This is a genomic window from Streptomyces sp. NPDC014676 (assembly GCF_043084105.1).
GTDB lineage: Bacteria > Actinomycetota > Actinomycetes > Streptomycetales > Streptomycetaceae > Streptomyces.
Genome location: NZ_JBIBZI010000010.1, coordinates 1 through 57,671, shown reverse-complemented (window position 1 = coordinate 57,671; position 57,671 = coordinate 1). Strand labels below are relative to the sequence as shown.

Below are 57,671 nucleotides of genomic sequence, written 5' to 3'. Positions count from 1 at the left end.
AGGTCGGCGAGCGTCTCGCCGGCGGCGATGCGCAGCTGTGCCTGCACCAGGTCGACGTCGGTGACCTCCTCGGTGACCGTGTGCTCGACCTGGATGCGCGGGTTCATCTCGATGAAGACGTGGTTGCCGTCCCGGTCGAGGAGGAACTCCACCGTGCCGGCGTTGCGGTAGCCGATCCGCCGGGCGAAGTTCACCGCGTCGGCGCAGATGCGGTCGCGCAGTTCCGGGTCGAGGTTGGGCGCGGGCGCGAGTTCGATCACCTTCTGGTGGCGGCGCTGCACCGAGCAGTCCCGCTCGAACAGGTGGATGACGTCGCCCTGTCCGTCGGCGAGGATCTGCACCTCGATGTGGCGGGGTTCGAGGACGGCCTTCTCCAGGAACACCGTGGGGTCGCCGAACGCGGACGCCGCCTCCCGGGAGGCCGCCTCGACGGCCTCTCTGAGCCGGTCGGGGTCCTCGACGCGGCGCATGCCGCGTCCGCCGCCGCCGGCGACCGCCTTGACGAACACGGGGAAGCCGATGCCGTCGGCGGCACGGACGAGTTCGTCGACGTCGGTGGAGGGCGCCGAGGAGCCGAGCACCGGTACGCCGGCCTCGCGGGCGGCGGCCACGGCGCGCGCCTTGTTGCCGGTCAGTTCCAGGATGTCGGCGCCGGGTCCGACGAAGGTGATGCCGGCCTCTTCGCAGGCCCTGGCCAGTTCGGGGTTCTCGGACAGGAATCCGTAGCCCGGGTAGACGGCGTCGGCGTCCGCGCGGCGTGCGGCGCGGACGATCTCCTCGACGGAGAGGTAGGCCCGCACCGGATGTCCCGGCTCGCCGATCTCGTACGCCTCGTCGGCCTTCAGGCGGTGCAGCGAGTTGCGGTCCTCGTGCGGGAAGACGGCGACGGTTCGGGCGCCCAGTTCGTAGCCCGCGCGGAACGCACGGATCGCGATCTCGCCGCGGTTGGCGACCAGCACCTTGCGGAACATTCTCGATCCCTTCAGCCTGCCGGTGACAAGGACCATCGTGTCGGTGGCGGGTCCGGTACGCCATGTGAGCCGAGCCACTCACCTCCGGCCCGTCGGCGGTGTGAGGGGCCGTGGAGGGAACGTCTCCCCTTCACGGCCCTCCACCACTCTCCGTGACCCCTCACCGCGCCGGCGTCCGGCGCCCGCCGGTCCTACCGGAACAGCGCGGCGTGGCGTCGTGCCCAGTCGGCGAAGGTGCGCGGCGAACGGCCGGTGACGTCCTCGACGCCGAGGCCGGACCGGAGTTCCCCGGGGGTGGGGGCGCCCAGGATGTCGAGCGTGGTGTCGACCACCTCCTCGGGCATGAACTGCCGCATCTGCGCCCGGGCCTCGTCCCGGGTCTGCCCCACGAAGCGCACCGGTTCGCCGACCGCCTCGCCGATCGCCTCGGCCCGCTGCCGGGGCGTGGTGAGGGCGGGGCCGGTCAACTCGTAGGCGCGGCCGTGGTGTTCCGCCCCGCGCAAGGTCACCGCGGCCACATCGGCGATGTCGGCCGGGTCGATCGTGGGCAGGCCTACATCGCCGAACGGCGCGGCGACGGTCCGCCGGGTGCGCACCGCTTCGGCCCAGGCGAGGGCGTTGGAGTGGAAGCCGCCGGGGCGCAGGACCGTCCAGTCCAGGCCCGACTGCCGTACGGCGTCCTCGATGGCCCGCGCCACCCGGCCGTGCGACGCCGACTCCGGCCGGGTGACGACTCCCTGCGAGGACAGCAGGACGACGCGCCCGATTCCGGCGGTCTTGGCGGCATCGAGGATGCCGTGCGGGTCCAGCAGATGCGCACTGGCTCCGCCGTTCTGCAGGAACAGCGCGTCGGCGCCGGCGAAGACCTCGCGCAGACTGTCGGCGTCGGTGAGGTCCGCGCGCAGATGCCGTACACCCTCCGGTACGTCGGCGGCCGAGACCGCCCTGGAGGTGGCGGTCACCCGCTCACCGTCCGCCGCGAGGGTGCGGACGAGTTCCCGGCCTACGTTTCCGGTTGCCCCGGTCACCACGAACATGAACAACTCCCCTGTTGTCTCGGTGTGGTGAGGACGCTAACAGCGTCGATATAGTAGGTACCCAGAAGATAGTGACTATCCCGGAGGAGTGCGTATGGCGGGGAACGCGACACGGACGGCGGCCGCCGGGACCGACCCGGAACTCGCCTGCCCCGTCAGCCCGGTCGTGGACATCGTGTTCAGCCGGTGGACCACCCCGGTCCTGTGGACGCTGCACACGTACGGCCGGCAGCGCTTCGTCGAGCTGCAACGGCGGATCGGCGGCGTCACCCCGAAGGTGCTGACGCAGCGACTGCGGCAGTTGGAGCGCGACGGCCTGGTCGTGCGTACGTACCACCCGGAGGTTCCGCCCCGGGTCGAGTACGAGATCAGCGCGTTGGGCCTCAGCCTCGCGCCGCTCTTCGCGCACCTCTCCGAGTGGGCCGCGGCCCACCTGGGCGAGGTCGAGCGGGCCCGGCGGGCCTACGACGAGGGCCCCGCCCGGTAGCCCCGGACGGTCAGGCCTGGCCGGTCTCGAAGCGGGAGATGCGGCCGTCGTCGTCGACGGTGAAGGACCACCGGGTGCGCATCTCGCCCCAGGTGTCGTTGCTGTAGCGGGCGAGGAGGCGGCGGCCGCCGCCGGACTCGTTGTCGACCTCCAGGTGCCCGTGGGAGGAGAAGATCTCCCGGTCGATCCACTCGGCGAGATCGCGCTCGGAGCCGTCGTCCGCCATGGTCGCGCCGGGCGCCAGCAAGGACAGGAAACCGTCCCGGTCGTGGTTGTTGACGGCCGTGACGAAGGCGCGGACGGCGGGGTCGCTGAGACGGGTGCTCTGAATCGTCATGTCTGCCAGCGTCGTACCGGCCGCCGGAGCCCGCCACCCGCGTCACCCGAACGGCGACCGGTGGCGCGCCGGACCGGCGGTGGGGGTGCGACGGTGGTCGGGCCAAGCCACTGCCCCGGGAGACGACGTGACCTGTTACGACCGACGCGATCTGGGCCTGTTGCTGCTCCGGCTGGGAACGGGCGGGGTGCTCGCGGCGCACGGCGCGCAGAAGCTGTTCGGCTGGTTCGGCGGGGGCGGCCTCGAGGGCACCGGCCAGTTCATGGAGTCCATCGGCTATGTGCCCGGCCGGGCGAGCGCCACGGCGGCGGGCCTCGCCGAGGCCGGCGGGGGCGTGCTGCTCGCGCTCGGTCTGGCCACCCCGGCGGCGGGCGCCGCGGCGGCCGGCGCGATGGCCGGCGCGTCCGCCGTGCACGCGCCCAACGGCTTCTTCAACCAGGAGGGCGGCTTCGAGTACGCCGCGTCCCTGGGCCTGACGGCCGCCGGACTCGCCGTCACGGGTCCCGGCCGGCTCTCCCTGGACCACGCCCTCGGCCACGCGGTCAACCGGAACTGGATGATCCCGGCGGCCTTCGCGGTGACCGCGGCGGTCACGACGACGGCGGTGGGGGCGCGCGTCCGGCGGCTGCGGAAGGCCAAGGAGGGCGAGCAGGAGACGCTGTTCGAGGAGTAGCCCGCGAGGCCGGCGGCCTCAGCAGCCCGTCGGCTCCGTACAGGGCCCACCCTCGGGCAGATGCGTCTCGGCCCATTTGCCGAGTTCCCTGAGCGCGGGCCCCAGCGCCGCGCCCGACTCCGTCAGGCGGTAGGCGACCCGCAGCGGCGGCCCCTCGTCGACCTCGCGGACCAGGAGTCCCGCGGCGCCCAGTTCCGCCAGCCGGTCGGAGAGCATGCGCTCACTGATGCCGGGGACGGCCCGGCGCAGATCGGCGAAGTACGCCGGCTGCTCCACCAGCACGGCCACGATCGGGCCGGTCCAGCGCTTTCCGAGCAGTTGGAAGACGCGGGTGATGCCGCCGTCCACCTTCTTGCACGCCTCTGCCCCATGCTCCTGCTCGACCGCCATGCGTCCAGGGTACTACGCCCCCACAAGGGGGTGAAAAAAAGTAAGTACCTGTGTTATCTATAGTTGAGTACGAAACTTCAGCGGCGGCGTCGTGACACCCCCGCCCCCTCACCCATGGGAGAAACCCCTGATGGCCACCCTTCTGCACATCGACTCCTCCGTCCTCCCGGCGTCCGCCTCCGCGTCCCGCGCCGTGGCGGAGACCTTCCGCAAGACCTGGGAGGAGCAGCACCCCGAGGGCACCGTGATCTACCGCGACCTCGCCGCGAACCCCGTTCCGCACCTCACCGCCGACGCCCACACGGCGGGCTTCGCGGACCCCGCCGCGCACACTCCCGGGCAGGCCGCCGCCTTCGCCGGGCGTCTGGAGCTGATCGAGGAGTTCGAGCGGGCGGACGCGCTGCTGATCGGCGCCCCGATGTACAACTTCACGATCCCCTCCACGCTCAAGGCGTGGCTGGACAACGTGGTCCTGATGGGCCGCACCGCGGGCGAGAACCCCTCCGCCAAGGGCACCCCGGTCACCGTGATCGCCAGTCGCGGCGGCTCCTACGCGCCGGGCACCCCGCGCGAGGGCTACGAGTACGTCCAGAACTATCTGCGGGCGGTGCTGACCGACTTCCTCGGCCTCGACCTCGACTTCATCGTCCCGGAGCTGACCATGGCCGCGCAGAACCCGGCGATGGCCGAGCTGATCCCGCTCTTCGAGAGCTCCCGCGAGCGCGCCCACCACGACGCCGCCGTCAGGGCCAAGTCCCTCGCCGAGCGGCTGGCGGCGTAATCCGGCGCCGTGCCGCCCTCCGGGGAGGGCGGCACGTCCGCGGCCCGGCGGTCCGCGCGGCCGGCCGGCGCCGGACCGAGCTCGGCGGAGACGGTGCGGATGTGTGTGGACGGCGCCGTTCGGCGATCACCACGTCACCCGGCCATCAGCGCCGGCACATCCCGTTCACGCGGGCCGAGCCGCCGCGGCCGGGCGTCCGGACGGCTGCGGGTGAGCGGTCGGGCGACGGCCTCGGGGCCGATGGCGGTGCCGCCGTCCGCCGCCCGGTGCGGCGCGTCGGGGAACTCCCCGGCCCGGCTCGGCTGTCCGCCCGGCGCAGGACCCGGCATGACGTCCGTGGTCGCGCCGCTCGCCCAGGTCCGGCACGGTTCCGGCGGCGAGGACGCGGGACCGCGGGTCAACGGAGGATCACCTACCGGTCTCGGCGGGGCCGCTCCGTGCCCTCTTCGAGACTCACCCGCAACGCTCCGTACCGCACGTTCCGGCCCGCCGCGCCGTCACAGTCACTGAAGTCGATGTCAACCGACCGAGGGGACACGGACGATGAAGTGGCACGGGACACGGCGGCCGGCCGGAGCGCTGCTCGCGCTCGCGGCGGCGGGCTGCCTGCTGGTGGGCGGCTGCGGCGCGGGGAGCGACGGCGACTCCAGGACGAGCGACGCCTCCTACGACCGCGGAGGCGACGGCCCGGCGCCGCTGCCCGCCCCCGACCGGGGCCCGGGAGGACGGTACGACGGTGAACGGGGCGAGGGCGAGCAGGACTCCCGCGAGGCCGCCCCCGCTCCCGACCACCTGTCGACCTTCGCGCTGGACGTCGACACCGCCTCGTACGGCTACGCCCGCCGCACCCTCGCCGAGGGCCGGCTGCCCGATCCGTCGGCCGTCCGTCCCGAGGAGTTCGTCAACAGCTTCCGGCAGGACTACGAGCGTCCCGACGGTGACGGCTTCACGGTCACCGTGGACGGCGCCCGCACCGAGGAGGAGGACTGGTCGCTGGTCCGGGTGGGCCTGGCCACCAGGGCCGCCGATCCGGACGGTGAACGCCCGCCCGCCGCCCTGACGTTCGTCATCGACGTCTCGGGGTCGATGGCGGAACCGGGCCGCCTCGACCTCGCGCGGGACTCCCTCGCGACCATGACGGACCGGCTGCGCGACGACGACTCGGTGGCCGTCGTCACCTTCAGCGACGAGGCCGAGACCGTCCTGCCGATGACCCGGCTCGGCGGCAACCGGGGCGAGGTGCACGACGCCGTCGACAGCCTGGAGCCGACCGACTCCACCAACCTCGGGGCAGGTGTGGAGACCGGGTACGGGACCGCCGTCGAGGGGCTGCGCGAGGGCGCGACCAACCGGGTCGTGCTCGTCTCGGACGCCCTCGCCAACACCGGCGACACGGACGCCGACGCGATCCTCGAACGTATCGCGGAGTCCCGCCGCGAGCACGGCATCACCCTGTTCGGCGTCGGTGTCGGCAGCGACTACGGCGACGCGCTCATGGAGAGGCTCGCCGACGAGGGCGACGGCCACACGGTGTACGTGTCCGGCGAGGAGGACGCCCGCGAGGTGTTCTGCGAGCAACTTCCCCGCAACATCGAGCTGACGGCCCGTGACGCCAAGGCGCAGGTCGCCTTCGACCCGGAGACGGTCGCCGAGTTCCGGCTCGTCGGCTACGACAACCGGCGGGTCGCCGACGAGGACTTCCGTGACGACCGTGTGGACGGCGGCGAGGTCGGCCCCGGCCACACCGTGACCGCCCTGTACGCCGTGCGCACCCGGCCCGGGGCGGAGGGCCACCTCGCGACGGCCACCGTGCGCTGGCTCGACCCCGACAGCCGCACCCCGCACGAGGAGACGGGCGACCTGGAGGCCGACGGTCTCGCCGACTCCGTGTGGAGCGCGCGGCGCGGTCTGACGGTCACCGCGATCGCGGCCTGCTTCGCCGACGCCCTGCGCTCGTACGACCACCGCTACAGCGCGCTGCCGGGCGCCCCCGGCCTCGGTGAACTCTCCGAGCGGGCGGGCGACTTGGCGAACCGGACGGAGGACGAGGACATCCGCGGGCTGGCGGAGGCGATCCGCACGGCGAACCGACTGGGCTGACCCCGCCCATTGACTGATTCTTACGCACGGGTAAGTTGACTCCAGAGTAAGTAAGTACGGCAGCACCAGCCGCGACCGGGAGCCGTCATGGGCGTACACAGGGATCTGAAACGGGCGACACGACGCACGGGTCCGACGAACCGGACCGGGGTCGAGACCGTCAGGGACGGACACGGCGTCGTCCGTGAGGCCCGTACGGCGGCCCTGGCCCCGCGGCGGACCACCGGCAGCACGGCCGACATCCCGTTCGCCAACGCGGCCGAGGCCCCCGACGCGGTGGTGCTGCGGCGCGAGGAGCACGGCACCTGGCGCCCGGTGACGGCGGCGGCCTTCGCCCGGGAGGTCACCGCCGTGGCCAAGGGGCTGATCGCCGCCGGGCTTGAACCGGGCGACCGGGTCGCCGTGATGTCCCGTACGCGCTACGAGTGGACGGTCCTGGACTTCGCGATCTGGTCCGCCGGCGGCCGGGTCGTGCCGGTCTACCCCACCTCCTCGGCGGAGCAGGTGGAGTGGATCGTCCGTGACTCCGGCGCCCGGTACGTCGTCACGGAGACCGCGCGGAACACGGCCGCCGTCGCCGCCGGCACCGCCGCCCACCCGAAGCCCCCGCGCGTGTGGGAACTGGACACGGGCGCCCTCGCCGACCTCACGGCGCTCGGCCGGGACGTCTCCGACGAGGAGGTCACCGGGCGCCGTACGACCCTGACCCCCGACACCGTCGCGACCGTCTGCTACACCTCCGGCACCACCGGACGTCCCAAGGGCTGCGTCCTCACCCACGCCAACCTGTACGCCGAGGCCGCCAACACGGTCGAGCTGCTGCACCCGGTCTTCAAGGAGGTCACCGGCCAGGCCGCCTCGACCCTGCTCTTCCTCCCGCTCGCCCACATCCTCGGCCGCACCATCCAGATCGCCTGTCTGCTCGCCCGCATCGAGACCGGCCACTTCCCGAGCATCAAGCCCGACGAACTCCGGCCCGCGCTCAGGGCGTTCCGCCCGACGTTCCTGGTCGGCGTGCCCTACCTCTTCGAGAAGATCCACGACACCGGCCGGGCCACCGCCGAGAGGATCGGCCGGGGTGCCTCCTTCGAACGCGCCCACCGCGTCGCCGTCCGCTTCGGCGAGGCCCACCTCGACAGGTTCCTGGGCCGCGGCAAGGGGCCCGGCCCGGGGCTGTACGCCGCCTGGGCCCTGTACGACCTGCTGGTCTACCGCCGGGTCCGCAAGGAACTCGGCGGCCGGGTGCGCTACGCCATCAGCGGCGGCTCCCCGCTGGAGCGGGACCTCAACCTCTTCTTCTACGCGGCCGGCATCATGATCTACGAGGGCTACGGCCTGACCGAGACCACCGCCGCCGCCACCGTCGTCCCGCCGCTGGGCCCCCGCCCCGGCACGGTCGGCCTCCCGGTCCCCGGCACCGCGGTCCGCATCGCCGACGACGGCGAGGTGCGGATCAAGGGCGGCATCGTCTTCGGGTCGTACTGGAACGACCCGGCCGCCACCGACGAGGCGCTCGACGACGGCTGGTTCGCCACCGGCGACCTCGGTTCCCTCGACGGGGACGGCTATCTGACCATCACCGGCCGCAAGAAGGACATCCTCGTCACCTCCGGGGGCAAGAACGTCTCCCCGGCCGTCCTGGAGGACCGGCTGCGCAGCCGTCCGCCCGTCGGACAGTGCCTCGTCGTCGGCGACAACCGCCCCTTCGTGGCCGCGCTGATCACCCTCGACCCCGAGACGGTCGCCCACTGGCTGGCGGTGCGCAAACTGCCCGCCGGCACCCCGATGTCCGAGGTCGTCCGCGACCCGCGGATGCGCGCCGACGTGCAAAGGGCCGTCGACTACGCCAACGAGGCCGTCTCCCGCGCGGAGTCCATCCGCGCCTTCGCCCTGATCGAGGGCGAGTTCACCGAGGAGAACGGACTTCTGACGCCGTCCCTCAAGGTCAGGCGGCAGGCGGCGCAGGAGGCCTACGCGGACGAGATCGCGGCCCTGTACTCCTGACCTCCGTGTCCCGCAGGGCACGGAGGTAGCGCCCGCGGACGTGGAGCTGCGCCAGCAGGAGAACGGGGAAGAGCGGGCGCCAGGGGCCCGCCGGCGCCGCCCGGGTCAGGGAGCGCAGGGTCAGCAGGACCCGGCCGTCGGCCTCCCGGTGCACGATGAAGGCCTCCTCCCCGCTGACCGGGTGGCCCCGGCGGGTGCCGTAGGCGAAACCGCACCGGTCCCCGGTCTCCACCACGGCGACGACCTCGACCGGTTCCCGGACGACGCACCGGCCGAGGCCCGCCGTGACGGTGTACCGTCCGCGCATCCGCACGCCGAGGCCGCCCCCGTCGGCCGGGGCGACCGCGAAGCCACTGCGCCGTTTGACCTCCCACCGCAGCACCGCCTCCCTGGCGGCGGTCCAGACGTCCTCTCCCCGTCCGATCGTCACGGTCCTCTCGAACCGGCGGAACCCGGGCGGGGAGGCGGACCAGAGCGGGACCCGCGGGGCGGTGGCACCGCGGGGGCCGTAGGTGAGACCGCCGTCGTCACCCATGTGTGTCCGTCCTCCGTTCCAGGAAGTCGGACAGACCCGTCAGCAGCCGGTCGACGTCCTCGCCGCTGGTGTAGGGGGCCAGACCGACGCGGAGGCCGCCGGTGTCGCCGAGGCCGAGGTGGCGGGACGCCTCCAGTGCGTAGAAGCTGCCGGAGGGCGCGTGGACGCCGCGCCCGGCGAGGAAGCGGTAGGCGTCCTCGGTGCGGTGGCCGTCGAGGGTGAGCAGCAGGGTCGGGGTGCGCCGGGCCGCCCGGGAGTGGACGGTGACCTGGGGCAGGGCCGCCAGCCCCTTCTCCAGCCGGTCGCGCAGGACGCCCTCGTGTTCCTCGATCCTCTCGAACGCCGAGGCGAGCCGTTCCCGGCGGCTGCCGCCCGGCCCGGCGCCCAGTCCGGCCAGGAAGTCGACCGCCGCACGGGTGCCCGCGAGGAACTCGTAGGGCAGCGTGCCCAGTTCGAAGCGCTCGGGCACCACGTCCGTGGAGGGCAGCAGTTTGTCCGGGCGCAGTGTCTCCAGGAGTTCGGGGCGGGCGGCCAGGACACCGTGGTGGGGGCCGAGGAACTTGTACGGGGAGCAGACGAAGAAGTCCGCGCCGAGCGCCTCGACGTCGACCGGGGCGTGTGCGGCGTAGTGCACGCCGTCGACGTACAGCAGGGCGCCCGCCTCGTGCGTGATCCGCGCGATCTCGGCGATCGGGGGCATCGTGCCGATCAGGTTGGAGGCCGCGGTGACGGCCACCAGCCGGGTGCGATCGGAGAGTTGGGCACGGATGTGATCGGCGGTCAGTTCGCCGGTGGCCGGGTCGAAGTCCGCCCATCGGACGGTGCAGCCGGCCCGTTCGGCCGCCTGCGTCCAGGGGCGGATGTTGGCGTCGTGGTCCAGCCGGGTGACGACCACCTCGTCACCCGGTGACCAGGTCGCGGCGAGGGTGCGGGAGAAGTCGTAGGTGAGCTGGGTGGCGCTGCGGCCGAAGACGACGCCCGCCGGGTCGGCGCCCAGCAGGTCGGCCATGGCGCGCCGGGCCTCGACGACGACGGTCTCGGCGTTGCGCTCGCCGGGCAGGCCGTCGCCGCGGATCGAGAGCGGCCGGGACAGCGCGGCGGCGATCGCCTCGATGACGGGCAGCGGCGTCTGGGTGCCGCCGGGGCCGTCGAAGTGCGCGGTGCCGGCGGCCAGCGCGGGAATCCGGGCGCGCAGTGCGGTGAGGTCGTACGTCACGGGGGGGCCTCCTGTCGGTGCGGAAGGTGGGCGTGCCGGTCAGGCGGACGAGGCGTCGGCCGGCGGTGCGGGCGGCGGGTCGGAGAGCTGTTCGCGCAGATAGTTCCAGACGACCGCGATCAGCGCGGCCACCGGTACGGCGAGCAGGCTGCCGACGATGCCGGAGAGGCTGCCGCCCAGTGTCACCGCCAGCAGGACGACCGCCGCGTGCAGTCCGAGACCGCGGCTCTGGATCATGGGCTGGAACACGTTGCCCTCGAGCTGCTGCACCACGACGATGACGGCCAGCACGAGCAGCGCGTCCGTCAGGCCGTTGGACACCAGCGCGATCAGCACCGCGACGAAGCCGGCGAACAGGGCGCCCACGATGGGCACGAACGCGGACACGAAGGTCAGCACCGACAGCGGCAGCACCAGGGGGACGTCCAGGATCCACAGGCCCAGGCCGATCAGTACGGCGTCGATCAGGCCGACGAGCGCCTGGGACCGTACGAACGAGCCCAGGGTGAGCCAGCACCGCTCGGCGACGGCGGGCACGTCCGTGGCGAGCCGGCCGGGGAGCTGCCGGCCGAGCCACGGCAGGAAGCGCGGGCCGTCCTTGAGGAAGAAGAACATCAGGAAGAGCGCGAGGACGGCCGTGACCACACCGCTGAAGACGGTGCTCACGCCGGTGACGGCGGTGGTGGCGATGGCCCCGGCGCTGTCCTGGATGCGGGCGGTCGCGCTGTCGAAGGCACCGGCGATCTGGGCGTCGTCGATGTTCAGCGGCGGCCCCGCGGCCCATTCGCGCAGCTTCTGGACACCCTCGACGACACCGTCGGTCAGCTCGCCGGCCTCCGATGCCACGGGTACCGCGATCAGGGCCGCGGTGCCCGCGGCCACCAGCAGGAACAGCACGGTCACCAGGGAGGCGGCGAACGCGGGGGCCAGGCCGCGCCGGCGCAGGAAACGGGTCGGGGGCCAGGTGAGCGTGGTGAGGAGCAGACCGACCATCAGCGGCCAGACCACCGACCACATCCGGCCCAGCACCCACACCACCACCGCCGCCGCCACCAGGACCAGCAGCAGCTCACCGGAGACGCGCGCCGACGTGCGCAGCGCGGCGCGGGTTCTCCCCGCGTTCAACGTGGCAGACATGGAGGCACCTTATGGGGCCCGCCGGTCACGGTGATCGCCCGGGACCCGCCCGGGAGGACGTCCGGCGGGGTTCCACCGTGTCGGCCGGGGGACGTCCGGGGCCGGTGAGGCAGACTGAGGTCATGGCCGACCTCGATGCCCGCGGGACACCGTCGCGTCGGTTCCCTCCGGTGCCGGGGAGCGTGGCGGAGGCCCGGCGGTTCGTGCGGGCCGCCCTCGACGGTGCCGCACCGGACCTGGTGGACACGGCTCAGCTGCTGGTCAGTGAGCTGGTCACCAACGTCGTCCTGCACGCCCGCACCGAGGCCGAGGTGACGGCCCGCGTCGACGACGGCACGGTCCATGTGCGGGTCGGCGACCGCCGGCCGGACCGCGGGCTCGTGCCGCACGGATGCCCGCCCTACGCCGGTACGGGACAGGGTCTGCCGCTGGTCGCCGGGCTGTCGTCCCGGCGGGGCGTCGAGACCGGTGCCGGGGGCAAGACGGTGTGGTTCGAGCTGCGGCCCGAGGGACCGCCCCGGCGCCCGGACGGCTGGGAGCCCGCCGCGGCGCCTTCCGTCCCGGGAACGACGGTGACGCTGCTCGACGTGCCGGCGGCGCTCTACGCGGCGGCCCAGCAGCACCGGCACACCCTGCTGCGCGAGGTGACCCTGGCCGTCGCCGCCGGCCACGATCTCGGTGTGCCCCCGAAGGACCTGGCCGTCGCGCTGGACATGAGCCAGCTGATCACCGCGTCCGTGACGGCCGCGCTGCGGCGGGAGCCCTCCGGGCAGGCGATCCGCTCACTGCCCCTGTCGGTGCCGCCGGACGCCGAGCCGTCGGTGCAGACCCTGCGCGCGGTGCTCGACCTGGCCGAGGAGGGCGCCCGTGATGAGCGCCTGCTGACGCTCCCGGCGCTGCCGCGGCAGCGTCTCTTCCACCAGTGGCTGTTCGACCAGATCGTCGGACAGCTGGCGGGGGCGCCCCCCACGGCGTGGACGGTGGTGCCCGGGGATCCGGGCACCAGTCCCCCGGAACTGGTGGCGTGGGACGCCGGGCAGGTGCAGGCGAGCAGGACTCCGACGATCGCCGCCGACGAGCGGAACCGGATCATCGCGGCGAACGGGCCGGCGGCGGACCTGCTCGGCTGGCACGTGGACGACCTCGTCGGGCGTCCGCTCACCACCCTCGTCCCGGAACACCTCCGCAGACGGCACGTCGCGGCGTTCACGTCCCTGCTGCTCAGCGGGCAGCCCCGGATCCTGGGCCGCTCGGTGCCGCTGCCCGCGCTGCACCGCGACGGCCGGCTGGTCCCCGTACGACTGTTCATCCAGCCGCAGGAGACGGCCGACGGCCGTACCGTCTTCGTCGCCCAGCTCGCCCCGCGGGCGGCCGTTCCCGGCCCCTCCACGGACCTGCCCGGCCGCGCCCGCTCCCTGACACAGGAGGAACCGGAGCGGCTGCTCCCGCCGGCCGCCGGCGACCCCGGCCGGGACGCGGACCGGTCCGCGCTGGAGCGGCTGTCGCTGCTGGCCGACACATCGGCCGCGCTGAGCAACGCCCCGCACCTGGAAGAAGGGCTGGAGCGGGTGGGCCGGATCCTCACCCGGCGGCTGGCCGACTGGTGCGCGGTGGACCTGTTCACGGAGAGCGGCCAGGTGGAGCGGGTCTTCCTCACCCACCGCTCGCCCCGCGGTCCCCGGCCCGGGGAGTACGAGGGCCGGCTCCCGCCGGTGTCCGACGCCGCCCGCGGTCCCCTGGCCCGTGCGCTGCGCGGGGCGGGCCCGCTGCTGCTCACCGGGCCGCCGTCACCCAGCCAGGTCGCGAGTCCCCTGGACGCCCACTACCTGGGGCTGTTCCGGACCATGGGCGCGGACAGCGCGGTCGTCGCCCCGCTGCGGGCCCGCAGGCAGATCATCGGCGCCCTCACGGTGGCCCGCCGCGGACACGGGACGCCGTTCACGGAAGAGGATCTGCCGCTGGTCCACGACCTGGTGCGCGGTCTCGCCCTGGGCGTGGACAACCTCCGTCTCTACCAGGAGACGCGCAACATCGCCGAACGTCTCCAGCGGTCGCTGCTGCCGAGGCTGCCGGAGGTCGGTCATCTGCGGCTGGCCGCCCGCTACGCCTCCTCCTCCGCCACCGCGCAGGTCGGCGGTGACTGGTACGACGGCTTCCTCCTGCCCGACGGGAACACGGCGCTGGTCATCGGCGACGTCACCGGGCACGACCTGGACGCGGCCATCGCCATGAGCCAGCTGCGCAGCATGCTGCGGGGCATCGCCATGGACCGTCAGGAGCCGCCCGAGACCGTTCTGCGCCGCCTGGACATGGCGAGCCACAGCCTCTATCCCGAGTCCACCGCCACCTGTATCTATGCCCTGGTCAAGGGCCGTGGGGACGGCCCCTGGGAACTGATGCACTCCTCCGCCGGGCATCCGCCGCCGCTGCTCGTCGAACCGGACGGCCGCACCCGCTATCTGGAGGGCGGCTCGGGGCTGCTGCTCGGGGTGAACCCCCGGGTGTCCCGCCCCCGGGCCCGGGACGCGATCCCGGCGCACGCGACGGTGCTGCTGTACACCGACGGGCTGATCGAACGCCGGGGAGAGCACCTGGACGACGCCATGGAGCGGCTCCGCCGGCATGCCGCGGCGCTGGCCCGGGAGCCGCTCGACGTGTTCTGCGACGAGTTGCTCATCGGGCTGGGCGCCGACAGCGACGACGACATCGCCGTCCTGGCCGTGCGGCCCGTACCGCCGCGCTGACCGGTGTCCTGCGGTGGTCCGGTGGCGGCGCGTCCGGTCCGCGCGCCGCCACCGGCCCGGTCAGTTGAAGGAGTCGAGGGTCAGGGACGCCTCGCTCGGGTTGCCGTCGTGGACGAGCGACTCGTGGTTGCCGACGTCGTCGAAGGCGAAGGCGTACGCCTTGCCGTCGGCCATCTGCGCGTGGACGGCGCGGGCGTAGTGGTTGGTGACGGAGTCCTGGTAGAAGCCGCCGGAGCCGGAGTCGGGCTGGTTGGGGTTGGTCAGGAGCGTGGAGCGGTTGAAGCCCGCGCAGAGGGTGCGCGAAATGGGGCCGCGTACTTGGTCGTTCGGGGCGTCGAGCCTGCGGTGGCAGCCGAAGACGGAGGAGGCGTCCGGCTTCTGGAAGCTGGTGACGACGGCGCCCGAGCCGTTGGTGAAGTTCATGACGTCACCCGAGACCCGGCCGTAGTACTTGATGCCGGGCTGGTCGGTGAAGGGTGTGACCGTGAGGGTGGAGCCGGAGTACTTCTGCCAGACCCGGTTGATGTAGTCGTCCATGACCGACGCCGGCAGGGCGCCCGTCTCCAGTCCGTACAGCGGGGACAGTGCGCGCAGCACGGTGCCGTCGGAGCGGGTCTGGATCAGGTTGCCCCAGCCTCCGGACTGTCCCCTGAGGGTGTTGAGGACCGCGTTGTAGCCGCCGGGCTTGAGCCTGCCGGTGCTCGTCGTGCTGCCGTCGGCGCGCCGCACACCCACCGAGTAGGGCGCGGAGAACATGTCGACCTGGGTGCTGTTGAGCCACAGGCCCGAGTCGTTGAGCGTGTACTCGGACCAGTTGAAGAGGATGTTCCGGTTGGGGTCCGACGGGTTCTGCACGGCGGGCTGCACCAGTCCGCCGGTGGTCAGTCTGAACACGAGTCTCTGACCGTAGGAGAAGTAGATGCGGCCGGAGAACTTGGGGACGCGGATGATCGTGGACTGTCCCGCCGCCGGGCCCGTGATCGAGGCGTCGGGCGCGGGAGCGGGCGGGTTGCCGCCGGCCGGCCAGGGGTGGAAGGTGCCGCTCGCGTCGGCCCAGCCCTGTCTGCCGGTCGAGAGCTGGGTACCGAGGTTGTAGACGTACACCTGGTCGCCTCGGCCCGAGTTGTTGGTGATCTTGAGGGGGATGGTGTCCGGGACCGCCGCGTGGGCGGGGGCGGCCGTCCCCGCGGTGAGCAGTGAGCCGGCGATCACCGCGGCGATGGCCGTCCCCGCGGTGAGGATGCGGCGTCCGAGCAATCGGAGCATGCTCTGCCTCCGTTCGACTTCGTCGGTGGGGGGAAGGGAATGAGAGCGCTCTCAAGCGTTCCGTTTTGATGTACGCATGTCAACCATGTGGCGCGCACGCACCCCGGGGCGGGGTGCGTGCGGACTACAGCCTCTCGGCCGGGAGCGACGCGTAGCGTTCGGCGAGGCCGGTCACCGTGGGGTGATCGGCGGGGAACACGAGGTCGTCCACCTGGGTGACGGGGACCACCCCGACGGCGGCATTGGTCGCGAACACGGCCTCGCACGCGGCGAGTTCGGGCAACGTGACGCGGGCGCCCGTCCCGGTCCCGGCGCGGCGCAGGAGCTCGCGGGCGGTGCCCGCCAGGACCCGGCCGTCGGGCCAGACCACCCGGCCCTCACGGACGACGCCGACGTTCCAGGTACTGCCCTCCAGCACGGTCGAGTCGCCGTCCGTGAACAGGACGTCGTCGAAGCCGGCCCGCCGCGCCTCGCGCCGCAGCCGCAGCACGCCGAACAGTCCGACGCCCTTCACCTCCGGCAGGTCCCGGAGGTGGACGACGGACCGCACCCGCAGCGGCTCCGCCCCGGCGGCGGGCGCGGGCCTGGCCGTCACCAGCACCCGCGGGTCCGCGTCCTGCGCGATGTTGCCGAGGTGGAGGGCCGGGTCGAAGACGGTGATCCGTACGGTGCACCGGCCCGTGGCCGGCACCGCCCGGCGCGCCCAGGCCCGCACCTGTGCGAGGTCGAGCGGCGCGTCGAAGAGGACACGGCAGTCCCGGGCCAGACGGTCCAGGTGCAGTTCCGGTCCGCGGACCCGGCCGTCCTCGACCGCCATGGTGGTGAAGTGGCCGTAGTTGGTCAGGGCCAGGGTCCGCAGCGCCTCCGGGTCGGCGGGCGAGCCGTTCAGTTCGGTCATGGAGTCCACCGTGCCACCCGCCGGGGAGAGAGGTCACCCGTCGCCGCCCCGGCGGAGCGCGTGCCGGCCGACGGGTACCGGAGTCACTTGATGAAGTCCTCGACGACCTTCGGCGGCCAGGTGCCGACCTTGAGCACGCCCATGGAGTAGGCCCGGGACACCAGGGCGGCCCGGTTCGGCACCTTGAGCTTCCGGAGCAGACCGGAGACGTGGTACTCGACTCCCTGGCGGCTGAGATAGAGGCGGGAGGCCAGCGGCACGGTGGAGACACCGGCGGCTATGCCTTCGAGGATACGGGCGTCCACCTCGCTGAGAAGCTTCTTCCGGGGCACCACGACCCCGGAGTCCGGGCTCTCCTCGTCCGCCGCGGGCAGCATCACCAAGATCGCGGCGACGTCCGGGATGTGGCTGCCGCGCACCGCCATCGCGGTCATCGGGAGTGTGTGCGCGGTGTCCTGGCCCACGGTGATGACCTCGGTGGCGAACCGGTGCCCCTTGCCCTCCAGCACGCGTGAGAACTGCCGCATCAGGGGCTGACGGACGCTGGGGTGCACCAGGTCGCAGAAGGGCCGGCCGCAGAGCTCCTCCGCGGGACCGCCGAACCGGCGGTCGAACTCCTGATTGACCTGCTGGATGGTCAGGGTGGGGTCCAGACAGGCCACCGAGGTGGGGGAACCGTGGACGCCGGCGGCCGCGGCGTCCAGCCCCTCGGGCCCGTCGGCGACGAGCGGACGATCCATGACGAGGTCGTGGGGGGAGAGCGTCAAGGGACTCAGACCCTTCTGCGTGGTGCGGCGAGGGAACCAAGAAAACGGACGTCTTTCGGAGAGGACTCGGAAGTGCCCGATCCCTCTGGAAAGCCGTGCCGGTGAGTGAATGATGCGGAGATTACGGAGACGGGTATCCGCAGGTCAATGTGGAGCGGGGCCGGCCCGCCAATACTGTGGTCGACCCTTCGGTAGGTACGGTCCCGCACCGAAGGAGTCCGGTGCCCGGGGGTTCGGTGCGCCCGTGGCGTCCGCGAGCGGGCAGGCTGCTCATACCGCGGCAAAATCCCCGGCGGGAACACGCAGAGGAGCACGGTCGGCACGCTGGGTCGACGGGAGCGGCCCCACCGGGGCGGCCGGGCCCGTCGTGGGCGGGCGGGTGGCCCGCGGGTGGGACCCCGCCACACCGCGGGCCCGGCACACGGAAACGCCCGGGCACGGTGAGGGAATTCCACACACCGTTTCCGGGCGTTCGGAAAGAGCTTGCCCTCTGGGTTCGGATGCCTTTTATGTGCCGGAAATCAGGGCGATCAGTTCCCGTCGGCCGGCGATGCCGAGTTTCCGATAGGAATGGGTGAGGTGCTTCTCCACCGCCCGGGAGCTGACTCCCATGGTCTCGGCGATCTCCTGGTTCGTCAGACCCTTGCACGCGAAGGCGGCGACCCTGCGTTCGGTGCGGGTGAGGACGGCCTGCGGGGCGGGGACGGCGGAGAGCGACGGCCCGCCGCCGACGGCGGCGCGCTCCGCCAGCCACGGCGCACCGCACGCGGTGGCCAGCGTGGCGGCCTCCCGGGCCAGGGACTCCGACTCCACTCCCCCGCCCAGACGTTCGGCGAGCGCGAGCAGGGCGCGGGCGAGTTCCAGCTGATGGGCGGAGCCGCGCAGTACGGTGACCGCCTGACGCAGCAGAGCCGTTCCCCGGCCGCCCTCCTCCAGCCGGCCCAGCAGGCGCAGCGCCCGGCCCAGACCCACCGGTGCCCCCCACCGTTCGGCCCGGGCGTGCTCCTCCTCCGCGAGGGAGCGCGCGGCACGGAGGTCTCCGAGGCGGCGATGGACCCCGATGGCCCAGGGACGCCAGGGGAACAGCACCGGGTTCCGCCAGCCTGCGGCGTCCAGGCGGCGGCCGCAGGACCGGAGGGAGTCCAGCGCTCCGGTGAGGTCGCCGGCCGCCACGTCACCGGCGGCCTGCAGCAGACGCAGCATCGCGGTGACGGTCAGCTCCTCGCCGCGGATCCGTTCGGCGCGCCGGACCACGCACCGTGCCAGCGCGGGGTCCCGGGTCTCCAGCGCCACCATGGCGTGCGCGAGGGTGGCGACCGTACCGAGACTGTGCCGGTCCGCCTCGGTCATGCGCAGGGCGGTCTCGGACTGCTCGCGGGCCTGGTCGAGCCGGCCCCGGGCGATGTGGATCAGGGCCCTTTCGATGTGCACCAGCGCGTCGGTCGGCGTGGTGTGCTGTTCCCGGGCCCGGTACTCGACGGCGAGCCAGGAGTCGAGCGCCTCCACGGAGTCGGCGGCGACCATGGTGATGACCACCAGGGGAAGGGTGGACTGGACGCGGGCGGAGGTCGCCGGCTCCCGGTCCAGGACGCGTTCGGCCCGGCGGACCACGTCCGCGGCCGGCAGGCCGGCGCCGAAGGTGGCGGCGAGGAGCAGGGCGATCGTCAGCTCCCGCTCGCCGCCGGTGTCCAGCGGCGGTGCGGAGCCGAGCCGCCGCAGGCGCTCGGTGGCGTCGGCGAGTTCGTAGGGGTTCTCGTAGGCGCAGTGGCGCAGCCGGGCCTCCAGGCGCAGGGCCAGGTCGCGATCGGTCCCGGTGAGCGCGGCGGCCGGCCCGAGCCCTTCCGCGGCCTGGCGCAGCAGGTCGACCACGCCGGACGGGGCGGGGCCGAGGGGGGTGGGTGCGATGCGCAGCACCGCCGCGGCACGGTCCCTCGCCTCGGGCAGCAGGCCGATCGCCTGAGCGATGTGCCGTTCACAGGCCGATGGGTCGAAGACGCGCTCGGCGGTGCCGAGTTCGACGAGCAGGCGGGCCCGGTCGACGCCCTGCGCGGCGCTGTCGAGAAGGGCGCGCCGCAGGTAGCGGACCGCGGCGTCGGGGGCGCCGCGGCGCAGGGCGGTGTCCGCGGCGGACCGCAGGACGTCCACGGTCCACGGCTGGTGACGGGTGACGACGGCCATGAGCTGTGCGGCGACCTGCTCGGCGGGGCGGCCCGAGGCGTAGAGCAGCGCGGCCGCCTCGTCGTGGAGCTGCTCACGCCGGACCATGGTCAGGGTCGACTCCACGGCGTCCCGTACGACCCGGTGGACGAAGCGCGGCTCGCCGGGCGCGACGACGAGCCCGAGGGCCGCCAGGGCGCGCAGCGCCGCCGTGTAGCCCACGGGGTCGAGGCGCGCCAGACGGGCAACGTTGTCAGGGTCGACGTGGTCGCCGAGTACCGCGATGGCGGCCGCGAGGTCGCGGACCGGCTGGGCCTGGGTGCGCAGGATCCCGGCGAGGCGCTTCCGCAGCTGCGAGGGGCGCAGCGAGCGTGCCCGGTCGGCGTGTTCGGCGAGCGGCCGCAGGCCGGCGTGTTCCATGCCGAGCAGGATGGACATCAGGAACAGCGGGTTGCCCGCGGCCGTCTCGTGACAGGCGTGGACGAAGGTGTCGTCGCCGGGCTCACCGAAGTGTTCGCGCACCAGCTCACGGGTGGCGGCGAGGCTGAACGACGCGGGCCGCAGGGACTGGGTGGCGGCCTCCCTGACCTCCCGCACCAGGGTGTGATGGGTGCGGGGGTCCCCGTCGCGCAGGGTGCACACGACGACGGCCCGCAGGCCGTGCAGCCGTTTGGCCAGGTAGGTGAGCCAGCGCAGGGAGGGCACGTCGGACCACTGGAGGTCGTCGACGAGGACGAGGAGTCTGCCGTCGGCGCTGACGTTGGCCAGGAGGGACAGCAGACCGTGCAGGACCGCCTCGGTGGCCGCGGCGGCCTGGTCCGCTCCGGGGGAGGCGCTGTCGTCGGCGAAGACGTGCCGGGCGAAGGAGGCGTGGGCGTCCATCCAGCGGGCGCGGGTGTCCTCGGACGAGTCGGACAGCAGGCTCTCGAAGAGCTGCCGTACGACTCCGAAGGCGAAGTCCTGTTCCATGGGGGCCGCGTTGGCCCGCAGCACCCGGATGTCGTCGTGGCCGTCGGCCAGGGCGGGCAGGGACCGCAGCAGGGCCGACCGCCCGATGCCGAGCGGGCCGGTGACCAGGATCAGGGAGGACCTGCCCCGGCCGGCCGCGGCCAGCGCCGCGTCGACCAGGGACGTTTCGGTGGTGCGCTCCAGCAGCATGCGGTCAGTCCTCCTCCGTGCCTTGGACCAGGGCGCGCAGTTCGTCGCGCCCCCGGATGCGAAGCTTGCGGTAGACACCGCTGAGGCGCAGCTCCACGGTGCGGGTGGTCACCGACAGCGCGGCGGCTATCTCCCGGTTGACGAGCCCCCGGGCGGCGAGCGCGGCGGCGGCCCGCTCCCCCGGCGAGAGGGTCCGCCACGCGGACGGCGGTGCGTCGGCGAAGGCCCCCGCGGGCGGGGGCGCGGGGACGCCGGGACGCCGTGCCACGACGCCGTACGGTCCGGCGCCTTTGGTGCCGGCCCCGTCGGCCACCGGTGCGGCGACGGCCGTCGCGCGGTCGGGCTCGCCGCTCTCGGCGGAGGCCAGGGCCACGACCGCGCGTGTGTAGGCGGTCCGGGAGGGAGCCCGGCCGAGGCTGTCGACGGCCCACCGGAGCCGCTGGACGCGGTCCTCACCGCTCATCGTGGCGAGGCAGAGCTGGGCCGCGCCGATGGAGCCGGGCGTGCCCCAGCGCTCGGCGAGTTCGAGTTCCTCCCGCGCCAGCCTCAGGGCCTGTGCGGTGTCGCCGAGGGCGTGGGCCGCCTCGGCGGCCCCGGAACGCCAGGGAAGGAGCGCCGGGTTGGACCAGCCGTACTGCAGGAGCCAGCGCCCGCAGGCCCGGAAGAGCGACCGGGCCCGGTGGGGGTCGTCGTCGGCCTGGGCCAGCAGGCCGCGGGCGAACAGCAGTTGGGCACCGCTCACGGACTCCTCGGCGGGGGGCGGCACGGGGCGCCCGGCGGCGGCCCGCGCCCGGTCCGGCCGGCCGCTGGCGAGGTCGGTGAGGATGCCGAGCGCCGTCCAGTAGGGGTAGGACAGCGGGTGCCTGCTGTCCGGGGGCAGTTCGAGGTCGGCGGCGGCCAGGTCGCGGGCGGCGGAGTCGGGACGGCCGTGCCTCAGGTGGAGTTCGGCGCGGAGGGCGAGCACCCGGGCGACGGACACGGAGCAGTGTGCGCGGTGGGCCTCGGCCAGCAGGGCGCACAGGTGCGTCTCGGCCTCCTCCCCGTCCTCGGTGAGCAGGAGCGTGCGGCAGGCCAGCAGCCTGGGCACGGTGAGCGGGGGCCGGCCGGAGGGATCGGGGGCCAGGGCCGTGCGGGCCTGCCGGCGGGCCTCCTCGCGATCGGCGCCCCGTACGGCGGTCTCCCACGCCCGCACACCGTTCACGGCCGGGTTCCGCGAGGCACGGGGCAGCTCCGGTGCGGGCGGGAAGGCGACCTCGCCGGGCGTCCGGCGCAACGGCTGCGCCACCCGGAACAGGGCGGTGAGTTCCTCGTGCCGGGCGGTGTCCCCCTCCGGCGGTGTCCCCCGCGCCTCGTCCGGCCGGCGGCCGGCGAGGAACTCGGCGAGGGCGCGCCGGACGGTGTCCGTGTCTCCGCCGAGGAGACACAGGTCGCCGGCCCGCGCCCGGAAGTCCGCGGCCGCCTCTCCCGGTTCGCGGATGATGCCGCCCATGCGGCGCCCCGCGGCGACGGGCGCGATCACCAGTTCCACGCCGGCCAGTTGGAGCAGGACACGGATGCGGGTCTCCTCGGACAGTGGTTCGGCCAGGGCGCGGGAGAGATAGGCGGCGGCACGGTCGCGGCGGCCACCGCGGAGCGCGGCGGCCGCCGCCCGGCACAGCGTGTCCACCACCCACGGGGCGCCGACCGGGCGGGCCGGCAGCAGCAGGTCGCCGATGCCCTGGTCGTCCGCGGCCGCCCGGTGGGCCAGTTCGGCGGCGCGTGCGTGCAGGTCGGCGCGCTCGGCGATGGGCATCTCCTCGATGACGCGGGCGCGCACGACCGGACCGCGCACCCGGAACCGGCCGTCGCGCACGGTGACCAGACCGCTGTCCAGCAGGGCGGCGCGGAGCCGGGTCTCGGACAGGGCACCCCGCTCGCCCAGGGTCAGGACCAGCGGGAAGTCGAGGAGGTCGTCACAGACCGCGAGGGCGCGCAGGACGTCGAGGGCGACGGGGTCCCGCACCCCGTCGAGCGCCGCGGCGGCGTGCTCGCCGGTCACCTCGGCCGCGATGGCACGGACGTGCTCCACGTGGCCGGCGTCCGGTGGGTGCCCCGCTCGGGCGAAGCGGCGCAGGGTGTCCCGTACGACGGCGGGGTTGCCCCCGGTGGCGTCGGCGACGGCGGCGACGAAGGAACGGTCGCCGAGGGCGCCGCAGAAGGCCCGTACGGCGTCGGCCGTCCCGGTGTGGGTGAGGCCGGGCAGCGCCAGTTCGACGGTGGTGGCCGAGCCGGTGAGCGGGTTGCCCGCGCACCAGTCGAGACCGATGTCCGCCGTGCGGATGCTGCCGGTGAGCACGGCCAGCGGCGCGCGGGGCAGCCGGCGTATCAGGGCCTCCAGCCAGCGCAGCGAATCGGGGTCGAGCTGGTGGATGTCCTCCACCACCAGGAGGGTGGGCCGCTCACGGGCCACGGTGAGCAGACGGGTGAGCCCGGGGAACCGGCCGGGTCCGCCCCGGTCGAGGAGGAGATGCGGCAGTTGGTCGGCGAACCTCTGGTGCCCCGACAGCAGTTGGCCGACCACGCCGTAGCGCAGGTCCCGTTCCGCGGGTGTCGCGCGAGCCGTGAGGACGCACAGTCCCCGCTCGGCGGCGTGCCGGGCCGCCCAGCGCAGCAACTCACCTTGTCCCGCCCCGGGTTCGCCCGTCACCGTGACCACGGCCGGACGTCCCGATCGCAGCTCCCCGATCACGGCGGACAGCACGGCCTGTTCACGGTCGCGTTCCAGGAGGAGGAGATCGGCGAGCGCCGGCTCGTCGCCGTGGGGACGCCCGTGCCCTTCCTCGCCCGCCCGGCCCGGGACGTTCATCGGATCGCCTTGTGCCGGCGTGGCCTCACCGGGTCGCATCGGGTCCGGTGTGCCCCTCGCGGAGGCCGGGAGGAAGCAAGGTGTCCTCGTGCAGGGCGCCCGCGAGTTCGGCACGGCGGGTGATCCCGAGTTTGCGGTAAATGCTCGTGAGGTGGAGCTCCACCGTGCGCACCGTCACGAACAAGGACTCCGCGGCCTCCCGGTTGGTCACTCCCGAGGCGACCAGCGCGGCCACCGTGCGTTCCGTGCCGGTCAGCATGTCCAGCGGTGACACCGTGACCTCCCGCATCCTGCCGCCGGCCCCGACCAGCTCCTCGCGAGCCCGCCGGGCGAGCGCCACGCAGCCGCAGCGGCGGGCGAGCGCGACCGCGTCCCGCAGGTGTTCGCGTGCCTCACCCGGCGCGCCGTCCGCCAGCAGGGCCCGCCCCAGCAGCAGCAGTGCGCGGGCGTGGTCGGCGCGGGCCGGCGAGTCCGCCAGCCGGTGTACCGCCTCCCGGAGCCCGGCGATTCCTTCCGGGCCGGGCGTGGCGACGCCGCGGGCCAGGGCGGCGTAGCCCAGGGCACGCGGAGTTCCCCAGCGTTCGGCGGGTCCGGCACCGTGGCCGGCCGCCGCCCTGGCCTCCTCGAAGCGGCCCGACTCGGCCAGCAGGCAGGCGGCGTCCAGCCACCAGGGGGCGAGGACCGGATTGGCGAGTCCCGTCCGGGCCAGGGAGTCCCCGCAGGCGCGCAGCAGTTCGAGAGCGCTCTCCGGGTCGCCGTGCGCGTACCGTGCGCGCGCCCGCGCCATGAGGTACCCGTGGTACTCCCACGCGAAGTCCTCGAGGCGCGGGCGTTTGATGGTGCCGAGCACCTCCTCGGCCCGGCCGGGCTCACCGCGTTCGGTGAGGGCGAGCGCGCAGGCGATCTGCGGCGTGACGGCGCCCTCGCCCCAGTTCTCCTCCTCCAGCAGGTCGAGGGCGGTCTGGGCGTCCGCCAGGGCCTGGGGGACGCCGCCCCGGTCCAGGTGGACGAAGGCGCGGGTGGAGAGCGCGAGGACGTACGTCCACACCGCCGCGGTCCGCCGGCTGTCGCGCAGCACCGTCTCCAGCGCGTCGAGTGCCTCACCGGTCTCGTCGGCGAGGGAGAGCGCGAGGGAGGCGGGCAGCAGCGACCACGCGCCGGGTGCCGCGCCCGGGGAGCGCAGGGCACGTCGGGCCTGGCGGACCGACTCGGCGGCGGAACGGCCGTCCATCGCGGTGAGCACGGTGAGCATGGCGAGCTGCTGGCGCTGGGCGGGCGTGTCCCCCGGCGGCGGGGTCAGCAGGGCGGCCCGCTCGCGCACCGCGGGCAGGGTGCTCTTCTCGTCGGCACCGACGATCAGCAGGGTGGCTTCGGCCGTGGCGAGGAGTTCACGGTCGGCGGGTTCGGGGTCGGTGCCGAGTGCGGTGTGGAGGGCGTCCAGGGCCTCGGTCAGTACGCGGGTGCCTTCGGGTGACCGCTGGACGCGCAGGCAGATCAGGGCGAGCCGGACCGCGACGGCCGCGCGGGTGCGGACGTCACCGGCGAGGGCCAGCGCCTCGTGCAGCAGTGCCAGGGAGCGGGCCGGGTCCGTCTCGGAGAGGACTCCGGCGAGCCGCATCCGGATCTCCGGGGTGTCGGGCCCGGCCTCCATGACGTGCTCCAGGTAGCGCGCGGCGGCCTCCGGGGCTCCCCGCTGCTCCGCCTGCGCGGCGGCGTCCAGGAGGACGGCGGTCATCCACGGCTGGTCGGCCCGCGGGAGGAGCAGCAGCTGGCCGGCGATCTGCTCGGGGGAGCGTCCGACGTCGCTGAGCAGTTGGGCGGCCCGGGTGCGCAGATCGGCCAGGGCCGCGGAACCGACCGTGGAGAGGATCGCCGCACGCACCATGTCGTGCACCAGTTCGCTCCGGTCGGACTGGACGAGGGCGGAGCGGCGCAGGAGGTCCACGGCCTCCTCGGCCTGCACGGCGGACACCCCGGCGAGGGCGGCGAGGTGTTCGGTCCGTTCGGGACCGAGCACGGCCAGGGCCCGGGCCACCTCGCGCACTCCGGCCGGCTGGCCGTGCAGTGCCTCGTGCACGGAGGTGGCGACGACCCGCCCGCCCAGCTCGGTGATCCGCCGGGCGCCCGTGTCGTCGGGACCCACCCCGGCGGTGCGCAGCTTGTGCAGGACCCGCTGGAGTTCCAGCGGACTGCCGCCGGTCACGGCGGTGAGGGTGTCCACGAAGGACGGCCGCGGCGGGGCCTCGGGGAAGGTCCGGCGGACAAGTGTCTCGACGTCGCGGGCCGACAGCGCCGGCACGTGCAGCGCCAGGGGCCGGTGGTGGGCCACCAGGTCGGTCAGGGCCGGGCCGGCCGTACGCTCGGACGCGGTGCGCTGGGCGAGCACGACGAGCAGCGGCATTCCGTCGGCACGGCGCAGGAGGAAGTCGAGCCAGCGCAGGGACCGTTCGTCGCACCAGTGGACGTCGTCGAGGGCCAGCACCAGGGGGCGGTCCGCCATGAGGTTGGCGGCGAGCCAGTACAGGCCGTTCAGCGCGGGATAGGTGGCGCCGGGTGCGGTGTCCCCGTCGACGCGGCCGGGGGCGAGGGCGGGCAGGGCGTGACGGGCGCTTCCTTCGAGCAGCGCCGGGGCACGGCCGCGGCGGGCGGTGAGACCGAGCGGTCCGAACAGGGCGCGTACACCGCTGTATCCGTTGCCGGAGTCGATCGCCCTGCAGGACCCGTACAGCACGGTCATGCCGTCGCAGGGCCCGCCGGCGTCGAGGGCGGCCCTCAGCAGTGAGGTCTTGCCGACCCCCGCCGGCCCGTCGAGGACGACCAGCCGGGGCTGCCCGGCACGGGCGGCGGCGGCTTCGGCGGCGAGCGTCCGCAGGAGGGCCTCACGGCCGACCAGGGGAAGGGACGGGCCGGTGCCCCGTTCCCGGTTCGTCACGTGGTCTCCCTTGCGTGGTGCTGAGGCCGGGGCAACGCTCCGCCGGACAGCCCCCGTCGTCGGCACATACGGAACGCTCGGTGCGCCCACCGTACAGGCAACGCCGGTTGCCCCGGCGCGGGTCGGCCCCGTGCCCCGCGCCCGGTGTCCCGCCCGGCTCGCGGGGCAAGTCTAAGGATTTCCTGGTTACGGCCGTGAGATCAAGATGGGGTGCGGTCGGCGCCGCCCGACTCGGGCCCCGGCCGACGGGCCGCACACGGACAACTCCGTCCTGCCTGTCCGTCTGCCGGCCGTGCCCGCGCGGCCGGCCGGCGACTTCGGCAGTCACCTCGTGAAAGGGCCCTCATGGACTCCGCCGCACGGCCGATCCTCTTCGTCGGTCTCCCCGAGAGCGGACTGCTCAACCCGTTGCTGGTGCTGGCCGGGGAACTGGCCCGGCGTGGTGTGCCCGACCTGTGGTTCGCCACCGACGAGCACCGGCGGGGCGACGTGGCGGCGCTGGCCGCCGACTCCGCGGTGTCGTTCGCCTCGCTGGGCGAGGTGGTGTCCGAGCTGTCGGCGGTGACCTGGGACGACGCCGTGTACCGGGAGGTCACGCAGTCCTCGCGGTTCAAGGCGCACCGCGCCGTGGTCCGGCAGTCGTACAGGCCGGCGCTCCAGGCGCGCAAGTACCGCGTCCTGGAGAAGGTGGTCGAGGAGGTGCGGCCGGCGCTGATGGTGATCGACTGCGTGAGCGGTTTCGGTGTCGACCTGGCGCTCACCCACCGCATTCCGTACGTGCTGTCGGTGCCGTTCGTCCCGAGCAACGTGCTGACCTCGCACAATCCGTTCGGCGCGTCCTACACCCCGAAGAACTTCCCGGTCCCCAACTCCGGCCTGCCGCTGGAGATGACCCCCCGGCAGAAGCTGGCGAACACACTGTTCAGGTGGCGGACGCTCCTCATGTTCCTGCACCCGTCGATGGGCAAGGTGCTCAAGGAGGACGCCGCGATCCGCAAGGAGCTCGGCATCGCCCCGCCCAACGCCCTGACCCGGGTGGACGCGGCCGAGATGGTGCTGTGCTCCTCCATCCCGGAGCTGGACTACCCCTTCGACGTCCCGGAGAAGCTCCGCCTGGTGGGCGCCCTGCTGCCGCCGCTGCCGGAGTGCCCGGAGGACGAGGACCTCAGCGGCTGGCTGGACCGGCAGTCGTCGGTGGTCTACATGGGCTTCGGCACCATCACCCGGCTGACCCGCGAGGAGGTCGCGGCGCTGGTGGAGGTGGCCCGCCGGATGTCGGACCGCCACCAGTTCCTGTGGAAGCTGCCGAAGGAGCAGCAGCACCTGCTGCCGCCGGCCGGCTCGCTGCCCGGCAATCTGCGGGTGGAGAGCTGGGTGCCGTCCCAGCTGGACGTGCTGGCCCACCCGAAGGTGTCGGTGTTCTTCTCGCACGGCGGCGGCAACGCCTACCACGAGGGCGTCTACTTCGGTAAGCCGCAGGTGGTGCGGCCGCTGTGGGTGGACTGCTTCGACCAGGCGGTGCGCGGCCGTGACTTCGGCATCAGCCTCACCCTGGACCGGCCGGAGACCGTCGACCCGGATGACGTCGTCGACAAGCTGACCCGGGTCGTCGAGGACCCGTCCTTCCGCGAGCGGGCGGAGCGGCTGGGCGCGCTCCAGCGGGCGGCCGGCGGGCGCAAGGCGGCGGCCGACCTGATCCTGGGCCTGCTGCCGACACCATGACACCCGACCGCCCGCCGGCCGGTGCCTGACCGTCCGCCCCCTTCTTCCAGCCATCGCACGCACCACCGCAGCGAGGACGCATGTCTTTCACCCACCCCGTCTCCCGGCCCACTCTGGGCGGGCGCGAACTGGAGTACGTCACCGACGCCGTCACCGGCGGCTGGATATCCTCGCAGGGCCCCTACGTACGGCGCTTCGAGGAGGCGTTCGCCGAGTGGAACGGCGTGGCGCACGGCGTCGCCTGTTCCTCCGGCACGGCCGCGCTGACCCTGGCGCTGCGCGCGCTGGGCATCGGTCCCGGCGACGAGGTGATCGTGCCGGAGTTCACCATGGTGGCCTCCGCCTGGGCGGTGACGTACACCGGGGCGACGCCCGTCTTCGTGGACTGCGGCGACGACCTGAACATCGACGTCTCCCTGATCGAGGAGAAGATCACCCCGCGCACCAAGGCGCTGATGCCGGTGCACGTCTACGGGCGCCGCTGCGACATGGACGCGGTGATGGACATCGCGCACCAGTACAACCTGCGGGTGGTCGAGGACTCGGCGGAGGCGCACGGGGTGCGGCCGGTCGGGGACATCGCGTGCTTCTCGCTCTTCGCCAACAAGATCATCACCTCGGGCGAGGGCGGGATCTGCCTCACCGACGACCCGCGGCTGGCCGGACAGCTCGCACACCTGCGGGCCATGGCGTTCACCCGCGACCACAGCTTCCTGCACAAGAAGCTGGCCTACAACTTCCGCATGACGGCCATGCAGGCCGCCGTCGCGCTGGCCCAGGTGGAGCGGCTGGACGAGATCCTGGCCACCCGCCGGGAGATCGAGGACCGCTACGACGCGGGACTCAAGGACGTCCCGGGGATCACGCTGATGCCGCCGCGGGACGTGCTGTGGATGTACGACCTGCGTGCCGAGCGCCGCGAGGAGCTCCGGACCCACCTGGCCGGACGGGGCATCGAGACCCGGCTGTTCTTCAAGCCCATGAGCAGGCAGCCCGGTTACCTCGATCCGGTGTGGCCGTCCCTGAACGCGCACCGCTTCAGCGAGGACGGCCTGTACCTGCCCACCCACACCGGACTGACCGCCGCCGACCAGGAGTACGTGATCGGTGCCGTCCGGGAGTTCTACTCCGCGGACTGACCGCCCGTACGCGCCGCGGCATCGCACGGCACCCCTGGACACCTGGACACCTCAGGAAGAGGAAGAAGGAACGGACATGACGACCAGCACCGGCCCCACGGTGGTCGGCTTCCCCCGGCGCACACCGGAGGAACCGCTGCCCCTGTCCCAGTACGCGAGCCACCGCGAGCAGAACGGCCTGGTCCTGTCCCACCTGCCGAACGGGGTGCCGGTCTGGCTGGTGACGCGGCACGAGGACGTGCGCGCGGTGCTGACCCACCCGAAGATCAGCGCCAACCCGGAGAACGAGGGCTTCCCCAACGTCGGCGAGACGATGGGGGTGCCCAAGCAGGACCAGATCCCGGGCTGGTTCGTCGGGCTGGACTCCCCCGAGCACGACCGGTTCCGCAAGGTCCTCATCCCGGAGTTCACCGTGCGGCGCGTCCGCGAGCTGCGCCCGGCGATCGAGCGCACCGTGGACGAGCGCATCGACGCGATGCTCGCCGCGGGCGACCACGCCGACCTGATCGGCGACTTCGCGCTGCCGGTGCCGTCCCTGGTGATCTCCTCGCTGCTCGGGGTGCCGCCGGCGGACCGCGACTTCTTCGAGTCCCGCACCCGCACCCTGGTCGCCATCCGCACCTCCACCGACGAGGAGCGGGCCACCGCCACCCGGGAACTGCTGCGCTACATCAACCGGTTGATCGCCATCAAGGAGAAGTGGCCCGGCGACGACCTGATCAGCCGGCTGCTGGCCACCGGGCAGCTCACCGGCGTGGAGCTGTCGGGCGTGCTGCTGCTCCTGCTGATCGCGGGGCACGAGACCACCGCCAACAACATCGGCCTCGGTGTGGTCACCCTGCTCACGAACCCGCAGTGGATCGGCAACGAGCGGCTGGTGGAGGAGCTGCTGCGGCTGCACTCGGTGGCCGACATGGTGGCGCTGCGGGTCGCCGTCGACGACGTGGAGATCGCCGGGCAGCTCATCCGCAAGGGCGAGGGCATCGTTCCGCTGCTGGCGGCCGCCAACCACGACACCGAGGTGTTCGGCTGCCCGCACGCCTTCGACCCGGACCGCTCCGAGCGCCGGCACGTGGCGTTCGGCTACGGCGTCCACCAGTGCCTCGGCCAGAACCTGGTCCGGGTCGAGATGGAGATCGCCTACCGCAAGCTGTTCGAACGCATCCCGACGCTTGAGCTGGCCGTTCCGCTGGACGAGCTGGCCTTCAAGTACGACGGGATCCTGTTCGGACTCCACGAGCTGCCGGTGCGCTGGTAGGCCACCGGCTCCCGGGTGCCGCCGGACGGTCCCGGCGGCACCCGGTCCCACCGTCGCCCGAGTACCCACCCCACGAGGAGCAACGAGCATGCGCGTCACCGTCGACAGCGAGCGGTGCGTCGGAGCGGGCCAGTGCGCGCTGAACGCGCCGGAGGTCTTCGACCAGGACGAGGACGGGATCGTCACCCTGCTGGTGAAGGAGCCCGAGGAGGTGGACGCGGACGGGGTCCGTGCCGCGGGTGACCTGTGTCCGTCCGGCTCGATCACCGTCCATGAGGACTGACCGCCCCCGGACGGGCACGCACGGCCCGGCGGGACACGCGGTGTCCTGGGTCCGAGCCGTGCTTACGGCTCGGCGTGTGTCCGCCGCACGTGTGACAGACACACATGTGGCAGACACACGTGTGGTGGTGGCGGTGGCGGACGGAAGGAAGGACTTCCGTGCCGGGACGGGCCCCCGGGGCCGGCCCCCGCACGGGGCTCCCGTGCGGGAGGTCCGGGGCCAGAGGCCCGGGCCTCCCGCCGGGGCGCAGCGGGCCGCGGCGGTCCGCGAACGGGAGGTGCGCCCGTGCGGACCGCCGCGGACCCGCCCGGCCGGCGGAACACCGCCGGCCACGGCATCACCGAAGGGACTCACACCGTGACCACCGCTGACGACACCGGGGCCCTGTGGCTGCGGCGCTACCACCCGGCCGACGCCGACGCGGTACGGCTGGTCTGCTTCCCGCACGCGGGCGGTTCGGCCAGCTTCTACCACCCGGTCTCGGCTCGGTTCGCCCCGGCCGCCGAGGTCCTGTCGCTGCAGTACCCCGGCCGTCAGGACCGGCGCAAGGAGCCCTGCGTGGAGGACCTCGGCCAACTGGCCGACCTGGTCGCCGAGCAGTTGCTGGCGCTGGACGACCGGCCCTGCGTGTTCTTCGGGCACAGCATGGGCGCGGCGCTGGCGTTCGAGACGGCGTGGCGGCTGGAGCAGAAGGACGCCGGACCGCTCACCGTCATCGCCTCCGGCCGGCGCGGTCCGTCGACCACGCGTGCCGAGGAGGTGCACCTGCGGGACGACGACGGGATCGTCGCCGAGATGAGGCGGCTGAACGGCACCGCGGCGGGTGTCCTCGGCGACGAGGAGATCCTGCGCATGGCCCTGCCGGCGCTGCGCGGCGACTACCGCGCCATCGAGACGTACTCCTGCCCGCCGGAGCGCACGGTGCGGTGCGGGATCACCGTGCTCACCGGCGACGGCGACCCGCTCACCACGGTCGAGGAGGCCGAGCGCTGGCGGGACCACACCGAAGGTCCGTTCCGGCTGCGGGTGTTCACCGGCGGCCACTTCTTCCTCACCCAGCACCTGACCGCGGTCAACGGCGAGATCGCCGACGCCCTCGGCCTGGCGCGGTCCGCCCCGGCGTCCTGACGTCCGCCCGGGTGGTGCCGCCGGACGGCGCCACCACCCGGGCCGGCGCAGGAGTCGTGGTCGACCCACCACCGGAGAGCCCGCACACGGCCGGACCGTCACCCGCGTCCGTCACGTTCCCCGTCACTTTCCGCTCACGCGCCTCCTGGACAAGGAAACGCTCATGCGCACACTGCTCGTCGACAACTACGACTCGTTCACCTACAACCTGTTCCACTACCTGTCCCGGGTCAACGGGCGGGAGCCCGAGGTGATCCGCAACGACGACCCGGCGTGGCGGCCAGGACTCCTCGACTCCTTCGACAACGTGGTGCTCTCCCCCGGCCCCGGCACACCGCACCGGCCGGCCGACTTCGGGCTGTGCGCGGGCATCGCCGAGGAGGGCCGGCTGCCCGTGCTCGGGGTGTGCCTGGGCCACCAGGGCATGGCACTGGCCCACGGCGCCTCGGTGGGGCGCGCGCCCGAGCCGCGTCACGGCCGGACCTCCGCGGTGCGGCACGACGGCACCGGGCTGTTCGAGGGGCTGCCGCAGCCGCTGGAGGTGGTCCGCTACCACTCCCTCGCCGTGACGGAGCTGCCGCCGGAGCTCGAGGCCACGGCGTGGTCGCCGGACGGGGTGCTGATGGCGTTGCGCCACCGGAGGCTGCCGCTGTGGGGTGTTCAGTTCCATCCGGAGTCCATCGGCACCCGGGAGGGCCACCGGCTGCTGGAGAACTTCCGCCGGCTGACCGAGCGGCACGGCCGCTCCCGCCCCGGCGGGAGCGGGCCGGCCGTCACGCGGGGCGTTCCGGAACAGCGGCGGTCCCCCGGCTCCACGGGTGCGGCCGGGCGGGCGACGGCGGGCGCGGGTGGCGGGCGGACGGCGGTGACGGCCGGTACCGGGGCCGGTGACCGGGCCGCGGAGGGCGGTTCGCCCCGGCGGCTGCGGGTCCTCGTCGAGCGGCTGCGCACCCGCTGGGACCCGGAGGTCGCCTTCGACTGGCTGTTCCGCACCGGCGACCACCCGTTCTGGCTGGACAGCAGCCGCCCGGGCGGACGCCTCGGACAGCTGTCCGTGATGGGGGACGCCTCCGGCCCGCTGGCCCGTGTCGCCACGGCGGACGTGGAGGCCGGCACCGTGACCGTCACCGGGGGCGGCACCACCCGCGTCGAACGGTCGGCCTTCCTGTCCTGGCTGGAGCGGGACCTCGCCGGACTGAGCACCGACGTACCCGAGCTGCCCTTCGACTTCGCCCTCGGCTGGGTCGGCTGCCTCGGCTACGAACTGAAGGCGGAGTGCGACGGGGAGGCGGCGCACCGTTCCCCCGATCCCGACGCCGTCCTCGTCTTCGCCGACCGTGCCCTGGTGCTCGACCACCGTACCGACACGACCTATCTGCTGGCCCTGGCCGAGGACGGCGACGAGGAGGCCGCGCGGTCCTGGCTCGCCTCGTCCGCCGCCGCCCTGGAGACGGTCGCGGGCTGGGAACCGGAGCCCTACGAACCCCCCGCGGCCGGCGGCACCGGGCCGGTGGTGCTGCGCCACGACCGCGACGCCTACCTCAAGCTGATCGACGCCTGCCAGCAGGAGATCGCGGCCGGTGAGACGTACGAGGTGTGCCTGACCAACATGGCCGAGGCGGACACCGACCTGGACCCGTGGCAGGCGTACCGTTGCCTGCGCCGGGTGAGCCGGGCGCCGTTCGCCGCGTTCCTGCACTTCGGGCCGATGGCGGTGCTCAGCACGTCGCCCGAGCGGTTCCTGCGCATCGACCGGCACGGCGTGATGGAGTCCAAACCCATCAAGGGCACCCGGCCGCGCGGCGTCACCCCGCAGGAGGACGCGTGGTTCGCGGAGGACCTGGCGGCCTGCGAGAAGGACCGCGCCGAGAACCTGATGATCGTCGACCTGGTCCGGCACGACCTCGGCCGCTGCGCGGAGGTCGGCTCGGTCGTCGCGGACCCGGTGTTCCAGGTGGAGACGTACGAGACGGTGCACCAGCTGGTGAGCACGGTACGGGCACGGCTGCGCCCGCACCTCAGCCCGGTCGCCGCCGTGCGTGCCGCCTTCCCCGGCGGTTCGATGACGGGGGCGCCGAAGATCCGCACCATGCAGATCATCGACCGGCTGGAGGGCGGTCCGCGCGGCGTGTACTCGGGGGCCATCGGCTACTTCTCGCTCACCGGGGCGGTGGATCTGAGCATCGTCATCCGCACGGTGGTGCTCAGCGGGAACCGGCTGCGCTACGGCGTCGGCGGCGCCGTCATCGCGCTGTCGGACCCCGCGGCGGAGTTCGAGGAGACGGCGGTGAAGGCGGCGCCGCTGCTGCGGCTGCTAGGCACCGCCTTCCCCGGACGCGTGGACCTCGCGGACGACGACGCGGACGGCGCGGCGGCCGGGGCCGGTACGACGGCCCTCGCCGCCCCAGGGACGTCGCGGGACGGACGGAAGGCCCCCCGGACCGGCTGACCCGTGACGGAGCGTCCCGGCGGAGTCCCGTGGCTCCGCCGGGACGTTGCTGTGCCCGCGGGCAGGCGGGCAGGCGGGCAGGCGGGCAGGCGGGCAGGCGGGTCGTCCCCCTCTCCCGGCTCCCGTATGCGCGCGGCAGGCCATGTCTAGGGAAAATCCGGGGTGCCGGGCAGCAGCCTGGACGGGTTCCCCTTCGCCGGAAACGCTCGACACCCCCGGGAGTGATGGTGCCCGTCCACGCTGACGACTACGTGATCCAGCCGCCCGGTGCCGCCGACGGCGGGCTGGACGGCCTCACCCTGCCCGACGTGTTCGCCGCGGCCGTGCGCGACGGGGGTGACGCGGTGGCGCTGGTGGACGGCGAACGCACCCGGACCTGGCCGCAGTGGCGGGCCGAGGTGGACGCGCTGGCCCACGGTCTCCAGGAGGCCGGTGTCGGCCCCGGCGACGTGGTCGCCCTGCACCTGCCCAACTGCTGGGAGTACGTCACGCTGCACCTGGCGGCCGCGTCGGTGGGGGCCGTCACCCTGCCCGTCCACCGGGGCAACACCCCCGCCGACGTACGGGCCCTGCTGGAGCGGGTCGGCCCGGCGGTGCTCGTGCTGCCGCCGGGCGTCCAGGAAGCCGACGGCCCGCTCGGCACGGCGGTGCTGCGGGAGGCGTTGCCGTCGCTGCGCGCCGTCCTGGTCGCCGGCGACGGCGCGGAGACGGTCGAGGGCCTGCTGGCGCGCTGCGCGGGTGAGCGACCCCGTCCGGTGGAGGTGCGGCCCGACGCGCCGTTCCTGCTGTTCCCCTCCTCCGGCACCACCTCCGCGCGGCCCAAGATCTGTCTGCACACCCACGACTCGCTGCTCACCAACTCCCGCGCGGCGACCGAGGACAGCGCCGGGCCGTACGGCGGCACCCTGATCACGGCGTGCCCGCTGACCCACTGCTTCGGACTGCAGTCGATGTACTCGGCGCTGTTCCGTTCCGGCCGTCAGGTGCTGCTGGGTTCGTGGGACGTGGACCGTTTCCTGGAGCTGGCGCGGTCGGAGCGGCCGAGCGTGGTGGTCGCCGTGCCGGCGCAGCTGCACGACGTGGTGGCGCGGGCCCGGGAGTCGGAGTCGGGGGCGGGGTTCCGTCCGGAGCGGGTGCTGACCGCCGGCGCCGCCCTGCCCGCCGCCCTGGTGCGCGAGGTGCGGGAGACCCTGGACACCGCGCTGGTCGTGGTGTGGGGCATGTCGGAGGCCGGGAACGGAACCAGCAGTCTGGCCGGGGACCCGCCGGAGGTCGCCGCGCGCAGTGTGGGGCGGCCGGTGCGGGGCGCGCAGCTGCGCGTCCTCGACGAGGACGGACAGCCGTGTGCCCCCGGTGAGGCCGGGGAGCTGTACTACCGCAGCCCCAGCATGTTCCGCGGTTACCACGGCGAGCCGGAGCTGACCCGGTCGGTGGTGTCCGAGGACGGCTGGCTGCGCACCGGTGACCTCGCCTCGATCGGCGCGGACGGTCTCGTGGTGTTCCACGGCCGCTCCGCCGAACTGATCAACGTGGGCGGGCGCAAGTTCAACGCCGTGGAGATCCAGGGCCTGTTGGCGGATCTGCCCGGCATCGGTCCGCTGGCGGTGGTCGCCAAACCCGATCCCCGGCTCGGGGAGTACCCCTGCCTGGTGGTGACCGCGTCGTCGGACTCCTCATCGGACGCATCGCCGGACGCCGGGAACGTACCCGCGAGCCCGGTCGGCCTCGGTGAGGTGACGGCGTTCCTGCGGGAACGCGGCGTCGCCGAGTACAAGATCCCGCTCGAGCTCGTCGTCCTGCCGGCCCTGCCGCGCACACCCGCCGGGAAGATCAACCGGCTGGCGCTGGAGCGGATCCTGGCCGACGCCGCGGCGCACCCCGTGCCGGTTCCCGCCGACGCGCCCCGCCCGGACCCGCGCACGGCTCTCGACCTGGTCGTCGCCGCGGTCGCCGAGGTGCTCGGCGCGGGGGACGCGGACGGCACGGAACCCATCGGACCGGACGTCACGTTCCGCGCCCATGGCCTCGATTCGGTGGCCTCGGTGCGGCTGCGCAACGCGCTCGCCGAGGCCACGGGGCTCTGGCTGCCCGCCGCGGTGGCCTTCGACTTCCCGACCCCGGCCGCCCTCGCCCGGGAACTGGCCGGGCTGAACGGCCGGGAGGAGGAACCGCCGTCCGGCCCGGTGCCCGGCGACGAGCCCGTGGCGATCGTGGGCATGGCCTGCCGGCTGCCCGGGGACATCGCCTCCCCCGAGGCGCTGTGGGAGCTGCTGGCCGACGGCGTGGACGCCGTGTCCGGGTTCCCCACCGACCGCGGGTGGCCTCTGGACACCCTCTTCGACGACGACCCGGAGCACCCGGGCACCTCCTACGCCCGCGAGGGCGGGTTCCTGCGCGACGCCGCCCACTTCGACGCCGGCTTCTTCGGCATGTCGGCACGGGAGGCGCTCGCCACCGACCCGCAGCAGCGGTTGCTGCTGGAGCTCGCCTGGGAGGCCGTGGAGCGGGCCCGGATCGATCCGCTGACGCTGCGCGGCAGCCGTACCGGTGTGTTCGCCGGCGCCATGTACCACGACTACGCGACGGGCGCGACCGACCCCTCCGGCGAACTGGAGGGGCTGCTCCCGGTGGGCACCTCCGCCGGTGCGCTGTCCGGGCGGATCTCGTACACCCTGGGCCTCGACGGTCCCGCCCTGACGGTGGACACGGCCTGCTCCTCGTCGCTGGTCGCGCTGCACCTGGCGTGCCGGTCGCTGCGGTCCGGGGAGTCGGAGCTGGCGCTCGCCGGGGGTGTGGCGGTGATGGCGACACCGGCGCCGTTCGTGGGCTTCTCCCGGCTGCGGGGCCTGTCCCCGGACGGCCGCTGCAAGTCCTTCGGCGAGGGCGCCGACGGGGCCGCCTGGTCGGAGGGCGCCGGCCTGCTGCTCCTGGAGCGGCTGTCCGACGCCCGGCGCAACGGTCATCCCGTGCTCGCGGTGATCCGCGGTTCGGCGGTCAACCAGGACGGCGCCTCCAACGGCCTGACCGCGCCCAACGGTCCCGCCCAGCGCCGGGTCATCCGAAGGGCGCTGGCCGACGCGGGGCTGACCGTGGCGGACGTGGACGCGGTGGAGGCACACGGCACCGGTACGCCGCTCGGCGACCCGATCGAGGCGCAGGCGCTGCTCGACACCTACGGGCGGGAACGTCCCGAGGGGCGTCCGCTGTGGCTGGGCTCGGTCAAGTCGAACCTGGGGCACACCCAGGCGGCGGCCGGCGTGGCCGGGGTGATGAAGATGGTCCTCGCGCTGGAGCACGGAGTGCTGCCGCGCACCCTGCACGCGGACACCCCCAGCTCCCGGGTGGACTGGTCCTCCGGCGCCGTCCGGCTGCTGAACGAGGCACGGGAGTGGCCGGTCGGGGACGGCAGGCCCCGCCGGGCGGCCGTCTCGTCGTTCGGCATCAGCGGCACCAACGCCCACCTCGTCCTGGAGGAGGCCCCGGTCGAGGCCGGGCAGGACGGCGGGCCGGCGGACGCGGGTGAGGCCGGGCGGGACGTCCCGGGAGCCGGTGGGGCCGTCGTGCCGTGGCTGGTGTCGGCGCGGGACACCGCGGCGCTGCGGGGCCAGGCCCGGCGACTGGCCGGGTACGCCGAGGCGCATCCGGAGGTGCCGGCCCGCGACATCGCCTACTCCCTCCTCACCACCCGCTCCCTGCACGGCCGTACGGCGGTGCTCACCGGCACCGACCGGGCCGCGCTCACGGCGGCCGCCGCCGGGTTCGCCCGGGGCGAGGCCGCCGGGGCGACGGGCCGGAGCACGGGCGGTTCCCCGGAGCCCGCGTTCGTGTTCACCGGGCAGGGCAGTCAGCGTCCCGGCATGGGCCGCGCGCTCGCCGCCGCGTTCCCGGTGTTCGACGCCGCGCTGCGGGAGGTGTGCGCGGAGCTCGATCCCCTGCTGGAGCGCCCCCTGACCTCGGTGATGTGGGCCGGGCCGGACAGCGAGGAGGCCGCGCTGCTGCACGGCACCGGCTGTGCGCAGCCCGCCCTGTTCGCCTTCCAGGTCGCCCTGTACCGGCTGCTGGCCTCCTGGGGGGTGACGCCCGCGCGGGTGGTGGGCCACTCGGTGGGCGAGATCGCCGCCGCGCACGTGGCGGGCGTGCTGGACCTGCCGGACGCCTGCGCCCTGGTCGCCGCGCGCGGCCGGCTGATGGGGTCGCTGCCGCCGGGCGGCGCGATGGTGGCCGTCCGCTGCTCCGAGGACGACGTGCTGCCGTGGCTGGAGGGGCGTTCCGAGGACATCGCCGTCGCCGCGGTGAACGGCCCGCGGTCGGTGGTGCTGTCGGGCGCGGAGGGTCCGCTGGCCGAACTGGCCGCCGAGCTGACCGCCGCCGGGCACAAGACGCGCCGGCTGATGGTCAGCCACGCCTTCCACTCGCCGCTGATGGACCCGGTGCTCGCCGAGTTCCGGGAGACCGTGGCGGCCCTGTCCTTCGCCGACCCCGGCCTGCCGCTGGTCTCCGGCGTCACCGGCCGCCCGCTGACCGCCGAGGAGGCCCGCGACCCCGGCCACTGGGTGCGGCACGCCCGGGAGGCGGTCCGGTTCGCGGACGCGGTCGGGGTGCTCGCCGACGCGCGCACCGGCGTCTACGTCGAGCTGGGCCCGGAGGCCGCGCTCACCCCCATGGTCGACGAGTGCCTCGAGGCGCGGCTCGGACAGCGGGAGCCGGGCGTCCGGCCGGTGGTGGAGCCGCTGCTGCGGGGCGGGGAGGACGAGGAAGGGTCCCTGCTCGCCGCCGCCGTACGGCTGCACGCGCACGGGCTGCCGGTCGACTGGCGGGCGGTGCTGCCCGGGGCCCGGGCGGTGCCGCTGCCCACGTACGCCTTCCAGCACGAGTCGTACTGGCTGGCCCCGGTGCCCGCCGGGACGGTGACCGTGGCGAGCCCGGAGGCCGTGTCGGCGGCGGACGCGGCGCCGGCGCTGGCCGAACGGCTGGCGGGTCTGACCGAGGCGGAGGGCGAGGCCCTGGTGACGGACCTGGTGCGCGGCGAGCTGGCGGCCGTGGTCGGCGGGGAACTGCCGCCGGACGCCGGTCCCGGACTGGCCTTCACCGAACTGGGTGTCACCTCCGTGACCGCCGTCGAACTGCGCAACCGGCTCACCGCCGTCACCGGGGTCCGGCTGCCGCCGACCCTGGTCTTCGACCATCCCTCCCCCGCCGCGGTGGCCCGGCTGGTGTGCGACACGCTCCGGCGCTCCGGGCCGGTCCGCGTGCGGGACGCGGGCGCCCTGGTCGACGCGTTGGAGGCGCTGCTCACGTCGGGCGCCGACCTCGATTCCGGGACGGCGGCCCGGCTGAAGGCGCTGGCCGCGCGCCGGCCCCCGGCCCGCGCCGGTGTCACGGAACCGGCCGGCGGGCCGCTGGACCTGGAGGGCGCCTCGGACGAGGACCTGTTCCGCCTCATGGACGGGGGCGACGACCGGTAGGCGGGGTACGGCACGCGTCCGCGCCCCGCCGCCCGCCCCGGCGGGCGGCGGCATCCACGGATGGGCCGGAGGCCGGTCCTCCACTTCGCGCGCATCCACACATCCACCAGCGGGAGATCACTTCATGAGCGGGCTCGTCATGCCCCCCGTCACCCAGCCCGGCTCCGGCTCCGGCTCCGGCTCCGGCGATCTGATGATCGAGGCGGACGCCGTCAGCAAGTCGTACGGCACGGTCCACGCACTGGACTCGGTCAGTGTCAGTGCCCGCCGGGGCACCGTCCTGACCCTCCTCGGCCACAACGGAGCCGGCAAGACCACTCTGGTCAACATCCTCACCACCGCCCTGCCGCTCTCCTCCGGCCGGGCGTCGGTCGCCGGGTACGACGTGACCCGGGACCCCTTCGAGATCCGCCGCCGCATCGGGCTCACGGGCCAGTTCGCGTCCGTGGACGGCCGGCTCAGCGGACGGGACAACCTCGTCCTGATCGCCCGGCTGCTCGGAGCGGGTCGCCGGGCCGCGCGTTCCCGCGCCGACGAGCTCCTGCAGCTGTTCGAGCTGACGACGGTCGCCGACCGGCGCGCGAGCGGCTACTCGGGCGGTCTGCGGCGCCGGCTGGACCTGGCGGTGTCCCTGGTCGGCGGCCCGCAGGTGATCTTCCTCGACGAACCCACGACCGGTCTGGACCCGTCGAGCCGGCTGAAGCTGTGGGAGATCGTCGAGGGCCTGGTGCAACAGGGCGCCACCGTCCTGCTGACGACGCAGTACCTGGAGGAGGCGGACCGCCTCGCCGACACGATCGCGGTGCTCTCCGCCGGCCGGGTCGTCGCCTCCGGCACCCCCGAGGAGCTCAAGGCCACCGTCGGCCGCCGCACCGTGACGCTGACGCTGGACGGCGACGACGCCCCCGGGAGAGCGGGGGCCTCGCTGCGCGGCGCCGGGTTCTCCCCGGTCGGCAGCGAGGAGGGCACCCGTAGCCTCGTCGTCCCCATCGACACCACCCGGGAGATCGCCGACGTCATCCGCGCGCTGGACCACGCGGGTGTCGAGGCCACGGAACTGACGTTCGGCGAGCCGAGCCTGGACGACGTGTATCTGACCCTCGCCGAGCAGCACGCCAGGACCCCGGCGTGACCGCCGCCCGACGCCCTCTGTGGAGGACCTCTTGACCACGCACCTCACTCCCGCCGCGCGCCCGGACGCTCCTCCCCCGGCCGTCGCCCTCGAGGCGCCCGACTTCGGCGGGAGTTCGTTCGCCGCTCAGGTGTGGGTGCTGACCGGACGGTCGCTGCGGGCGATGGTGACCGACCCGGGCATCGTCCTCTTCGGCCTCATCCAGCCGGTGGTCATCCTGTTCGTGCTGACCCAGGTGTTCAGCAAGATGGGCATGCCCCCGCACTTCCCGGACGGCGTCAGCTACCTCGACTTCGTGCTGCCGGCCGTCCTGGTGGACAACGCCGCCCAGTCGGCGATGCAGTCCGGGGTGGGGCTGGTGGAGGACCTCCGCAACGGCGTGGTCGCCCGGCTGCGTTCGCTGCCGGTGCACCCCGGGGCCCTGCTGGCCGCGCGCAGCATCGTGGGGCTCGTGCGCAGCGCCGTGCAGATCCTCGTGATCATGGTGCTGGCGATGACGGTCATGGGCTACTCCCCCAACGGGGGCATCGCCGAGATCGCCCTGTCCGCCGGGCTCACGCTCTTCATCAGTTTCTCGCTGGGCTGGGCCTTCATCGCGGCCGGTGCCTGGTTGCGGCGGGCCGAGCCGCTGCAGAACCTCGCCCTGATCGTGATCTTCCCGCTGATGTTCGCGTCCAGCGCGTACGTGCCGGTCGCCGACCTGCCGGGCTGGCTGGCGGCCGTCGCCCACGTGAACCCCCTGACCTACGCCATCGACGCCACCCGCGCCCTCGCACTGGACGTGCCGGGCCTCGACCACGCGATCCCCGCACTGCTCATCGGCGCGGTGATCAGCGCGGCGGGCGCGTTCGCCGCGCTGGCCGGCTTCCGCCGGCCCCTCTGACCCTCGCACCACTCCCCCGGGTGCGGGGAACCGGCCCGTGGGCGCCTTCCGGCGCTCACGGGCCTTTTGCGTCCGTGCGGCGGGGCGCCGGGACGCCGGGGCACCTGGGTGTCCCGCGGGCATCGGACGGCGGCGGACACCGGAGGGTGTGCGAAGCGCCGGGCCTCGGTCCGGTGTGAGCCGATGAGCTGCGGACATGTGGGAGCGGGCAGCGCACGGCGCCCGAACGGGCACACCCTGAGCGCTGTCCGGCGGCGCGGAGCGGCCGGAGGCGGTACGGGGCGGTTCGAGGCGCCGAACGAGGCCGGCGGTGACCGTCAGGGGCCCTGGGCAGGTCCGCTTCCGTCCGGGAATCCGCCGGGCACTCGGCCCGTACGGCCCCGGGCCGGCGTCCTCGGGACGCGCGTCCGCCCGCCGCCGGCCCCGGTGCCCGCTCCGGTCATCCAGCAGGGCGAAACAGGCCAGGCAAGGGGGCGCCGTGGTCGGAAAACCGCTGAACAGCGGGTGAGGCGGCTGCCCGTGCCGCCTCCGGACGGGCATCCACCGAGGGGGAAACGGGCCGGATCTCCGGCAGGTCCGGTGAGCCGGACGGCGCCTGACGCGTCGGTCGGCCGCCGGAACGACACCGCCCGCCCGGCCGGTGGCCGGGCGGGCGGGCGGGCGGGCGGGATCGGGCGGGGCGCCGCTACGACAGCCCGAGTTCGTTGTCGAGCATGTCGAACACCTCCTCGTCCGTGGCCGTTTCGAAGTCGAACCCGTCGTCCCCCTCGCCGGACGCCGCGGACGACTCGGTGCGCAGGGACTGCCACTTGCTGCGGAGCACCTCCAGCCGGCCCGCGACCTGTTCGAACAGTTCGGCGCCGACTTCGACACCCGCGATGCTCTTCTCCAGCCTGTCCAGCTCCGCCAGAACCGCCTCCGGTCCGCCGGCCGGGGCCGGGGCGATGCGTGCGTACAGGTGGGCGACGAGTTCGCCGGGCGTCGGGTGGTCGAACAGGAGGGTGGCCGGGAGACGGGTGCCGGTGAGCGCGCCGAGCCTGTTGCGCAGCTCGACGGAGGTCAGCGAGTCGAAGCCGAGGTCCTGGAAGGGCCGGGTCGGTTCGACGTCGGCCGGGTCCCCGTGACCGAGGACAGCGGCGATCTGCCCCCGCACCAGTTCCAGCAGTGCCTCGCGGCCTTCCGCCGGCGTGAGCCCGGACAGCCGCTGGGTGAGGTCCGCCGCGGCGGCCACCGCTCCCGTCGCCGGGGCCGCGCGGCGGGACGCCACCCGGATCAGCGAGCGGAACAGCGGCGGGATCTCGCCGAGGGACCGCAGGGCCCCCAGATCCAGTCGTACGGGCAGGACCACGGCCCCGGCGTCGGCGGTGCGGAGGATGTCGAACAGGGCAAGACCCTGCTCCGGCTCCATCGGCGGCATGCCCGCCCTGGTCATCCGGGCGATGTCCGCCTCGCCGAGTTCGCCGGTCATGCCGCTGCCCCGGGTCCAGGGGCCCCAGCCGAGGGACAGGGCGGGCAGGCCCTGGTCGCGGCGGTGCCGGGCGAGGGCGTCCAGGAAGGCGTTTCCGGCCGCGTAGTTGGCCTGGCCGGCGTTGCCGAGCGTGCCGGCGACGGAGGAGAACAGCACGAAGGCGTCGAGCGGCAGGCCGCGGGTGGCCTCGTGCAGGTGCCAGGCGGCGTCCGCCTTGGGCCGCAGGACGGCGGAGAGCCGTTCGGGCGTGAGGGTGTCGATCATGCCGTCGTCCAGGACACCCGCCGCGTGGATCACGGCGCGCAGCGGCCGGTCGGCGGGCACTTCGGCGAGCAGCCGGTCGACCGCGGCGCGGTCGGTCACGTCGCAGGCGGCGACGGTGACCCGGGCTCCCTCTGTCTCGAGCGCGGCGGCGAGTTCGGCGGCGCCGTCGGCGGCGGGGCCGCGCCGGCTCACCAGCAGCAGGTTCCGCGCACCGTGCTCGGTCACCAGGTGGCGGGCGACGGCGGCGCCGAGGCCGCCGGTCCCTCCGGTGACGAGGACGGTTCCCCCGGCGTCCCAGTCGGCCGTGCCCCGTTCCTGCGGCGTGGTGGCCCGAACCAGCCGGGGCACCAGCACCCGGCCCTCGCGGACGGCGAGCTGCGGCTCGTCGGAGGCGGGGGCGAGGACGGCGGACGGCAGGTCCGTGCCCGCGTCGGTGTCCTCCAGGTCGAGCAGGGTGAACCGGCCGGGGTGTTCCGCCTGGGCCGCGCGGGTGAGGCCCCATACGGCGGCGGCGGCCGGATCGGTGCCGTCGGTCGCGCCCCGGGTGACGACGACCAGGCGGGAGGCGGTGAACCTCTCGTCGGCGAGCCAGGTGCCGAGCGCCCCGAGGACCCGGGTGGTCACCGTGTGCGCGGCGCCCGCCATGTCGGCCGGGGCGGGGCCGGCCGGTCCGGTCCCGGTGTGGACGGGCAGGAGGACGACCGGCGGTACCGGGCCGTCGGCCGCCGCGTCGGCCAGTGCCGTCAGGTCCGCGTACCGGTCGGCGGCGGCTCCGGCGGTCCGGACGGCCACGTCGAGGGTGCCGTCGTCCTGGCCGCCGATCAGGGCGGCCCGTACGGCCTCCGTGCCAGCGGCGTTCGGAGCCTTCGTGGCTCCCTGCTCCGGTGCCGGGATCCAGTCCAGGGCGAACAGGGAGTCCCGTTCGGCGCCCGTCCCGGCCCCGAGCTGCTCCGCCGCGATGGGGCGGGTGACCAGGGAGTCGACGGTGGCCACGGGCGCGCCGGCGGTGTCGGCGACGGCGATCGCGAGGGTGCCGTCGTCGGCCCGGGAGAGCCGGATGCGGACGGCGGACGCGCCGACGGCGTGCAGGGACACGCCGTTCCAGGCGAACGGCACCCCTCCGCCCGATGACGTCCCCCCGCCCTGCGGCGCGTCGCCGTCGGCGGCGGGGCCGGCCAGCGCGGTGGCGTGCAGGGCGGCGTCGAAGAGCGCCGGGTGCAGGCCGTACGCGCCGCCGTCGGCGCCGTCGGGCAGGGTGACCTCGGCGAACACCTCGCCGTCGCGCCGCCAGGCGGCCCGCAGTCCCCGGAACACCGGTCCGTAGACGAACCCGGCGTCCTCGAAACGCTCGTACAGGCCGTCCGTGTCGAGCGGTTCGGCCTTCTCGGGCGGCCAGACGGAGGCGTCGAAGTCCGTGGCGGCCGAGGCCGCGGGACCGGTCGCGAGGACGCCCTCGGCGTGGGTCGTCCAGGTCGCGGCGGGGTCGTCGGCGGGCCGGGAGTGGATGCCGAGCGGGCGGCGGCCCGTGTCGTCGGGGGCGCCGACGCCGACCTGGAGCCGGACCGTGCCGCGGGCGGGCAGGACCAGCGGTGCGGCGAGGGTGAGTTCCTCCACCAGTTCGCAGCCCAGGGAGGTGCCGGCGTGCACCGCCAGCTCCAGCAGGGCGGTGCCGGGGACGAGGACGGCGCCCATGACGACGTGGTCGGCGAGCCAGCCGTGGGTGGCGACCGACAGCCGTCCGGTGAACAGGTGGCCGTCGGATCCGGCGAGTTCCACGGCCCCGCCGAGCAGCGGGTGGTCCGCGGGCGTCAGTCCGGCGGCCTCCGCCCCGGCGCCCGGGTGCATCTCCGCGGGCCAGAAGCGGCGCCGCTGGAAGGCGTAGGTGGGCAGGGCGGTCCGGCGGGCGCCCAGGCCGGCGAAGAACCGGGCCCAGTCGACGGTCACGCCGTGTCCGTGGAGCCGGGCGAGGGCGTCGACCAAGGCGGTCTCGCCGGGGGTGGTGCGCCGCTGGGCGGCGACGGTCACGGCGGTGTCGGGCAGGGTCTCGCGGGCCATGGCGCAGGCGACGCCGTCGGGTCCGAGTTCGAGGAACCTGGTGACGCCCTGCTCGTGCAGGGTGTTCACCCCGTCGGCGAAGCGTACGGCCTCACGGACGTGCCGTACCCAGTAGTCGGCGGAGCACAGTTCCTCCGCGGTGGCGAGGGCCCCGGTGAGGTTGGAGACCACGGGCAGGGCGGGCGGCCGGGGCGACAGCCGCTCCAGCACGGCGCGGAAGTCCTCCAGCATCGGCTCCATCAGCGGGGAGTGGAAGGCGTGCGACACCCGCAGGGCGGTGGTGCGGCGTCCCTGCTCGCGGAAGACCGCGGTCACCTTCTCGACGTCCGGCCCGGAACCCGACACCACGACGGAGGCCGGTCCGTTGACGGCCGCGACGCCGACGCCGTCGGTGAGGTGGGGCAGCACCTCGGCCTCGGTGGCCTGGATCGCCGTCATGGCGCCACCGGCGGGCAGCGCCTGCATCAGGCTGCCGCGGGCGGCGACCAGCGCGCAGGCCTCCTCCAGGGTGAAGACCCCGGCGACGTGGGCCGCGGTGATCTCTCCGATGGAGTGTCCCGCCACGTACTCGGGGACGACACCGAACGACTCGGCGAGCCGGTACAGCGCCGTTCCGAGGGCGAAGAGCGCGGCCTGGGCGTAGGCGGTGGCGTTCAGGGCGTCCTCGTCGTCGCCCCAGACGACCTCGCGCAGGGGACGTTCCAGGTGTTCGTCCAGCCCGGCGCAGGCCGCGTCGAAGGCCTCGGCGAACACCGGGAACCGCTCGTACAGGTCGCGTCCCATGCCGGGCCGCTGCGAGCCCTGGCCCGGGAAGAGGACGGCGAGCAGTCCCTCGCGGGCCGTGGTGGCCGGCTCCTCGCCGCGTGCGACCGCGCCCAGGGCGGCCAGCAGCCCGTCGCGGTCCGCGCCGACGACCGCGACGCGGTGTTCGAACGCCGTGCGGGTGGTCGCCAGCGAGTAGGCGACGTCGAGCGGGCGCGGCGCGTCCGCACCGGCCTCCTCGACGTGCGCCAGCAGGCGTCCGGCCTGGGCGCGCAGGGCGTCCTGGTCGCGCGCCGACAGCAGCCACGGTACGACCGCGGCGGGCGCCGGGTCCGCGTCGTCCGCCTCGCCGGGGACGGCGGGGGTCGTGGGCGCGGCGGCGGGTGCCTGCTCGACGATGACGTGGGCGTTGGTTCCGCTGATGCCGAAGGAGGAGACACCGGCGCGGCGCGGGCGGCCGGTGCCGGTCCACTCGCGCTGCTCGGTCAGCAGCGCGACGGAGCCGGTGCTCCAGTCGACCTGGTCGCTGGGCGCGTCCACGTTGAGGGTGGCGGGCAGTACGCCGTGCCGCATCGCCATCACCATTTTGATGACGCCCGCGACGCCGGCGGCGGCCTGCGTGTGGCCGATGTTGGACTTCACCGAGCCGAGCCACAGCGGGCGGTCCTCGGGCCGGTCCTGACCGTAGGTGGCGAGCAGCGCCTGGGCCTCGATCGGGTCGCCGAGGGTGGTGCCCGTGCCGTGCGCCTCGACCGCGTCGATCTGGTCGGCGGCGAGCCGTGCGTTGGCGAGGGCCTGCCGGATCACTCGGCGCTGGGAGGGGCCGTTGGGGGCGGTGAGCCCGTTGCTGGCGCCGTCCTGGTTGACGGCGGAGCCCCGGACCACGGCCAGCACCTCGTGCCCGTTGCGCAGCGCGTCGGACAGCCGCTCGACCACCAGGAAGCCGGCGCCCTCGGAGAAGCCGGTGCCGTCGGCCGCCGCGGCGAACGACTTGCACCGTCCGTCGGGCGCGAGCCCGCCCTGCCGGCCGAACTCGACGAACACACCGGGCGTGGCGAGCACGGTGACACCGCCGGTGACGGCGAGCGAGCAGTCGCCCTGCCGCAGTGCCTGCACCGCGAGGTGCAGCGCGACCAGGGAGGACGAGCAGGCGGTGTCGACGGAGACCGCCGGGCCCTCCAGGCCGAGCTTGTAGGAGATGCGGCCGGTGACGACGCTGCCGTTGCCGTCGCTGCCGGGGTAGTCGTGGTACATCACGCCGGCGAAGACACCGGTGCGGCTGCCCTTGAGCGAGCCGGGGTCGATGCCCGCGCGCTCCAGCGCCTCCCAGGACAGTTCCAGCGCGAGCCGCTGCTGCGGGTCCATCGCGAGGGCCTCGCGGGGCGAGATGCCGAAGAACCCGGGGTCGAAGTCGGCCGCCCCGTCGAGGAAGCCGCCCTCGCGTGCGTAGTAGCCGTCGGGGCGCTTGGACTCCGGGTCGCGCAGCATCGACAGGTCCCATCCCCGGTCCTCGGGGAACGGGGTGATGGCGTCCGCGCCGTCCGTGACCAGTCGCCACAGGTCCTCGGGCGAGGTCACTCCGCCCGGGTAGCGGCAGGCCATGCCGACGATCGCGATCGGTTCGTGCCGGGCGGCGGTGAGCCGACGGTTGTCCCGGCGCAGCCGCGCGGTCTCCGCGCGTGCGGCGCGCAGGGCGTCGGGGGTCGCGGCGTTGCCGGGGACCTCGGACGCCTCGGATGCCTCGGTGAGTGGGACGCCCTGGGCTGCCGGGCCGGTGTCGACGGCTCCGTCCGGTGCGTCGTACGGGTCGGTGTCCTGCTCCTCCGGGTCCGCGAGGGCCTCCGCGTGCGCCGGCACCGCGCCGTCGTCGTCGGCGAGTTCGAGGAGTACGTCCATCAGGCCCGCGTCCCGCAGACGCCGGGTCGGGATCGACCGGAGCGCGCGGCGGATCCCGTCCTCTCCGGCGTCACCGTCCGCGTCGTCGCCCGACGCCGGGTACGCGGCGGCCAGTTCGGCCTCCACGAACTCGGTGACGGCGAGGGCGTTGGGGTGGTCGAAGACCAGGGTGGCCGGGAGCCGGAGTCCGGTGAGGTGGTTGAGCTGGTTGCGCAGTTCGGTGGCGGCGAGCGAGTCGAAGCCCAGTTCCTGGAAGGCACGGTCGGGTCCGATCGCCTCGGCCGAACCGTGTCCCAGCACCGCCGCCACCTGCGAGCGCACCAGTTGCAGGACGGTGCGGTGCCGTTCGGCGGCCGGGAGGGCGGCCAGCCGCTGGGCGGGGGCCTCCTCCCCCGCCGAGCCGGTGTTCGCCGCGGCGGCGGCGCGGCGCACGGACGGGGCGAGGGCGCGGAGGAGGGCGGGCACCTCGTCGGTGCGGGTGCGCAGGGCGGCGGTGTCGACCCGCAGCGGGACGACCGTGGCCTCTGGTCGGTCCAGTCCGGCCGCGAACAGCTCCAGCCCGGCGTCATGGGAGAGCACCGGCAGACCCTGCGACGCCATCCGCCGCCGGTCCACCTCCCCCAGGTACTGGCCGAGACCCGCGCCCACGTCCCAGAACCCGAACGCCATCGACGTCGCCGGCAGACCCTCCGCCCGCCGACGCGCCGCCAACGCGTCCAGGAACACATTCGCCGCGGCATAGTTGCCCTGCCCGGCCGTCAGCACCAGACCACCGGCCGACGAGAACAACACGAACGCCGCCAGATCCAGCCCACGCGTCGCCTCGTGCAGCCACCACGCCGCATCCGCCTTCGGAGCCAGCACACCGTCCACCCGCTCCGGCGACAACGCACCCACCAGCCCGTTGTCACCCACACCCGCGGCATGAACGACCGCCAGCAGACCACGCTCCGAGGCCAGGGAGCCGACGAGCCGGATGACCGTGTCCCGGTCGGACACGTCACAGGCCAGGACCTCCACCCGCGCGCCGAGCGCGGTGAGCTCCTCGGCGAGTTCGGCGGCGCCGGGGGCGTCGGGGCCGCGCCGGGAGGTCAGGACCAGGTCCCGCACCCCACGCTCGGCCACCAGGTAACGGGCGACCACCGCGCCCAGACCACCGGTACCGCCGGTGATCAGCACCGCACCGGTGCCGTCCAGTGCCGGGACCGTACGGTCCGTCTCCGGCTCGTCATCGGACGTGGGCACGTCCTGCGACTCGGGCGACGGCAGGCGGGTCAGGCGCGGCACCAGCACCGCACCGTCCCGTACCGCCACCTCCGACTCACCCGCGACCACGGCCGCCACGGCCACGCCCACCTCGGTGTCCGTGCCACCGTCGACATCGGCCAGCGCGAAACGGCCCGGGTTCTCCGCAAGCGCCGCACGCACCAGACCCCACACCGGAGCCTGCACCACATCACCGGCCGAACCGACCGGAACCGCACCCCGCGTCACCACCACCAGACGCGAACCCGCGAACCGCTCGCCCGCCAGCCACTCCCGCACCACACCCAGCACCCGGTGCACCACCGACCGCACACCCACCGGCACATCCACACCGGCCGCAAGCACACCGGCATCGGCACCGCAGTCCAGGACCACCGTGCCCGGGATATCACCGTCCGCCGGCAGTTCCTCCCACGGTGCCCATGCCGCACCGGCGGCACCGGCGGCACCGGCAGTCCCCGGGACCCACTCGATGCCGTACAGCGCACCCGCGTCACCGGACGCCGTGCCCAGCTGGTCCGCCGACACCGGCCGACCCGCCATGGAGTCGACCGACATCACGGGTGCGCCCGACACATCGGCGACGGCGATGCGCATTCCGCCGTCGTCGGACCTGTCGATGCGGACGCGGACGGCGGAGGCGCCGACCGCGTGCAGACGCACACCGTTCCAGGCGAACGGAATCACCGTCTCGCCCTCACCGTCGTTCAGGATCGCCGCATGCATCGACGCGTCCAGCAACGCCGGATGCAGACCGAACCCACCGGCCTCACCCACCGACTCCTGCGGCAGAGCGACCTCCGCGAACAACTCCTCACCCCGACGCCACGCCGCACGCAGCCCCCGGAACACCGGACCGTAACCGTAACCACGCTCACGGAAGACCTCGTACGCACCCTCCACCGGCACTACCTCCGCACCCACCGGAGGCCACTGCGCCAACTCGAACCCCGCCGGCACCACCCCCTCCACCAGGAACCCGGAGGCATGGGTGGTCCAGTCCTGCGCGGTGTCCTCGGGGCGTGAGTAGACGGCGACCGTACGGCGTCCGCCGTTCTCCGGGCCGACCACCACGCGCACCTGGACGCCGCCCCGTTCGGGCAGGACCAGCGGTGCGGCCAGGGCCAGTTCCTCCAAGGTCGCGAAGCCCACGGCCTCGCCCGCAGTCAGGGACAGTTCGACGAGTACGGCGCCGGGCAGCAGGGTGCGGCCCAGGACCACGTGATCGGCCAGCCACGGCTGCGCCTCCACCGACAACCTGCCCGTCAGCACCACACCACCGGAATCCGGCAGCGCCACCACCGCACCCAGCAACGGGTGATCGGACGCGTCCAGACCGGCTCCGGCGGGAACCGCGGTGGCGCCGTCCGTGGCGTGCAGCCAGTAGCGCTGCCGCTGGAAGGCGTAGGTCGGCAGGTCGACGGTGCGTGCGCCGGTACCGGCGAAGTACGCGGCCCAGTCGACGAAAGCACCGTCGCTGTGCAGGTGGCCGAGGGCGGTGAGCAGGGCGTCGGCCTCGTCCCGGCCCTTGCGGGCGACCGGCACCAGCAGGACGCCGGTGTCGTCGAGGCAGGTACGGGCCATGCCGGTCAGCACCGCCTCGGGGCCGACCTCCACGCAGCGGCCCACTCCGGCGGCACGCAGTGTCCGGACTCCGTCGGCGAAGCGCACGGCCTCACGGACATGGGTCACCCAGTAGGCGGGCGTGGTGAGTTCACCGGATGCGGCGATGCGGCCGGTCACGTTGGAGACGACGGGCAGGAGCGGGTCGGCGTAGGACAGTCCCTCGGCGACCGCGCGGAATTCCTCCAGCATCGGCTCCATCAGCGGTGAGTGGAAGGCGTGCGACACCCGCAGCCGGGACGTACGACGACCCAGCCCGCGGAACACCCCGGCGACCGCCTCGACCGCGGCCTCGACACCCGAGATCACCACCGACGACGGGCCGTTGACGGCCGCCACCGACACCTCACCCGTCAGGTGCGGCAGCACCTCGGCCTCCGTCGCCTCCACCGCGACCATCGCACCACCGGCGGGCAACGCCTGCATCAGCCGGCCACGAGCGGCCACCAGCGCACACGCGTCCGCCAGAGAGAACACACCCGCCACATGCGCGGCCACGATCTCGCCGATCGAGTGTCCGGCGACGTAGTCGGGGCGCACGCTCCAGGCGTCGAGCAGGCGGTACAGCGCCACTTCCAGGGCGAACAGCCCGGCCTGGGCATACGCGGTCCCGTTCAGCGCCTCCTCGTCGTCGCCCCACACGACCTCACGCAGCGGCCGGTCCAGGTGCTCGTCCAGCCCCGCGCACACCGCGTCGAACGCCTCCGCGAACACCGGGAACCGAGCGTACAGTTCACGGCCCATACCGAGCCGCTGCGACCCCTGACCCGAGAACAGGAAGGCGGTCGAGCCGCCGTCCCGCGCGGTGCCGTGGAGCACGGCCGGGGACGAATCGCCGCGGGCGAGCGTCCGCAGTCCGTCGAGCAGGTCGTCGCGGTCGGCACCGAGTACGACGGCGCGGGACTCCAGCACGGTGCGGGAGGTGGCCAGTGCGTAGGCGGTGTCCAGGGGGTCCTGGTCCGGGCGGTCCGTGAGGTGGGTCAGCAGCCGTCCGGCCTGGGCGCGCAGCGCCTCGGGGGTCGCGGCGGACACCGTCCAGGGCAGCGGGGGCGTCGGGCGTTCGCCCTCGCCGTCTCCGTTCGCCGATGCCGGCCCGGCAGCCGGTGCCGGCGCGGGGGCCTGTTCCAGGACGACGTGCGCGTTGGTGCCGCTGAGTCCGAACGCGGAGACACTCGCACGGCGCGGGTGTGCGGCGTCCGGCCACGGCCGTTCCTCGACGACCAGTTCCGCGTTGCCCTCGGTCCAGTCGACGTGCGGCGAGGGCCGGTCGACGTGCAGGGTGCGCGGCACCGCGCCGTGCTCCATGGCCATCACCATCTTGATGACGCCGGCGACACCGGCGGCGGCCTGGGCGTGACCGATGTTCGACTTGATGGAGCCGAGCAGCAGCGGCCGGTCGGCCGGACGGTCCTGACCGTAGGTGGCCAGCAGCGCCTGCGCCTCGATCGGGTCGCCCAGCGTCGTACCCGTGCCGTGCGCCTCGACGACGTCGACCTCGGAGGCGGCCACGCCGGCTGCCTCGAGCGCCTGCCGGATGACGCGCTGCTGCGAGGGCCCGTTGGGGGCGGTGAAGCCGTTGGAGGCGCCGTCCTGGTTGACGGCGGTGCCCCGGACGACCGCGAGGACGCGGTGCCCGTTGCGTACGGCGTCGGAGAGGCGCTCGACGAGGAGGACGCCTACGCCCTCGGACCAGCCGACGCCGTCGGCCGCTCCCGCGAACGCCTTGCAGCGGCCGTCCACGGACAGGCCTCGCTGCCGGCTGAACTCGACGAACATGCCCGGCGTCGACATCACCGTGGCACCGCCGGCCACCGCGAGCGAGCACTCGCCCGAGCGCAGCGCCTGGACCGCGAGGTGCAGGGCGACGAGGGAGGACGAGCAGGCGGTGTCGACGGTGACGGCCGGGCCTTCCCAGCCGTACGTGTACGACAGCCGGCCGGACACCACGCTGCCGCCTGCCGTGCCGGAGGGCGACACGTTGAGGGCGTAGTCGTGGTACATCACGCCGGCGAACACGCCGGTGCGGCTGCCCCTGAGCGAGGCCGGGTCGATGCCCGCCCGCTCCAGGGCCTCCCAGGACGTCTCCAGGAGCAGTCGCTGCTGCGGGTCCATGTAGAGGGCCTCGCGCGGCGAGATGCCGAAGAACCCGGGGTCGAACTGGGCGGCGTCGTGGAGGAAGCTGCCCCGGCGGGTGTAGCTCTTGCCTTCCGCGCCGGGCTCCGGGTCGTACAGGCCCTCCAGGTCCCAGCCGCGGTCGTCCGGCATGTCGGAGACGGTGTCGACGCCGTCGGCGACCAGTCGCCACAGGTCCTCGGGCGAGGACACTCCGCCCGGGTAGCGGCAGGCCATGCCGACGATGGCGATCGGCTCGTTGTCAACGGGCCGATCGCTCACATCCGTTCGGCCGGAGGCAGTGGACCGGATGCCCGGGCCCGCGAGCTTCTCCTCGATGTGTTCGGTGACGGCGAGGGCGTTGGGGTGGTCGAAGACCAGGGTGGCCGGGAGCCGGAGTCCGGTGAGGTGGTTGAGCTGGTTGCGCAGTTCGGTGGCGGCGAGCGAGTCGAAGCCCAGTTCCTGGAAGGCACGGTCGGGTCCGATCGCCTCGGCCGAACCGTGTCCCAGCACCGCCGCCACCTGCGAGCGCACCAGTTGCAGGACGGTGCGGTGCCGCTCACCGGTGGTCAGCCCGGCCAGCCGGTCCGCGAGCCCGCCGGCCGGGGTGACGGTGTCCGCGGCGGGGGCCGCCTGCCGTCGTGTCGCCGGGGCGAGGGCGCGGAGGAGGGCGGGCACCTCGTCGGTGCGGGTGCGCAGGGCGGCGGTGTCGACCCGCAGCGGGACGACCGTGGCCTCTGGTCGGTCCAGTCCGGCCGCGAACAGCTCCAGCCCGGCATCGTGGGAGAGCACCGGCAGACCCTGCGACGCCATCCGCCGCCGGTCCACCTCCCCCAGGTACTGGCCGAGCCCCGCGCCCACGTCCCAGAACCCGAACGCCATCGACGTCGCCGGCAGACCCTCCGCCCGCCGACGCGCCGCCAACGCGTCCAGGAACACATTCGCCGCGGCATAGTTGCCCTGCCCGGCCGTCAGCACCAGACCACCGGCCGACGAGAACAACACGAACGCCGCCAGATCCAGCCCACGCGTCGCCTCGTGCAGCCACCACGCCGCATCCGCCTTCGGAGCCAGCACACCGTCCACCCGCTCCGGCGACAACGCACCCACCAGCCCGTTGTCACCCACACCCGCGGCATGCACCACCGCCAACAGACCACGCTCCGTCGCGAGTGACGTGACGAGGGCGTGCACCGCTTCCCGGCCCGACACGTCACAGGCGACGATGTCGACGCGGGCTCCCATCCCCTCCAGTTCTTCGGCGAGTTCGGTGGCGCCGGGGGCGCCGGGGCCGCGCCGGGAGGTCAGGACCAGGTCCCGCACCCCACGCTCGGCCACCAGGTAACGGGCGACCACCGCACCCAGACCACCGGTACCGCCCGTGACGAGAACCGCGCCCGGGGCGTCCAGCGCGGGCACGTCCTGCGGCTCGGGCGAGGGCAGGCGGGTCAGGCGCGGCACCAGTACCGCACCGTCCCGTACCGCCACCTCCGACTCACCCGCGACCACGGCCGCCACCGCCGCATCCACCTCGGCGTCCACGCCCGCCTCGACGTCGGCCAGCGCGAAACGCCCCGGGTTCTCCGCAAGCGCCGCACGCACCAGACCCCACACCGGAGCCTGCACCACATCACCGGCCGAACCGACCGGAACCGCACCCCGCGTCACCACCACCAGACGCGAACCCGCGAACCGCTCACCCGCCAGCCACTCCCGCACCACACCCAGCACCCGGTGCACCACCGACCGCACACCCACCGGCACATCCACACCGGCCGCAAGCACACCGGCATCGGCACCGCAGTCCAGGACCACCGTGCCCGGGATATCACCGTCCGCCGGCAGTTCCTCCCACGGTGCCCATGCCGCACCGGCGGCACCGGCAGTCCCCGGGACCCACTCGATGCCGTACAGCGCACCCGCGTCACCGGACGCCGTACCGAGCTGGTCCGCCGACACCGGCCGGCCCGCCATGGACCCGACCGACATCACGGGCGCACCGGTCACGTCGGCCACGGACAGGGTGACGGCACGGCCGTCCAGCTTGCCGATGCGGACGCGGACGGCGGTGGCGCCGACCGCGTGCAGACGCACACCGTTCCAGGCGAACGGAATCACCGTCTCGCCCTCACCGTCGTTCAGGATCGCCGCATGCATCGACGCGTCCAGCAACGCCGGATGCAGACCGAACCCACCGGCCCCACCCACCGACTCCTGCGGCAGAGCGACCTCCGCGAACAACTCCTCACCCCGACGCCACGCCGCACGCAGCCCCCGGAACACCGGACCGTAACCGTAACCACGCTCACGGAAGACCTCGTACGCACCCTCCACCGGCACCACCTCCGCACCCACCGGAGGCCACTGCGCCAACTCGAACCCCGCCGGCACCACACCCTCCACCAGGAACCCGGAGGCATGGGTGGTCCATGGGGCGTCCTCAGCGCCTTCCGGACGGGAGTAGACGGCGAGCGTGCGGTGGGCGGCGTCCTTCGGTCCCACCACGACACGGACCTGAACGGCGCCCTGCTCGGGCAGCACCAGCGGTGCGGCCAACGTCAGTTCGTCCAGCGTCGCGCAGCCCACGGCCTCGCCGGCCTTCAGGGCGAGTTCCACCAGCCCCGTGCCGGGCAGCAGGGTGCGGCCCAGGACTACGTGATCGGCCAGCCACGGCTGCGCCTCCACCGACAACCTGCCCGTCAGCACCACACCACCGGAATCCGGCAGCGCCACCACCGCACCCAGCAACGGGTGATCGGACGCGTCCAGACCGGCGGCGCGGGCGTCGGCCGCTGCGGTGGTCGTGCTGTTCTCCGGCCAGTACGTACGACGCTGGAAGGCGTAGGTCGGCAGGTCGACGGTCTGTGCTCCGGTGCCGGTGAGGTACGCGGCCCAGTCCACCCGGGCCCCGACCACGTGCAGCCGGGTGAGCGCGGTCAGTGCCGCCGTCTCCTCGTCGCGGTCCTTGCGCAGCAGCGGGATCAGGTGTGCCTCGTCGCCGGCGCTCTCACGCGCCATGCCGCTCAGCACACCGTCCGGGCCCAGCTCGACGAACCGGGTGACACCCTGATCAGCCAGTGCGCGGACACCGTCGTCGAAGCGCACGGCCTCACGGACATGGGTCACCCAGTAGGCGGGCGTGATGAGTTCGCCGGGTGCGGCGATGCTGCCGGTCACGTTGGAGACGACGGGCAGGAGCGGGTCGGCGTAGGACAGTCCCTCGGCGACCGCGCGGAAGTCGTCCAGCATCGGCTCCATCAGGGGCGAGTGGAAGGCGTGCGACACCCGCAGCCGGGACGTACGACGACCCTGTTCGCGGAACACCCCGGCGACCGCCTCGACCGCGGCCTCGACACCCGAGATCACCACCGACGACGGGCCGTTGACGGCCGCCACCGACACCTCGTCGGTCAGGTGCGGCAGCACCTCGGCCTCCGTCGCCTCCACCGCGACCATCGCGCCACCGGCGGGCAACGCCTGCATCAGCCGGCCACGCGCGGCCACCAGCGCACACGCGTCCGCCAGAGAGAACACACCCGCCACATGCGCGGCCACGACCTCACCGATCGAGTGTCCGGCCACGAACTCCGGCCGTACACCCCACGACTCCACCAGCCGGAACAGCGCCACCTCAACCGCGAACAGCCCGGCCTGGGCGTAGGCGGTCCGATTCAGCGCGTCATCGTCGTCGCCCCATACGACCTCGCGCAGCGGGCGGTCCAGGTGCTCGTCCAGGCCCGCGCACACTGCGTCGAACACCTGCGCGAACACCGGGAAACGGGCGTGCAGTCCGCGACCCATGCCGAGCCGCTGCGAGCCCTGACCCGAGAACAGGAACGCCGTGCGGCCCGTACCGGCCACGCCCTCCACGACACCCGCGTCCGGGAGACCCGCCGCGAGCGCCTCCAGAGCAGCGGCCTTGTCCTGCGCCAGCACCACAGCCCGGTGGTCGAAGAGGGAACGCTGCGTCGCCAACGAGAACCCGAGGTCCACGCCACGGACCGCCGAGCCGTCACCCGTCACGAACTCCCACAGCCGCTCGGCCTGCGCACGCAGCGCGGCCTCACTCTTTCCGGAGAGGACCCACGGCACCAGAATGGCCGTTCCGGTGCCGTCGGCGTCGATTGCCGCCGAGACGCTTTCGCCCGCGAATTCGGGTTGTTCGAGGATGACGTGGGCGTTGGTGCCGCTGATGCCGAAGGACGACACACCCGCCCGGCGCGGACGTCCCCCGCCCACCCATTCCACCGGTTCGGTCAGCAGCTCCACCGCGCCCGCCGACCAGTCGACGTGCGACGACGGCGCATCCACATGCAGGGTGCGCGGCAGCA

30 protein-coding genes (1 of these 30 running past the window's edge) are annotated in these 57,671 nt (G+C 74.0%); 15 read left to right on the top strand and 15 right to left on the bottom strand.

Annotation, left to right across the window (positions count from 1 at the left end; all coding sequences use genetic code 11):
- Both ACF1DX_RS26065 and ACF1DX_RS26060 read right to left on the bottom strand, forming a co-directional pair.
- On the bottom strand, positions 1 to 971 hold the 5' portion of the coding sequence (locus tag ACF1DX_RS26065; protein WP_391793561.1) for a pyruvate carboxylase. It extends 2,404 nt beyond the left edge of the window; only the first 971 of its 3,375 coding nucleotides appear in the window; it begins with the start codon at positions 969 to 971; its stop codon lies beyond the left edge, outside the window.
- Between the two features lie 191 nt (positions 972 to 1,162).
- The gene (locus tag ACF1DX_RS26060; protein ID WP_391793560.1) at positions 1,163 to 2,008 is read right to left on the bottom strand and encodes an SDR family oxidoreductase; all 846 of its coding nucleotides are present in this window, start codon (positions 2,006 to 2,008) and stop codon (positions 1,163 to 1,165) included.
- Between the two features lie 94 nt (positions 2,009 to 2,102).
- On the opposite strand from ACF1DX_RS26060, the gene ACF1DX_RS26055 reads away from it, so the two are divergent.
- Positions 2,103 to 2,495, top strand: a complete 393-nt coding sequence (locus tag ACF1DX_RS26055; RefSeq protein WP_391793559.1) for a winged helix-turn-helix transcriptional regulator — start codon at positions 2,103 to 2,105, stop codon at positions 2,493 to 2,495.
- Positions 2,496 to 2,505: 10 nt separating this feature from the next.
- Here ACF1DX_RS26055 and ACF1DX_RS26050 read toward each other — a convergent pair whose 3' ends face one another.
- Positions 2,506 to 2,832, bottom strand: a complete 327-nt coding sequence (locus ACF1DX_RS26050; RefSeq protein ID WP_391793558.1) for a nuclear transport factor 2 family protein — start codon at positions 2,830 to 2,832, stop codon at positions 2,506 to 2,508.
- 127 nt (positions 2,833 to 2,959) lie between these two features.
- Here ACF1DX_RS26050 and ACF1DX_RS26045 point away from each other — a divergent pair, with 127 nt between their 5' ends.
- Positions 2,960 to 3,505: a DoxX family protein gene (locus ACF1DX_RS26045; RefSeq protein ID WP_391793557.1), complete on the top strand. Its 546-nt coding sequence runs from the start codon at positions 2,960 to 2,962 to the stop codon at positions 3,503 to 3,505.
- Between the two features lie 18 nt (positions 3,506 to 3,523).
- On the opposite strand, the gene ACF1DX_RS26040 is transcribed toward ACF1DX_RS26045, so the two are convergent.
- A complete protein-coding gene (locus tag ACF1DX_RS26040; RefSeq protein ID WP_391793556.1) occupies positions 3,524 to 3,895 on the bottom strand; it encodes a winged helix-turn-helix transcriptional regulator in 372 nt (123 codons plus the stop codon).
- Between the two features lie 130 nt (positions 3,896 to 4,025).
- On the opposite strand from ACF1DX_RS26040, the gene ACF1DX_RS26035 reads away from it, so the two are divergent.
- Positions 4,026 to 4,676 (top strand): FMN-dependent NADH-azoreductase, encoded by a 651-nt coding sequence (locus ACF1DX_RS26035; RefSeq protein WP_391793555.1) that lies wholly within the window; start codon positions 4,026 to 4,028, stop codon positions 4,674 to 4,676.
- Positions 4,677 to 4,810: 134 nt separating this feature from the next.
- Here the strand turns inward: ACF1DX_RS26035 and ACF1DX_RS26030 are convergent, their stop codons facing one another.
- Entirely contained in the window at positions 4,811 to 5,005 is a 195-nt protein-coding gene (locus tag ACF1DX_RS26030; protein ID WP_391793554.1) for a hypothetical protein, read from the bottom strand.
- A gap of 214 nt (positions 5,006 to 5,219) precedes the next feature.
- On the opposite strand from ACF1DX_RS26030, the gene ACF1DX_RS26025 reads away from it, so the two are divergent.
- Together ACF1DX_RS26025 and ACF1DX_RS26020 are read left to right on the top strand one after the other, a co-directional pair.
- Positions 5,220 to 6,776 (top strand): von Willebrand factor type A domain-containing protein, encoded by a 1,557-nt coding sequence (locus tag ACF1DX_RS26025; protein ID WP_391793553.1) that lies wholly within the window; start codon positions 5,220 to 5,222, stop codon positions 6,774 to 6,776.
- 87 nt (positions 6,777 to 6,863) lie between these two features.
- Positions 6,864 to 8,780, top strand: a complete 1,917-nt coding sequence (locus ACF1DX_RS26020; RefSeq protein WP_391793552.1) for an AMP-dependent synthetase/ligase — start codon at positions 6,864 to 6,866, stop codon at positions 8,778 to 8,780.
- Here the strand turns inward: ACF1DX_RS26020 and ACF1DX_RS26015 are convergent.
- The 3 genes from ACF1DX_RS26015 to ACF1DX_RS26005 are packed head-to-tail and all read right to left on the bottom strand — an operon-like array spanning position 8,722 to position 11,668.
- On the bottom strand, positions 8,722 to 9,315 hold the full coding sequence (locus ACF1DX_RS26015; RefSeq protein ID WP_391793551.1) for a DUF1990 family protein: 594 nt from the start codon (positions 9,313 to 9,315) through the stop codon (positions 8,722 to 8,724). The genes ACF1DX_RS26020 and ACF1DX_RS26015 overlap by 59 nt on opposite strands.
- Positions 9,308 to 10,531 (bottom strand): cysteine desulfurase-like protein, encoded by a 1,224-nt coding sequence (locus ACF1DX_RS26010; RefSeq protein WP_391793550.1) that lies wholly within the window; start codon positions 10,529 to 10,531, stop codon positions 9,308 to 9,310. The genes ACF1DX_RS26015 and ACF1DX_RS26010 overlap by 8 nt, the downstream gene beginning before the upstream one ends.
- A 39-nt stretch (positions 10,532 to 10,570) precedes the next feature.
- A complete protein-coding gene (locus ACF1DX_RS26005; protein WP_391793549.1) occupies positions 10,571 to 11,668 on the bottom strand; it encodes an AI-2E family transporter in 1,098 nt (365 codons plus the stop codon).
- 122 nt (positions 11,669 to 11,790) lie between these two features.
- On the opposite strand from ACF1DX_RS26005, the gene ACF1DX_RS26000 reads away from it, so the two are divergent.
- The gene (locus ACF1DX_RS26000) at positions 11,791 to 14,412 is read left to right on the top strand and encodes a SpoIIE family protein phosphatase (protein ID WP_391793548.1); all 2,622 of its coding nucleotides are present in this window, start codon (positions 11,791 to 11,793) and stop codon (positions 14,410 to 14,412) included.
- Positions 14,413 to 14,472: 60 nt separating this feature from the next.
- On the opposite strand, the gene ACF1DX_RS25995 is transcribed toward ACF1DX_RS26000, so the two are convergent.
- From ACF1DX_RS25995 to ACF1DX_RS25970, 6 genes are all read right to left on the bottom strand, one after another.
- Positions 14,473 to 15,678 (bottom strand): glycoside hydrolase family 64 protein, encoded by a 1,206-nt coding sequence (locus ACF1DX_RS25995; RefSeq protein ID WP_391793547.1) that lies wholly within the window; start codon positions 15,676 to 15,678, stop codon positions 14,473 to 14,475.
- Positions 15,679 to 15,802: 124 nt separating this feature from the next.
- On the bottom strand, positions 15,803 to 16,576 hold the full coding sequence (locus tag ACF1DX_RS25990; protein ID WP_391793546.1) for an aminotransferase class IV: 774 nt from the start codon (positions 16,574 to 16,576) through the stop codon (positions 15,803 to 15,805).
- Positions 16,577 to 16,659: 83 nt separating this feature from the next.
- Positions 16,660 to 17,316, bottom strand: a complete 657-nt coding sequence (locus ACF1DX_RS25985; protein ID WP_391793545.1) for a PAS domain-containing protein — start codon at positions 17,314 to 17,316, stop codon at positions 16,660 to 16,662.
- 534 nt (positions 17,317 to 17,850) lie between these two features.
- Entirely contained in the window at positions 17,851 to 20,658 is a 2,808-nt protein-coding gene (locus ACF1DX_RS25980) for an ATP-binding protein (RefSeq protein WP_391793544.1), read from the bottom strand.
- 4 nt (positions 20,659 to 20,662) lie between these two features.
- Positions 20,663 to 23,503 carry an AAA family ATPase gene (locus ACF1DX_RS25975; protein WP_391793543.1) on the bottom strand — a complete coding sequence of 947 codons (2,841 nt, stop codon included), beginning with the start codon at positions 23,501 to 23,503 and terminating at the stop codon, positions 20,663 to 20,665.
- A gap of 25 nt (positions 23,504 to 23,528) precedes the next feature.
- Positions 23,529 to 26,435 (bottom strand): ATP-binding protein, encoded by a 2,907-nt coding sequence (locus ACF1DX_RS25970; protein WP_391793542.1) that lies wholly within the window; start codon positions 26,433 to 26,435, stop codon positions 23,529 to 23,531.
- A gap of 345 nt (positions 26,436 to 26,780) precedes the next feature.
- Between ACF1DX_RS25970 and ACF1DX_RS25965 the strand changes: the two genes are divergently transcribed.
- The 9 genes from ACF1DX_RS25965 to ACF1DX_RS25925 all read left to right on the top strand — a co-directional run bounded on the left by ACF1DX_RS25965 (position 26,781) and on the right by ACF1DX_RS25925 (position 41,894).
- Positions 26,781 to 28,157 (top strand): glycosyltransferase, encoded by a 1,377-nt coding sequence (locus ACF1DX_RS25965; protein ID WP_391793541.1) that lies wholly within the window; start codon positions 26,781 to 26,783, stop codon positions 28,155 to 28,157.
- A gap of 80 nt (positions 28,158 to 28,237) precedes the next feature.
- Positions 28,238 to 29,296, top strand: coding sequence for a DegT/DnrJ/EryC1/StrS family aminotransferase (locus ACF1DX_RS25960; protein WP_391793540.1), 1,059 nt, complete (start codon positions 28,238 to 28,240; stop codon positions 29,294 to 29,296).
- A 76-nt stretch (positions 29,297 to 29,372) separates the two neighbouring features.
- Positions 29,373 to 30,554: a cytochrome P450 gene (locus ACF1DX_RS25955; protein ID WP_391793539.1), complete on the top strand. Its 1,182-nt coding sequence runs from the start codon at positions 29,373 to 29,375 to the stop codon at positions 30,552 to 30,554.
- Positions 30,555 to 30,642: 88 nt separating this feature from the next.
- Positions 30,643 to 30,837: a ferredoxin gene (locus ACF1DX_RS25950; RefSeq protein ID WP_391793538.1), complete on the top strand. Its 195-nt coding sequence runs from the start codon at positions 30,643 to 30,645 to the stop codon at positions 30,835 to 30,837.
- Positions 30,838 to 31,194: 357 nt separating this feature from the next.
- Positions 31,195 to 31,965 (top strand): thioesterase II family protein, encoded by a 771-nt coding sequence (locus ACF1DX_RS25945; RefSeq protein WP_391793537.1) that lies wholly within the window; start codon positions 31,195 to 31,197, stop codon positions 31,963 to 31,965.
- A 163-nt stretch (positions 31,966 to 32,128) separates the two neighbouring features.
- Entirely contained in the window at positions 32,129 to 34,414 is a 2,286-nt protein-coding gene (gene pabB / locus ACF1DX_RS25940; RefSeq protein ID WP_391793536.1) for an aminodeoxychorismate synthase component I, read from the top strand.
- Between the two features lie 224 nt (positions 34,415 to 34,638).
- The gene (locus tag ACF1DX_RS25935) at positions 34,639 to 39,879 is read left to right on the top strand and encodes a beta-ketoacyl synthase N-terminal-like domain-containing protein (RefSeq protein WP_391793535.1); all 5,241 of its coding nucleotides are present in this window, start codon (positions 34,639 to 34,641) and stop codon (positions 39,877 to 39,879) included.
- A gap of 124 nt (positions 39,880 to 40,003) precedes the next feature.
- Positions 40,004 to 41,011, top strand: a complete 1,008-nt coding sequence (locus ACF1DX_RS25930; RefSeq protein ID WP_391793534.1) for an ATP-binding cassette domain-containing protein — start codon at positions 40,004 to 40,006, stop codon at positions 41,009 to 41,011.
- A gap of 31 nt (positions 41,012 to 41,042) precedes the next feature.
- A complete protein-coding gene (locus ACF1DX_RS25925; RefSeq protein WP_391793533.1) occupies positions 41,043 to 41,894 on the top strand; it encodes an ABC transporter permease in 852 nt (283 codons plus the stop codon).
- Between the two features lie 685 nt (positions 41,895 to 42,579).
- Here ACF1DX_RS25925 and ACF1DX_RS25920 read toward each other — a convergent pair.
- Positions 42,580 to 57,671: SDR family NAD(P)-dependent oxidoreductase (locus ACF1DX_RS25920; RefSeq protein ID WP_391793532.1), on the bottom strand; the 15,092-nt coding region annotated here is incomplete at its 5' end.

Coding starts and splice junctions, on each gene's coding strand:
- ACF1DX_RS26060 (WP_391793560.1), bottom strand. CDS start 2,008: ATGTTCGTGGTGACCGGGGCAACCGGAAACGTAGGCCGGGAACTCGTC.
- ACF1DX_RS26055 (WP_391793559.1), top strand. CDS start 2,103: ATGGCGGGGAACGCGACACGGACGGCGGCCGCCGGGACCGACCCGGAA.
- ACF1DX_RS26050 (WP_391793558.1), bottom strand. CDS start 2,832: ATGACGATTCAGAGCACCCGTCTCAGCGACCCCGCCGTCCGCGCCTTC.
- ACF1DX_RS26040 (WP_391793556.1), bottom strand. CDS start 3,895: ATGGCGGTCGAGCAGGAGCATGGGGCAGAGGCGTGCAAGAAGGTGGAC.
- ACF1DX_RS26035 (WP_391793555.1), top strand. CDS start 4,026: ATGGCCACCCTTCTGCACATCGACTCCTCCGTCCTCCCGGCGTCCGCC.
- ACF1DX_RS26030 (WP_391793554.1), bottom strand. CDS start 5,005: ATGCCGGGTCCTGCGCCGGGCGGACAGCCGAGCCGGGCCGGGGAGTTC.
- ACF1DX_RS26025 (WP_391793553.1), top strand. CDS start 5,220: ATGAAGTGGCACGGGACACGGCGGCCGGCCGGAGCGCTGCTCGCGCTC.
- ACF1DX_RS26020 (WP_391793552.1), top strand. CDS start 6,864: ATGGGCGTACACAGGGATCTGAAACGGGCGACACGACGCACGGGTCCG.
- ACF1DX_RS26015 (WP_391793551.1), bottom strand. CDS start 9,315: ATGGGTGACGACGGCGGTCTCACCTACGGCCCCCGCGGTGCCACCGCC.
- ACF1DX_RS26005 (WP_391793549.1), bottom strand. CDS start 11,668: ATGTCTGCCACGTTGAACGCGGGGAGAACCCGCGCCGCGCTGCGCACG.
- ACF1DX_RS26000 (WP_391793548.1), top strand. CDS start 11,791: ATGGCCGACCTCGATGCCCGCGGGACACCGTCGCGTCGGTTCCCTCCG.
- ACF1DX_RS25995 (WP_391793547.1), bottom strand. CDS start 15,678: ATGCTCCGATTGCTCGGACGCCGCATCCTCACCGCGGGGACGGCCATC.
- ACF1DX_RS25990 (WP_391793546.1), bottom strand. CDS start 16,576: ATGACCGAACTGAACGGCTCGCCCGCCGACCCGGAGGCGCTGCGGACC.
- ACF1DX_RS25985 (WP_391793545.1), bottom strand. CDS start 17,316: ATGGATCGTCCGCTCGTCGCCGACGGGCCCGAGGGGCTGGACGCCGCG.
- ACF1DX_RS25980 (WP_391793544.1), bottom strand. CDS start 20,658: ATGCTGCTGGAGCGCACCACCGAAACGTCCCTGGTCGACGCGGCGCTG.
- ACF1DX_RS25975 (WP_391793543.1), bottom strand. CDS start 23,503: ATGAACGTCCCGGGCCGGGCGGGCGAGGAAGGGCACGGGCGTCCCCAC.
- ACF1DX_RS25965 (WP_391793541.1), top strand. CDS start 26,781: ATGGACTCCGCCGCACGGCCGATCCTCTTCGTCGGTCTCCCCGAGAGC.
- ACF1DX_RS25960 (WP_391793540.1), top strand. CDS start 28,238: ATGTCTTTCACCCACCCCGTCTCCCGGCCCACTCTGGGCGGGCGCGAA.
- ACF1DX_RS25955 (WP_391793539.1), top strand. CDS start 29,373: ATGACGACCAGCACCGGCCCCACGGTGGTCGGCTTCCCCCGGCGCACA.
- ACF1DX_RS25950 (WP_391793538.1), top strand. CDS start 30,643: ATGCGCGTCACCGTCGACAGCGAGCGGTGCGTCGGAGCGGGCCAGTGC.
- pabB (WP_391793536.1), top strand. CDS start 32,129: ATGCGCACACTGCTCGTCGACAACTACGACTCGTTCACCTACAACCTG.
- ACF1DX_RS25935 (WP_391793535.1), top strand. CDS start 34,639: ATGGTGCCCGTCCACGCTGACGACTACGTGATCCAGCCGCCCGGTGCC.
- ACF1DX_RS25930 (WP_391793534.1), top strand. CDS start 40,004: ATGAGCGGGCTCGTCATGCCCCCCGTCACCCAGCCCGGCTCCGGCTCC.